Origin of the sequence: Schwartzia succinivorans DSM 10502 (genome assembly GCF_900129225.1) — a bacterium.
Classification (GTDB): domain Bacteria; phylum Bacillota; class Negativicutes; order Selenomonadales; family Selenomonadaceae; genus Schwartzia; species Schwartzia succinivorans.
In genome coordinates, this window is the sequence record NZ_FQUG01000010.1 from 1 (window position 1) to 57,545 (window position 57,545).

At 47.7% G+C, this 57,545-nt stretch carries 52 protein-coding genes, 2 tRNA genes and 1 riboswitch; of the genes, 38 read left to right on the plus strand and 16 right to left on the minus strand.

The window, feature by feature from the left end; translation table 11 throughout:
* On the plus strand, positions 1 to 174 hold a 174-nt coding region (locus BUA83_RS10660; RefSeq protein ID WP_200795947.1), incomplete at its 5' end, for a transposase.
* 175 nt (positions 175 to 349) lie between these two features.
* Here the strand turns inward: BUA83_RS10660 and BUA83_RS10665 are convergent.
* Genes BUA83_RS10665 through BUA83_RS10675 form a run of 3 tightly spaced genes read right to left on the minus strand, consistent with a single transcriptional unit; the run spans position 350 to position 3,894 of the window.
* Positions 350 to 2,122, minus strand: coding sequence for an NADH-dependent [FeFe] hydrogenase, group A6 (locus BUA83_RS10665; RefSeq protein WP_072936284.1), 1,773 nt, complete (start codon positions 2,120 to 2,122; stop codon positions 350 to 352).
* On the minus strand, positions 2,122 to 3,375 hold the full coding sequence (locus tag BUA83_RS10670; RefSeq protein ID WP_072936285.1) for a complex I 51 kDa subunit family protein: 1,254 nt from the start codon (positions 3,373 to 3,375) through the stop codon (positions 2,122 to 2,124). The genes BUA83_RS10665 and BUA83_RS10670 overlap by 1 nt, the downstream gene beginning before the upstream one ends.
* Before the next feature lie 18 nt (positions 3,376 to 3,393).
* Positions 3,394 to 3,894 carry an NADH-quinone oxidoreductase subunit NuoE family protein gene (locus BUA83_RS10675; protein ID WP_072936286.1) on the minus strand — a complete coding sequence of 167 codons (501 nt, stop codon included), beginning with the start codon at positions 3,892 to 3,894 and terminating at the stop codon, positions 3,394 to 3,396.
* A gap of 244 nt (positions 3,895 to 4,138) precedes the next feature.
* Here BUA83_RS10675 and BUA83_RS10680 point away from each other — a divergent pair, with 244 nt between their 5' ends.
* The 16 genes from BUA83_RS10680 to BUA83_RS10760 all read left to right on the plus strand — a co-directional run bounded on the left by BUA83_RS10680 (position 4,139) and on the right by BUA83_RS10760 (position 19,977).
* Positions 4,139 to 4,663 carry a dihydrofolate reductase family protein gene (locus BUA83_RS10680; RefSeq protein WP_072936287.1) on the plus strand — a complete coding sequence of 175 codons (525 nt, stop codon included), beginning with the start codon at positions 4,139 to 4,141 and terminating at the stop codon, positions 4,661 to 4,663.
* A complete protein-coding gene (locus BUA83_RS10685; RefSeq protein WP_072936288.1) occupies positions 4,660 to 5,628 on the plus strand; it encodes a GTP cyclohydrolase I FolE2 in 969 nt (322 codons plus the stop codon). Before BUA83_RS10680 ends, BUA83_RS10685 begins: the two co-directional genes overlap by 4 nt.
* Positions 5,621 to 6,148 (plus strand): HD domain-containing protein, encoded by a 528-nt coding sequence (locus BUA83_RS10690; protein WP_094756605.1) that lies wholly within the window; start codon positions 5,621 to 5,623, stop codon positions 6,146 to 6,148. Before BUA83_RS10685 ends, BUA83_RS10690 begins: the two co-directional genes overlap by 8 nt.
* 291 nt (positions 6,149 to 6,439) lie before the next feature.
* Positions 6,440 to 6,889 carry a CAP domain-containing protein gene (locus tag BUA83_RS10700; RefSeq protein WP_094756606.1) on the plus strand — a complete coding sequence of 150 codons (450 nt, stop codon included), beginning with the start codon at positions 6,440 to 6,442 and terminating at the stop codon, positions 6,887 to 6,889.
* Positions 6,890 to 7,091: 202 nt separating this feature from the next.
* The gene (locus BUA83_RS10705) at positions 7,092 to 8,804 is read left to right on the plus strand and encodes a ShlB/FhaC/HecB family hemolysin secretion/activation protein (RefSeq protein WP_072936290.1); all 1,713 of its coding nucleotides are present in this window, start codon (positions 7,092 to 7,094) and stop codon (positions 8,802 to 8,804) included.
* 287 nt (positions 8,805 to 9,091) lie between these two features.
* Positions 9,092 to 9,331 (plus strand): hypothetical protein, encoded by a 240-nt coding sequence (locus tag BUA83_RS10710; RefSeq protein ID WP_072936291.1) that lies wholly within the window; start codon positions 9,092 to 9,094, stop codon positions 9,329 to 9,331.
* 148 nt (positions 9,332 to 9,479) lie between these two features.
* On the plus strand, positions 9,480 to 10,640 hold the full coding sequence (locus BUA83_RS10715) for a metallophosphoesterase (RefSeq protein ID WP_094756607.1): 1,161 nt from the start codon (positions 9,480 to 9,482) through the stop codon (positions 10,638 to 10,640).
* A 201-nt stretch (positions 10,641 to 10,841) separates the two neighbouring features.
* A riboswitch (cobalamin riboswitch) is annotated at positions 10,842 to 11,021 on the plus strand.
* A gap of 129 nt (positions 11,022 to 11,150) precedes the next feature.
* A complete protein-coding gene (gene nikB, locus BUA83_RS10720) occupies positions 11,151 to 12,095 on the plus strand; it encodes a nickel ABC transporter permease (RefSeq protein ID WP_094756608.1) in 945 nt (314 codons plus the stop codon).
* Between the two features lie 25 nt (positions 12,096 to 12,120).
* Positions 12,121 to 12,918: a nickel transporter permease gene (gene nikC / locus BUA83_RS10725; protein WP_072936344.1), complete on the plus strand. Its 798-nt coding sequence runs from the start codon at positions 12,121 to 12,123 to the stop codon at positions 12,916 to 12,918.
* Positions 12,919 to 13,075: 157 nt separating this feature from the next.
* Positions 13,076 to 14,602: an ABC transporter substrate-binding protein gene (locus tag BUA83_RS10730; RefSeq protein WP_072936345.1), complete on the plus strand. Its 1,527-nt coding sequence runs from the start codon at positions 13,076 to 13,078 to the stop codon at positions 14,600 to 14,602.
* Between the two features lie 120 nt (positions 14,603 to 14,722).
* On the plus strand, positions 14,723 to 15,523 hold the full coding sequence (locus tag BUA83_RS10735) for an ABC transporter ATP-binding protein (protein WP_072936292.1): 801 nt from the start codon (positions 14,723 to 14,725) through the stop codon (positions 15,521 to 15,523).
* Positions 15,501 to 16,496, plus strand: a complete 996-nt coding sequence (locus BUA83_RS10740; RefSeq protein ID WP_072936293.1) for an ABC transporter ATP-binding protein — start codon at positions 15,501 to 15,503, stop codon at positions 16,494 to 16,496. The genes BUA83_RS10735 and BUA83_RS10740 overlap by 23 nt, the downstream gene beginning before the upstream one ends.
* A 37-nt stretch (positions 16,497 to 16,533) precedes the next feature.
* Entirely contained in the window at positions 16,534 to 17,829 is a 1,296-nt protein-coding gene (locus tag BUA83_RS10745; RefSeq protein WP_072936294.1) for an S-layer homology domain-containing protein, read from the plus strand.
* A gap of 45 nt (positions 17,830 to 17,874) precedes the next feature.
* Positions 17,875 to 18,153 carry a metal-sensing transcriptional repressor gene (locus tag BUA83_RS10750; RefSeq protein ID WP_327288672.1) on the plus strand — a complete coding sequence of 93 codons (279 nt, stop codon included), beginning with the start codon at positions 17,875 to 17,877 and terminating at the stop codon, positions 18,151 to 18,153.
* Positions 18,154 to 18,324: 171 nt separating this feature from the next.
* Positions 18,325 to 18,519 carry a hypothetical protein gene (locus BUA83_RS10755; protein WP_072936295.1) on the plus strand — a complete coding sequence of 65 codons (195 nt, stop codon included), beginning with the start codon at positions 18,325 to 18,327 and terminating at the stop codon, positions 18,517 to 18,519.
* Positions 18,520 to 18,621: 102 nt separating this feature from the next.
* The gene (locus BUA83_RS10760; RefSeq protein ID WP_200796060.1) at positions 18,622 to 19,977 is read left to right on the plus strand and encodes an MATE family efflux transporter; all 1,356 of its coding nucleotides are present in this window, start codon (positions 18,622 to 18,624) and stop codon (positions 19,975 to 19,977) included.
* Between the two features lie 66 nt (positions 19,978 to 20,043).
* On the opposite strand, the gene BUA83_RS10765 is transcribed toward BUA83_RS10760, so the two are convergent.
* Both BUA83_RS10765 and BUA83_RS10770 read right to left on the minus strand, forming a co-directional pair.
* The gene (locus tag BUA83_RS10765) at positions 20,044 to 20,832 is read right to left on the minus strand and encodes a sulfite exporter TauE/SafE family protein (RefSeq protein ID WP_072936296.1); all 789 of its coding nucleotides are present in this window, start codon (positions 20,830 to 20,832) and stop codon (positions 20,044 to 20,046) included.
* 108 nt (positions 20,833 to 20,940) lie between these two features.
* Positions 20,941 to 23,667, minus strand: coding sequence for an ATP-binding protein (locus BUA83_RS10770; RefSeq protein WP_159430514.1), 2,727 nt, complete (start codon positions 23,665 to 23,667; stop codon positions 20,941 to 20,943).
* Positions 23,668 to 23,875: 208 nt separating this feature from the next.
* Between BUA83_RS10770 and BUA83_RS10775 the strand changes: the two genes are divergently transcribed.
* The gene (locus BUA83_RS10775; protein WP_094756609.1) at positions 23,876 to 25,927 is read left to right on the plus strand and encodes a M13 family metallopeptidase; all 2,052 of its coding nucleotides are present in this window, start codon (positions 23,876 to 23,878) and stop codon (positions 25,925 to 25,927) included.
* A gap of 73 nt (positions 25,928 to 26,000) precedes the next feature.
* On the opposite strand, the gene BUA83_RS10780 is transcribed toward BUA83_RS10775, so the two are convergent.
* A complete protein-coding gene (locus BUA83_RS10780; RefSeq protein WP_072936299.1) occupies positions 26,001 to 27,920 on the minus strand; it encodes an EAL domain-containing protein in 1,920 nt (639 codons plus the stop codon).
* A 259-nt stretch (positions 27,921 to 28,179) separates the two neighbouring features.
* Here BUA83_RS10780 and BUA83_RS10785 point away from each other — a divergent pair, with 259 nt between their 5' ends.
* The 3 genes from BUA83_RS10785 (at position 28,180) to BUA83_RS10795 (ending at position 30,444) form a co-directional block, all read left to right on the plus strand.
* Positions 28,180 to 29,484, plus strand: a complete 1,305-nt coding sequence (locus BUA83_RS10785) for a dicarboxylate/amino acid:cation symporter (RefSeq protein ID WP_234988328.1) — start codon at positions 28,180 to 28,182, stop codon at positions 29,482 to 29,484.
* Between the two features lie 65 nt (positions 29,485 to 29,549).
* Positions 29,550 to 29,625: transfer RNA gene (locus BUA83_RS10790), tRNA-Thr, on the plus strand.
* Between the two features lie 144 nt (positions 29,626 to 29,769).
* Positions 29,770 to 30,444 carry an alpha/beta hydrolase gene (locus BUA83_RS10795; protein WP_072936301.1) on the plus strand — a complete coding sequence of 225 codons (675 nt, stop codon included), beginning with the start codon at positions 29,770 to 29,772 and terminating at the stop codon, positions 30,442 to 30,444.
* Positions 30,445 to 30,513: 69 nt separating this feature from the next.
* Here the strand turns inward: BUA83_RS10795 and trpB are convergent, their stop codons facing one another.
* Positions 30,514 to 31,737: a tryptophan synthase subunit beta gene (gene trpB, locus BUA83_RS10800; protein WP_072936302.1), complete on the minus strand. Its 1,224-nt coding sequence runs from the start codon at positions 31,735 to 31,737 to the stop codon at positions 30,514 to 30,516.
* Between the two features lie 257 nt (positions 31,738 to 31,994).
* Here trpB and BUA83_RS10805 point away from each other — a divergent pair, with 257 nt between their 5' ends.
* Positions 31,995 to 32,351, plus strand: a complete 357-nt coding sequence (locus BUA83_RS10805) for an HU family DNA-binding protein (RefSeq protein WP_094756610.1) — start codon at positions 31,995 to 31,997, stop codon at positions 32,349 to 32,351.
* Positions 32,352 to 32,424: 73 nt separating this feature from the next.
* Here the strand turns inward: BUA83_RS10805 and BUA83_RS10810 are convergent, their stop codons facing one another.
* From BUA83_RS10810 to BUA83_RS10820, 3 genes are all read right to left on the minus strand, one after another.
* Entirely contained in the window at positions 32,425 to 33,330 is a 906-nt protein-coding gene (locus tag BUA83_RS10810; RefSeq protein WP_072936303.1) for a metal ABC transporter substrate-binding protein, read from the minus strand.
* Between the two features lie 139 nt (positions 33,331 to 33,469).
* The gene (locus BUA83_RS10815) at positions 33,470 to 33,901 is read right to left on the minus strand and encodes a Fur family transcriptional regulator (protein WP_072936304.1); all 432 of its coding nucleotides are present in this window, start codon (positions 33,899 to 33,901) and stop codon (positions 33,470 to 33,472) included.
* A 24-nt stretch (positions 33,902 to 33,925) separates the two neighbouring features.
* Positions 33,926 to 35,053: a hypothetical protein gene (locus BUA83_RS10820; RefSeq protein ID WP_072936305.1), complete on the minus strand. Its 1,128-nt coding sequence runs from the start codon at positions 35,051 to 35,053 to the stop codon at positions 33,926 to 33,928.
* A gap of 127 nt (positions 35,054 to 35,180) precedes the next feature.
* Here BUA83_RS10820 and BUA83_RS10825 point away from each other — a divergent pair, with 127 nt between their 5' ends.
* The 3 genes from BUA83_RS10825 to BUA83_RS10835 all read left to right on the plus strand — a co-directional run bounded on the left by BUA83_RS10825 (position 35,181) and on the right by BUA83_RS10835 (position 38,973).
* Complete coding sequence (locus BUA83_RS10825; RefSeq protein WP_072936306.1) at positions 35,181 to 35,915, plus strand: hypothetical protein; 735 nt, start codon at positions 35,181 to 35,183, stop codon at positions 35,913 to 35,915.
* A gap of 146 nt (positions 35,916 to 36,061) precedes the next feature.
* Positions 36,062 to 36,415: a metal-sensing transcriptional repressor gene (locus BUA83_RS10830; protein ID WP_234988329.1), complete on the plus strand. Its 354-nt coding sequence runs from the start codon at positions 36,062 to 36,064 to the stop codon at positions 36,413 to 36,415.
* 26 nt (positions 36,416 to 36,441) lie between these two features.
* Complete coding sequence (locus BUA83_RS10835; RefSeq protein ID WP_072936307.1) at positions 36,442 to 38,973, plus strand: heavy metal translocating P-type ATPase; 2,532 nt, start codon at positions 36,442 to 36,444, stop codon at positions 38,971 to 38,973.
* Between the two features lie 77 nt (positions 38,974 to 39,050).
* Here the strand turns inward: BUA83_RS10835 and BUA83_RS12915 are convergent, their stop codons facing one another.
* Entirely contained in the window at positions 39,051 to 41,111 is a 2,061-nt protein-coding gene (locus BUA83_RS12915) for a methyl-accepting chemotaxis protein (protein WP_072936308.1), read from the minus strand.
* A gap of 252 nt (positions 41,112 to 41,363) precedes the next feature.
* Here BUA83_RS12915 and recA point away from each other — a divergent pair, with 252 nt between their 5' ends.
* The 3 genes from recA to guaA are packed head-to-tail and all read left to right on the plus strand — an operon-like array spanning position 41,364 to position 44,464.
* On the plus strand, positions 41,364 to 42,452 hold the full coding sequence (gene recA / locus BUA83_RS10845) for a recombinase RecA (protein ID WP_072936309.1): 1,089 nt from the start codon (positions 41,364 to 41,366) through the stop codon (positions 42,450 to 42,452).
* A complete protein-coding gene (locus BUA83_RS10850; protein ID WP_072936310.1) occupies positions 42,436 to 42,930 on the plus strand; it encodes a regulatory protein RecX in 495 nt (164 codons plus the stop codon). Before recA ends, BUA83_RS10850 begins: the two co-directional genes overlap by 17 nt.
* Positions 42,917 to 44,464, plus strand: coding sequence for a glutamine-hydrolyzing GMP synthase (guaA, locus tag BUA83_RS10855; protein WP_200796062.1), 1,548 nt, complete (start codon positions 42,917 to 42,919; stop codon positions 44,462 to 44,464). Before BUA83_RS10850 ends, guaA begins: the two co-directional genes overlap by 14 nt.
* 96 nt (positions 44,465 to 44,560) lie before the next feature.
* On the opposite strand, the gene BUA83_RS10860 is transcribed toward guaA, so the two are convergent.
* Together BUA83_RS10860 and BUA83_RS10865 are read right to left on the minus strand one after the other, a co-directional pair.
* Positions 44,561 to 45,214 carry an SGNH/GDSL hydrolase family protein gene (locus BUA83_RS10860; protein ID WP_072936312.1) on the minus strand — a complete coding sequence of 218 codons (654 nt, stop codon included), beginning with the start codon at positions 45,212 to 45,214 and terminating at the stop codon, positions 44,561 to 44,563.
* A gap of 88 nt (positions 45,215 to 45,302) precedes the next feature.
* Complete coding sequence (locus BUA83_RS10865; protein WP_072936313.1) at positions 45,303 to 47,084, minus strand: flagellin N-terminal helical domain-containing protein; 1,782 nt, start codon at positions 47,082 to 47,084, stop codon at positions 45,303 to 45,305.
* A gap of 403 nt (positions 47,085 to 47,487) precedes the next feature.
* Here BUA83_RS10865 and BUA83_RS10870 point away from each other — a divergent pair, with 403 nt between their 5' ends.
* From BUA83_RS10870 to BUA83_RS10890, 5 genes are all read left to right on the plus strand, one after another.
* Entirely contained in the window at positions 47,488 to 47,949 is a 462-nt protein-coding gene (locus BUA83_RS10870; protein ID WP_072936314.1) for a YbaK/EbsC family protein, read from the plus strand.
* A gap of 38 nt (positions 47,950 to 47,987) precedes the next feature.
* The gene (locus BUA83_RS10875) at positions 47,988 to 48,977 is read left to right on the plus strand and encodes a DUF3089 domain-containing protein (protein WP_144340536.1); all 990 of its coding nucleotides are present in this window, start codon (positions 47,988 to 47,990) and stop codon (positions 48,975 to 48,977) included.
* Positions 48,978 to 49,084: 107 nt separating this feature from the next.
* Positions 49,085 to 49,876 (plus strand): DUF134 domain-containing protein, encoded by a 792-nt coding sequence (locus tag BUA83_RS10880; RefSeq protein ID WP_072936316.1) that lies wholly within the window; start codon positions 49,085 to 49,087, stop codon positions 49,874 to 49,876.
* Between the two features lie 2 nt (positions 49,877 to 49,878).
* A complete protein-coding gene (locus BUA83_RS10885; RefSeq protein ID WP_072936317.1) occupies positions 49,879 to 50,064 on the plus strand; it encodes a ferredoxin in 186 nt (61 codons plus the stop codon).
* A 106-nt stretch (positions 50,065 to 50,170) separates the two neighbouring features.
* A complete protein-coding gene (locus BUA83_RS10890) occupies positions 50,171 to 50,821 on the plus strand; it encodes a class I SAM-dependent methyltransferase (protein WP_072936318.1) in 651 nt (216 codons plus the stop codon).
* Between the two features lie 66 nt (positions 50,822 to 50,887).
* Here the strand turns inward: BUA83_RS10890 and BUA83_RS10895 are convergent, their stop codons facing one another.
* On the minus strand, positions 50,888 to 51,250 hold the full coding sequence (locus BUA83_RS10895; RefSeq protein ID WP_072936319.1) for an ArsR/SmtB family transcription factor: 363 nt from the start codon (positions 51,248 to 51,250) through the stop codon (positions 50,888 to 50,890).
* Positions 51,251 to 51,430: 180 nt separating this feature from the next.
* Between BUA83_RS10895 and BUA83_RS10900 the strand changes: the two genes are divergently transcribed.
* The 4 genes from BUA83_RS10900 to BUA83_RS10915 all read left to right on the plus strand — a co-directional run bounded on the left by BUA83_RS10900 (position 51,431) and on the right by BUA83_RS10915 (position 54,390).
* The gene (locus BUA83_RS10900) at positions 51,431 to 51,649 is read left to right on the plus strand and encodes a cation transporter (protein ID WP_072936320.1); all 219 of its coding nucleotides are present in this window, start codon (positions 51,431 to 51,433) and stop codon (positions 51,647 to 51,649) included.
* Positions 51,650 to 51,660: 11 nt separating this feature from the next.
* On the plus strand, positions 51,661 to 53,568 hold the full coding sequence (locus BUA83_RS10905) for a heavy metal translocating P-type ATPase (protein ID WP_072936321.1): 1,908 nt from the start codon (positions 51,661 to 51,663) through the stop codon (positions 53,566 to 53,568).
* A gap of 81 nt (positions 53,569 to 53,649) precedes the next feature.
* On the plus strand, positions 53,650 to 54,267 hold the full coding sequence (locus tag BUA83_RS10910; RefSeq protein WP_072936322.1) for a DNA-3-methyladenine glycosylase I: 618 nt from the start codon (positions 53,650 to 53,652) through the stop codon (positions 54,265 to 54,267).
* Positions 54,268 to 54,313: 46 nt separating this feature from the next.
* Positions 54,314 to 54,390: transfer RNA gene (locus tag BUA83_RS10915), tRNA-Arg, on the plus strand.
* A 156-nt stretch (positions 54,391 to 54,546) separates the two neighbouring features.
* Here the strand turns inward: BUA83_RS10915 and BUA83_RS10920 are convergent.
* Together BUA83_RS10920 and BUA83_RS10925 are read right to left on the minus strand one after the other, a co-directional pair.
* Complete coding sequence (locus tag BUA83_RS10920; RefSeq protein WP_072936323.1) at positions 54,547 to 55,065, minus strand: LexA family protein; 519 nt, start codon at positions 55,063 to 55,065, stop codon at positions 54,547 to 54,549.
* 178 nt (positions 55,066 to 55,243) lie between these two features.
* On the minus strand, positions 55,244 to 56,167 hold the full coding sequence (locus tag BUA83_RS10925; protein ID WP_072936324.1) for a sirohydrochlorin cobaltochelatase: 924 nt from the start codon (positions 56,165 to 56,167) through the stop codon (positions 55,244 to 55,246).
* A 247-nt stretch (positions 56,168 to 56,414) separates the two neighbouring features.
* Here BUA83_RS10925 and alr point away from each other — a divergent pair, with 247 nt between their 5' ends.
* Complete coding sequence (gene alr / locus BUA83_RS10930) at positions 56,415 to 57,530, plus strand: alanine racemase (protein WP_072936325.1); 1,116 nt, start codon at positions 56,415 to 56,417, stop codon at positions 57,528 to 57,530.
* Positions 57,531 to 57,545: the final 15 nt, after the last annotated feature.

The window sequence follows — 57,545 nt, forward strand, 5'->3', positions numbered from 1 at the left end:
TATGGAAATCGGCATTTTTGGTGTCGTGGGTATTATGTTGACACAGTTGGTAAATACGAAAACGCGATTAAAGAATATATACAGAACCAATTGCAGGATGATATTGCAAATGATCAATTAAGTTTATTTGAATCAGTGGACCCGTTTACGGGGAAGCGAGAGAAAAAAGGCTAAGAAAAAAGCCCCCGAGTAGGGGGCTGCCAGTGATAATAGTGTGATTGCCAGATTGTTTCGATGCGCCCTTTAGGGTGCTACCACAGGTAATTGGCCCTTATAGGGCCTGAGCAAACCACCCGTTTCACGGGTGGTTTTGATTATTGAAAGTCAGGTGACCTTATGAAGTTGACGATTAATGGAATTCGTACATAAGGCAGACCTTACGGTAGTGGGTGTGCAGCAGCTTATGTGCCATTTCGCCAAGGGGTTCACCGAGATAATCCTTATAAAGCTTCTGTATATCCGGATTTTCGTGTGATTTATGAAGCGGAAGGTCTTTGTCAATCTTTTCAAGAGCCTTGATTCGTTCATCGCGTTTGGCGTTGGTTGTGCCGATTGGCTGACCGCCGCCACCGATGCATCCGCCGGGGCATGCCATGATTTCGATGAAATCGTAGTTTGCCGTACCATTCTTGACCTTTTCCATCATAAGACGTGCTGCCAGGAGGGTGTGAACAACGGCAATGCGGAAGGTACGTCCACCGAGTTCAAAGCTTGCCTCACGCACATTCGGACGAACCTGATTGAGCTGAGGATAGCTTGCAGGCTTATCAAGGGATACAGGCTTGTATTCCAGCTCCGGCAGGTCGTTTCCGGTGAGTTTTTCATAGACTGTACGGAGTGCTGCTTCCATGACACCGCCGGTTTTACCGAAGATAGCGGCTGCACCTGTGCTTGTGCCGAGAGGGCTGTCAAAGTCGCTTTCAGGCAGGTTTTTGAGGTTGAGGCCTACATATTTTATCAGCTTAATGAGCTCACGTGATGTGAGGACAGCATCCACATCCTGTCGTCCGTCACGCCCCATTTCTGGACGCGATGCCTCGAATTTTTTCGCTGTGCATGGCATTACTGAGACTGTAAAGATTTTGTCTACAGGGACTCCTGTAATCTTCGGGTAGTATGTTTTGGCAATCGCGCCGAACATAGACATCGGAGATTTCGCGGAGGAGAGATGCGGAAGAAGCTCCGGATAGTGCTTTTCAATGAAGTTTATCCAACCCGGGCTGCAGGAGGTCATCATCGGGAGAACTCCGCCGTTCTGAACACGATGAATGAATTCTGCGCCTTCCTCCATTATGGTGAGGTCTGCACCGAAGTTGGTGTCGAATACCTTGTCAAAGCCAAGCATCTTCAGTGCTGTTACCATCTGGCCCGTAACGATTGCTCCCGGTTCGAGACCGAAAGCATCACCTATTGATACGCGGACGGATGGAGCAATCTGAACTACGACATGCTTCTCGGGGTCCTGAAGAGCGTCGAGAACAAGCTGTGTGTCGTCTTTTTCAACTATTGCGCCTGTTGGGCAGACGAGGCTGCACTGACCGCAAAGCGTACAGTCGGTCTTTTCCATGGGAATATCAAATGGAGTTGTAACGATTATCTTATCGCTGCGGTTTGCGAAGGTGATGGCCTCGATGCCCTGAACGTCTTTGCAGGCACGTATGCAGCGTCCGCATTTGATACATTTTGACGGATCACGGACAATACTCGGATTCGTATTGACTGCCTGACGTTTTTTGTTAACGTTGGGGAGATGGGGGTCCAGAACGTTGAAGCGTGTGCAGAGTGCCTGCAGCTCGCATGTACCGTTTCTTGAGCAGGTAAGGCAGTTGCCGCCGTGGTCTGCCATTATGAGCTGGAGTATGCCAACCTGAGCGTCACGGACAACCTGTGTATCCGTGAAGACCTCCATTCCTTCCCATACTTCCGTGGAGCAGGAAGCAAGGAGTTTTTTCTTTCCTGCGACCTGAACGGAGCAGAGACGGCAGCGTGCCTTTACACGCTGATCCGGGTGGTAGCAGAGATGTGGAATGTCAATACCGATGAGCTTCGCAGCTTCTATTATTTTTGTACCCTTGGGAGCTTCTACAGGGATATTGTTTATTTTAAGATGGACCATTTCCATTAGTGTGCACCTCCAACAGCAAATACTTCCGGAAAGATTTTCATCGCGGAAAGCAATGCGTTTTGTGCCGCTTCACCGAGACCGCAAAGGGAAGTGAGCGTCATTATATTGGCGATTTTCTTCATTTTTTCTATGTCGCAGGGATGCGCTTCGCCTGCTGCCAGCTTGTCCAGCAAAAGCTTCATGTGCAGATTGCCTTCGCGGCACGGTGTGCACTGACCGCAGCTTTCATGGGAGAAAAACGCCTGTGTATAGCGCAGAAAATCTATGACGCTTGTACGGTCGTCAATAACAAGCAGGGAACCTGTTCCTACATCAACACCTGCTGCCTTGAGGTCGTCATATGTGTATGGCGTGTCAAGGATACGCTCATCGCTGACCTTGCCGGAAGCGCCGCCGAACTGAACGAGACGGAGACGGCGTCCTCCCGGGATACCTTCAGCGAGGCCGAAAATGATTTCGCGGACAGTTGTGCCGAACGGTACCTCATATACTCCGGGCTTTCTTACGTTACCACCGACGGAAACGAGTTTTGTCCCTATGGATTCACCGTTCCCGCAGTTTGTGTAGACGTTGCTGTCATCAAGGAGAAGATGAGGAACGATGGAGAAGCTTTCCACGTTATTGATACAGGTCGGGAGCGCAAATGCGCCGCTGACCTTGATGAATGGCGGTTTCATACGGGGACGTCCTGCTTTTCCCTCTATGGAGCGAATCAGTGCCGTGCCCTCGCCGCAGACGTACGCGCCTGCGCCGGAATAGAGATGCAGACGGAAGTTAAAGCCCTTTACACCGAGAATGTTATCTCCGAGAAAGCCTTTTTCCTCTGCCTGTTTGATAGCAGAAAGAAGCCGCGGGCGGAGGTGGCGGTACTCCTCACGCATATAGATATAGCCGTCCCGGGCCTGAACCGTATAGGCACCGATAATCATTCCTTCGATGAGGTTGAAGGGATCATTTTTTATCAGCTCGCGGTCCTTGAAGGTACAGGTTTCTCCTTCGTCTGCGTTGCAGATGACGAGCTTGTGCTCACCCTTTACTGCACGTGCCTGGGACCATTTTCTGCCCATATCGTAAGCAGCACCGCCGCGACCCTTGACCTTTGCTGCAGCGATTACGGAAGCGATGTCCTCACCGTCCATTTTTACCGCTTTTTTCAGTGCGGAAAAACCGCCTATGGAAATATACGAATCAATTGAGTCCGGATTGTATTTTCCGAAGTTTTTTGTTATGAAACGAACTTCACTGCTCAAGAGAAACAGCTCCTTCCTTTACATCAGGGATGAAAGCACCGAACGCACCTTTTCGGGTGTGTCCAGGTGACCGTAGACCTTGCCGTTGATGCGGATTGCAGGGGCCACATCGCAGGCTCCGAAGCATGGAACCTCCTCAATCATGAAACGGCCGTCATAGGTGACCTCACCGACTTCGATGTTGAGGATTTTCTTGAGCGTGTCGAGAAGAGAATCGCTGTCGTTTACACGGCATACGACAGAACGGCAGATTTCTACCGGATATTTCGCACGCGGCTTGTCCGACAGACTGGAATAGAATGTCAGGCAGTCGTAGATAATTGATACCTTGATAGGCAGCTTTTCCGCAATATAGAAAGCAACAGCTTCCGGGACATACTGCTGTGGAATCAGATCCTGTACCTCGAGCAGGATGCCGACAATCTGCGTAGCATCGTGATCGTGTGCCGCAAGCACCTGGTCAATCTGATTTGCGAGCTCATCCGAAATGGAAAAAGCTTGCTTGGCCTCAGTTTGCATAATGACTCCTCCCAGCGGAAACAAGATATATCGTTTCCGTAATAAAAAGTATTTCTTATATTATATACATTTTGTCTGTTGAGTTCTACAAATTTTACGAAAAATATTCTGTAAACAAAAGAATAAATTTGCGATTGTACAAAGAATACAAAGACAGGGGAAAAACGAAGGGTGTTTCCTTCTTTTTCCTTTATCGGCATGGTATAATGTGTTGAAAGATAACTTAAAAGCAGGAGGACGGCTCATGAAAATTACGATGGTTATGGTCATGAGTGCTGATGGATTGGTGACACACGGAGAAGACGGACCGTCATTTGACTGGGCATCGTTGGAGGACAGGGCCGCTTTTCTGGAATGTGTGCGCGGAGCTGATGCCGTTATAACAGGGAGCGGTTCCTTTGCTGCGGAAAAGGATATGAAGAGGCCTTATTACGTTCTTACAAACAGGGAAGGACTTCCCTCGTTTAAGAATGTTTTTTACGTTCATGGAAGCGCGGGCGATATTGCTTCAAGAGCCGCAGCCGACGGTCATGAAAATGTTCTGCTTTTGGGCGGGCCTAAAACAAATGCCCTTTTCCTGAAGGAGGGGCTTGTGGACCGCGTGCTTCTGACAATAGAACCAAGATTTTTCGGCGTTGGAAAAACGCTTAGTCTTGGAACAATGCTGGATATACATCTGCAGCTATGCTCCGTGCAAAGATTGAATGAGCGGGGGACGCTGCTTTTGGAATATGAGCTTCTTAAAGCAAGAGAGGAAAAGGATTCATGAGAAATTTACCGGATGTGCAGAAAGAAACGAAAGGTTTCCCACATCTATATATAGAAAGTGTAGGAACTGAAAATATCCGTCTGCAGCTTCCCATATGTACCCCTGACGGGATGGAGTATGTGCTGGCATCAATGCGCTCTTATTGCTCGCTTGATGAAAGCGTCAAGGGAATAAACATGTCCAGAATAGGAAGAACGATACGACGTGTCATAGAGGAGACACCTGACGGCTTCAGAACGCTGGCTCCATTGGCAGATGCCCTGCTGGCAGCGCATGACGAAGCGACGGCTGACGTGTCGGTTGCGGCAGATTTTCCGTATCTTTTGCAGCAGATAACACCTGTGACGGGAATTTCCGCGCCTAAGGCAGTGGAAATTTCCATGGCATCTGTGTTTGAAAACGGTGTGATGAAGAATTACCTCACCATCGAAACAACTGAGATGAGTCTCTGCCCATGCTCTAAGGAATTGAGCCTGCTGAAAAATAATCTGAACGCGGAGGAGAAAGCAGAGATAGAAAAGCTGTCTCCTGAGCTTCGTGAAAAGATATATCAGAGCGGCTTCGGCGCGCATAACCAAAAATCAACGATTACCGTAACGGTTGAGCTTGCGGAAAGCTCTGATTTTACCATAGCCGGTTTTGCGGAGATGATATCCGAGAGTGCATCATCACCTACGTATTCGATTCTTAAACGTCCTGATGAGAAGTGGGTCACTGAGGTGTCCTACCTTGGCGGCTATTATGATGAAGCAGGGGTATTTCATGAGGTTGGCGGCGGCCCTAAGTTTGTTGAGGATATAGTACGTTCCATAGCGCTCAAGCTGTCTGAGTGTCTTGATGACACGATAAGGGATTACATAGTCTATGTAAAGAACTATGAGTCCATCCACAGCGATGGAATAGTTGCTACTGCGATTATGTCTGCAGGACGGTCATTGAAACGGGGGATATTGACCCTTGGATAAGAATTTATGTGATATGGATGAAAGGGTGGAACGGATTTTATGCCACCCGCTTTTTACGGAAAATATGAAAAGATGCGAGGAGCTTGAAAGAGAGCGTGTCTTTTGCCATCACGATATTGCGCACGCGCTAAATGTGGCGCGCATCTGTTATATTATAGTTTTGGAGCATGGACTTGGATATTCACGGGAGCTGGTTTATGCGGCGGCACTTTTGCATGATATAGGACGTGCTGCACAATATATGACAGGAGAGTCACATCATCAGGCCGGAATGAGGCTGGCGGGAGAAATTCTGAGGGACTGCGGGTTTGAAAACTCGGATGTGCTGCATATCCAGGATATTATAAAAAAGCATTGCAGCCATATTTCTGCAGCAGAGGCAGAAAAGTGGAAGCAGAATAAACCTGAAACACTCCTTGAGGCATTTGACCTTGCAGATTTTTGGTCACGGAACTGCAGGACATGTACGGCACGCACGGAATGCTATTGGGAAATTAAAAATGATGCGTTGGTTCGATGAACCAACGTATTTTTTTATACACCAATATGCGACAAAAGGCTTATGCTTTTATTGACGATAAACATAAAACATGCTATCATGAAGATGTAGGAAGCATAAGAAAACTGAATACAGCAGCTGACCGTCATGCGGTTCATGTTATGGACCGCGCTGACAGGAGACTCAGGCGCTTCGGCGCAGAGGACCGGCCGGTTTTGCGACAGATGATCCGGGATACCCTTCCGGAAGTACGAGTGTGGAAACTTAGTGCTTAAAAATCATTCTGAAGCGAAACGGAAGGGGCGAGCTATCATGAGAAACCTGCGGACGATCATCTCCATGTTAGTCATGATGGCAGCTCTGTTTGCAGCTTCTACGGCTTTTGCGTCCAGCCTTGAGAACGAGGTACTCTACTACGTTAACGTAGAGCGCGCAGCCGCAGGTCTCCGCCCGCTTACGTACAACGTTAGCCTGGCGAGCGCCGCGAATGTACGCGCATCAGAGGCCGGCGTTCATTTCGGACATGTTCGTCCGGACGGCCGCGATGTCAAATCCGTTCTTAACGAGGCATCCTACGCATGGTTTGGTGAAAACCTTGCCGTCAGCAAAACAGATGATGCGAAAAAAATCGTGCGTGCCTGGATGGCATCCCCGACTCATCGCGCTAATCTCTTGAACCGCCATTACACACAGATGGGAATCGGTGTAACACGCGGAGCAGACGGACGCCTCTACTGGGCAGGTCTCCTTGCGAGCGAATAAGCCCGGAGAATCACTAACCAACTTATCGGCCGGAGTTTTCCGGCCGATTTTTTTGTATGTGCTCTTAATAAAATATAGTACAAAAGATATATGATATACGACTAAAATCCTAGTTTGCAATATTTAGAAACAGTGTTAAAATATCTTATTAAGGGACAAAAGACATAGGCAAGACAACACTAAGGAAAGATGGGGAATGTTAATGAAAAACAATCGGTATCTCGAAGCCTTGGTCATTGGTGCGGTTATGTCGGGGGTAATGGGGGTAAGTACTCCGACCGGATTGGCGGCACCTGAGCTGCCGGACGTAGACCGTCCGACAGCAGGAAGCTCTTACACTGAGTTGAGGGACAAAGAAGAAATCCGTCCGTCATCCAGAGAGGTGGATATTGAACTGCCTGAGGAGGAGCGCCCTGAGTTTAACGCACCGGATACACTGAAGGTGCAGGCAAATGGATTTACTGTCACCGGACAGGATATTTTCCGGGAGGACGAGCTTTTAAAGCTTCTTGAGGATAAGAAGGGAAAGCTCCTGACATTTAAGGAACTCCAGGAAGGGGCAGACCGTCTCACAAAGCATTTCCGGGATAAAGGATATCTTACGGCAAGAGTCTACCTGCCGGTTCAGAAAATTACAGGTGGTATCGTAGAGTACACTGTAACCGTGGGAAGACTTGGCGAAATCAAAATTGTAAATAATACATCAATCCACGACAATGTTCTTAAGAGAGAATCAAGGGCATTGAAGCGGGGCGATTACATAAGAAAAGAAAAACTTGAGAGAGCAGTCTGGCTTATGTCGGATCTTGCCGGTGCCGATGCAAAGGCTACGCTTTCAAAGGGCAGCGAGGACGGCACGGTAGACCTTGTTGTCGAGCTGAATCCGCATACGGGCAAGCAGGGCTCACTTACATTTGATAACTATGGAAACAGGTATACGGGCTATAAGGAAGCAATTTTTTCTTACAATCTGCTTAATCCGTTCCATGAGGGCGACCAGCTCGCTATTACGGCATCTACCACAGGAAAGGGCCTGTTCAACGGCGGAGCGAATTATTCTGTACCGGCACTGACAGACGGATTGCGCCTCAGCGCGGGCTACAATGTTTTGCGATATGAGCTTGGCAAGGAATATGATTCCCTTGGCGCATACGGTACAGCGCACGTCCTGAATATCGGCTTTGATTATGCAATAAACCGCAGTCAGAGAAACAATCTCTATTTCGGTCTGCACTACGAAGGAAACGAGCTTGATGACGTAGAGAAAAATTCGCTTCTGGGGCATTATGCCGACAAGCACAGCGATGCAGCTGTTCTTTCCATTTATGGTGATGAGCAGGACAAGTATGGCGTAACCTCCTGGAGAACAGAATACAAACATGGCTGGCTGGGCTTTAACAACGATATGACTCGTCAGATATATGAAAGATCCGGAGCTTTCGGAACGTTTAAGAAGCTCAAGCTGAACATAATCAGACGTCAGAATCTTAACAACCGTCTCTATGCACTCCTTTCATTAAGAGGACAGTATGCTTTCGATAATCTTGACAGCTCGGAGCATATTTCCCTTGGAGGAATCGCGGGTGTCCGTGCATATCCTCAGAGCGAGGCATCGGGAGACATGGGATATCTGACAAGAGCAGAGCTTCGCTGGATGATTCCTACAGGAAAGCAAAGCCAGAGCTTCCAGACAGCGGTATATTTTGACCATGGCGGAATCTGGTATGAGCGCAAAAATTCCCACGGAGAAAACAGACGCTCGCTGCAGGGCGCAGGCATAGGTGTCATCTGGTCGCAGAGAGATGAATGGTTCCTGCGCATGGATTACGCATGGCGCATCGGTGCAGAGAAGGCAACATCTGATACACACTTTGGAAGAGGTCACTTCTGGATTCAGGGTGGAATATTCTTCTAATAGAATAAATTATGACATTACAAAACCGCGGAGGCAATCCTGCATCCGCGGTTTTCTTATGCGCTGGTTTTTACAGTGTAACTTAATTGCGTACAATTTAGAACAAAATTGTGAAAAGTGTAAAGTTTTTTGAAAAAGTGTACATATTTACACACATGTGTTATAATGTAAATGTCGTTTGAGATGAATGACACCACTCTGCATGGCGGAGCACTCACTCCGACCGTGTAAAACCCGATGAAGACCGGAATGCCGGCGTATCGGAGTTCACTGCTGGGGGGATATTCATGGCAATTCGTAACGTGGTAATGGATCGACGGGACAGTGCAGATTATCGAAATCATCTAAAACGAGGAGGCTTCCTGTCAGCCAGCTATTTGTCGATCAGTGGATTTGATGCAAATAGGCTGAAGAAGCTCGCTCAACAGGGGAAGCTTGACGCTGTCCGCTGTGCTATCGGAAAGTCTATCCGGTGGTACTACTCGGAAAAGCAGGCTGAACTTGCGCATCTCCGGGGACTCGCTTAGCGGGCCTCACATCTATTGTCTTTGGACGCTTCTGCCGTACCTTTTGGTGCGGCAGTTTTTTTCTGTCAATTCAGAGATGTTTCAGAGTTTATTTGGATAATGAGATGCGGACGATTAAAAATCTTTTTAGATAAAGGCGGTAAAAATTGTGTGGTTTTTCTGGATGCTTGTCCTTATTGTGCTTTTTACAGTAGCTGCGCTGGCGTGGTGGGGAATCGGCATAACTGTTCCTGAGAATGCGCGTAAAACTGTCCGGGGTATTCTGGTGTTGTTCGACGTGGTGTCGGTGCTGCTGCTTATGGCAGGACGTCATCTTTTGTGGATGACAGAGCCCGTTCTTAAATACGGAATGCTGGTGTTGACAGCAGTATGGATGGCGGAGCTTTTCTTTGGATTATTTGCTCTTTTTGCACGTCCGATTTATAAGTTAATATATAATGAAGGAAAACATTCAAAAAATATACCTAAGGACCCTGAGAGGCGACGTTTTCTAAAGGGCGCGGCAATTTTGCCGATAGCTGCCGCCGCAGGCGCAGGCTATGGTACCTTTTCTGAGCGGACAAAGACAGTCGTGCGGGAATTTGACGTGCCTGTTGATGGGCTTGGACCGAAGGCAGACGGCTTTCGCATAGCACAGCTGAGCGATGTTCATCTCGGCCTCTTTTACTCCCTGGAGGATTTGAAAAAGCTGATGGAGCAGGCTGCGGCAACCAAGGCGGATGCCCTTGTTATCACCGGAGACCTTTTTGATGACGATGACATAAATGAAAAAGCTGCGGAGCTGATAGACAGCTTCTGCGGAAGCTTTGCACACGGTATATGGTTCTGCTACGGAAATCATGAATATTTTAGAAACATCAGCCGTACGAGGAAGGCACTTGGCAAAACAAAAATTCATGTACTGGTAAACGACAGCGCAAGGATTTTGACTGATACGAGGCCGATTTATTTCTGCGGAGCGGATTATCCTAGATTCCGCCCGAGATTCAAGGAGCTTGAAGAGGGCTTCATGAAGGAAACAATGAAGGGAGTCCCCAAGGAAGCGGTTACTGTCCTTCTTGCACATCATCCCGATTTTATTGATGATGCTTCAGAGTATGATGTGACGCTTGCTCTGACCGGTCACACCCACGGAGGGCAGCTGGGGCTTTTCGGTGTTCCTGTCGTCCCTCCTGTTTTCAAATATTTGCGTGGAAAGTATATAGTAGGTAGAACCTTTGGATACGTTCACTGTGGAAACGGAAGCTGGTTTCCTTTCAGATTCGGCTGTCCGCCCGAAATACCAGTGTTTAGACTGACCTCAGCCTGAGTGGCTGAGGTCCTTTTTTACTTCATGGATACTACAAAAGTCATGTATGAATGAGGTGTGATTTGTTGCAGTGTTAATATAATCACAGGGAAAGGTGAAAAAATACAGTATTCAAAATAGGCCTATATACCTATACACTATATAACAGTTATATAGTGTATCCTACACTATAGATTAAATTTAGGTGAGTGTGCCTAAATTCATATGATGAACGTTATGAGTGCCCAAGTTAGTTTGGTGGGGAAAAGGAAAGCAGGTGCGATTCCTGCGCTGTCCCGCAACTGTAAGGACACTATCGGCTCGGTTCTTTACCAGCAGCAGCGGAGGATGAAGAGTGGAAAGTGTCCAAGTCAGAAAGCCTGCTCATAACAAGATCCATTGGTTGACTCACGGTTGATGAGGAGATGGGTGGCTTGTGTTTTTTTTGCCTTTTTTAAAAAACACGGCGCTGCTCTGAATCAGCTATGAAAGGATGGGTTCAGAGTATTTTTATTGTAGGAGGAGAAAATTTTGGGTAGAAAAGAACTGCTGCACAGGCTCGGGCAGATGTTAGTTACCCTCATCGGTGTAACTATTCTTACCTTCGGGCTTACGTATATCGCACCGGGCGATGCCGTTGATGCGATTTTGGAGACAGGTGATACTCTGGTATCTGCAGAGGTAGTTGAACAGACACGTCATGAGCTTGGACTTGATCAGCCGTTTCACATTCAGTATTTGAACTGGCTGACGGGACTTCTTCACGGTGACATGGGTATTTCATATTCGGCTAAGATGCCGGTTGTTGACCGCATGCTGCTGGGAGCGCCGGGAACCCTTGCTCTCACGGGAATAGCTATCGTGATGATGCTTGTTGTTTCAGTACCGGCAGGTATCGCGGCTGCAGTATACCGCAATTCTTTTATCGATTATCTTTCAAGAGTACTTTCGTTCCTCGGAGTTTCAATGCCGAGCTTCTGGGTAGGCCTTCTTATGCTTTACATCTTCGGATTGAAGCTGGGTATGTTCCCGATTTCCGGCGGCGAAGTGGATTTGAGGCACATGGTTCTGCCGGCGGCTACACTGTCTGTCGTAATGATTTCGAAATTCACGCGTCAGGTTCGTACGGCTGTCCTGGAGGAGCTTGGCAAGGATTACGTTACGGGCGCACAGGCCCGCGGTATCCCAATGAACAAGATTCTCTGGCATCATGTTCTGCCGAACGCCTGCCTGCCGCTTGTTACGCTTCTGGGTACATATATCGGATGGCTTCTTGGCGGTGTCGCTGTCGTAGAGATGGTATTCGCATGGCCGGGCCTTGGCTTCATGGCTGTCCGTGCTATTATGACACGTGATTTCCCGCTGCTCATGGGATTTGTCCTTTGGATTGCTATAGCGTACATGGTCATCAACCTTATAGTTGATGCTTCATATTACATCCTGAATCCGCGTTTGAAGAAGAGGGGGGGAGAATAAGTTGAAGTTTTTTAAGGACGAAAAGATGATGTTCCGCTTCTTCAGCGGAGTCATTCTGTTTATCGTTTTTGTGGCAGTGTTCGGCCCGTTTTTGTGCAGCGCCGATCCGTATGCCTCCAATATGACAGAGTCCATGCTCCCACCCTCTGCACAGCACTGGTTCGGTACTGACAAGCTGGGACGTGACTGCTTCACGCGAATCATCTATGGCGCGCGTGTATCACTGTCAATGACGCTTGTTACAGTGCTTTTGATGTCATGCATTGGTACTCTTATCGGAATCATTGCAGGATACTGCGGAGGCAAGGTTGATACCTTCCTTATGCGTATTACTGATATGATGATGGCTTTCCCGGGTATCGTGCTCGCTATTGCCATTGCCGGTGTTCTCGGCGGAAGCGTCGTGAATACGGTACTGGCTCTTGCGGTCGTCGGCTGGACGAAGTACGCACGACTTGGCCGAAGCCTCACATTAAAGCTGGTGCAGAGTGAATTTATCCAGGCAGCGGTTACGAACGGTACAAAACCCTTCGCGCTGCTTCACAGGCACATTGTTCCGAACATCATGCAGATGGTTATCGTAACAGGCGCTATGGATATCGGTTCGATGATCATGGAGATTGCAGGTCTTTCGTTCCTCGGATTCGGCGCACAGCCGCCGACAGCTGAGTGGGGTCTCATGCTGAATGAAGGACGTCAGGTCATGCAGATGGCTCCGTGGGCTATGATTTTCCCGGGTCTTGCAATTCTCTTTGTCGTTTCATCCTTCAATCTTTGGGGTGACAGCTTGAGAGACCTTATGGATCCGTCGCGTTCTCATTGATTTGAACCGTCGTGAACCTATTGGTTCATGAAATGTAAGTAAGGCAACACTATGTTTTATATTCATATACATTGAAAGAGAGGTACTTACAATGGAATTAAGCAACAAAGTTAAAAAAAGTGTTATGGCAGGTATGGCTGTCACTATGGCAGCAACGATGCTCGTCGGCTGCGGCGGCGGAGACAAAGGCGGCGCTAAGGGCGATTCCAAAGTCCTGAAGGTCGGTGTTACGAACTTCGCTGATACGCTTGAGCCTACGCAGAACTTCTTCGCATGGGTTGTTATGCGTTACGGCATGGGTGAGACGCTTGCAAAATTCGACGAGAAAATGAACGCTAAACCGTGGCTGGCTGAGAGCTGGAAAATCGCAGACGACCATCTGACATGGACATTCAAAATCCGTGACAACGTCAAATTCTCCAACGGCAAGCCGCTGACGGCTGAGGCTGTTAAACAGTCCATCGAGCGCGTATTCGCAAAACAGAACCGCGCTAAGACATTCTTCGAATATGAGAGCATTGAGGCAAAGGGCCAGGAACTCATCATCAAGACGAAGAAACCTGTACCGAATCTCCCAGGCCAGCTGGCAGATCCGCTGTGGTTGATTGTTGATGTTTCCGCTGAGAAGGAAGGCCGTGACTTTGCAAAACAGGGTCCTATCTGCACAGGCCCGTATGTATGCGAGAGCTTCACGCGTGATAAATGCGTCCTGACTAAGAACCCGAACTACTGGGACGGCGAGGTTCCGTACGAGAAGGTTGAGGTTCCGTCCATCGATGATCCGAATACCCGTGCTATGGCACTCCAGTCCGGCGAAGTCGATATGGCTGTTAACATCGCTGCAGGCGATATCGGACTTTTCCGTAACAACGACAAATTCCATGTTGATGAGATTGCTTCCCTGCGTACAGTTCTTGCACGTATTAACCAGAAGCCGGATCATATCCTCAGCGACAAAAAGGTTCGCGATGCATTCATCAGCGCTTGCGACCGCAAGAACTACAACGAGGTTCTTCTCAAAGGCACATTCAAGGAAGGCTCCGCACCGGTTCCGCCGTCCCTGGACTATGGCTTTGACCAGCTGAAGGATCCGAACAAATACAACGTTGAGCGCGCTAACAAGCTCCTCGATGAGGCAGGCTGGAAGGATACAAACGGCGACGGTATCCGTGATAAAGACGGCAAGCCGCTGACACTTGACTTTGTTGTTTACAACAGCCGTGCAGAGCTTCCGCTCTATGCAGAGGCTGTCCAGGCTGATGCTAAGAAGGTTGGCATTGATGTCAAGGTTAAATCCGTTGACTACAATATCATCGATAAGATGGGTATCAACGGCGAGTTTGACCTCCTGATTTCCAACATCACGACGGCTGCTACGGGTGACCCGCAGTCCTATCTGAATCAGTACTGGCACTCCAATATTGACGGCTCCAACCCGCAGAACGGCTCCGGCTACAGCAATCCGGAAGTTGATGCTAAGCTGGATGCTCTGAACTCCGAGTTTGATAAGGATAAACGCCGTCAGCTTATCATCGAAATCCAGCAGATTTACCTCAATGATGCTGCAGGTCTCTTCCTCGGATATCCGTACACGAACATCGTATCCTCGAAGAAGATCACAAATGCTATCATGCATCCGGCAGATTACTACTGGATCACGAAGGATATCAAACCGGCTAAATAATTCAGCCGAAGGGTATCTGACCTGTCTTTAAGGGGCAGGGAATCCCAGATTATCATAAGAAAGACCCGGACGGGCGGCGGGGAGGTCTCCGCTGCCCCTTTCGGGATAAAGGAGAAGTATATGTTACTTGAAGTATCGAATCTCGATATTTCCTATGGAGAGCATCCGATTGTACATGATGTAAGCCTCAAGCTTGACTCAGGCAAGGTCATTGCTATCGTCGGCGAGTCAGGCAGCGGAAAGACTACAGTTATCCGAGCAATCCTTGGCTGTCTGCCGAATGAAGGTCATGTTACCAACGGCAAAATCGTGTTCGACGGAAAAAATCTCCTGGAAAATACCGCGGAGGAATGGAGAAAGGTAAGCGGCAAGGATATCACCATGGTATTCCAGGCCAGCGGAAGTATGCTTGACCCTATTCAGAAAATCGGAAAGCAGTTTGTTGAATATATCCGCCAGCATGTCGATGTTACGGAGGAAGACGCATATCAGCAGGCTATTGCCATGCTGAAGCGCATGAATCTTCCAAACCCGGAAACGATTATGGATTCCTTCCCGTTCGAGCTTTCGGGCGGTATGAATCAGCGTGTCGGTGTTGCAATGGGTATGTTCTTCAGCCCGCGCATCCTGCTTGCTGACGAACCTACATCAGCTCTTGATGTTACGACGCAGGCACAGGTTGTTGAGGAAATGATGGGTATCTGCCGCGATGACGGTACGGCTATCATCATTGTTACGCATAACCTCGGTGTTGCCGCATACATGGCAGATGAAATCATCGTCATGAGAAACGGACACATTGTGGAGCGCGGAACCTCGGATGAAATCGTTAACAATCCGAAGGAAGACTACACTAAGGAACTTTTGGATGCTGTTCCGCAGATAGGAGGACTTGCTCATGACATCTACGAAGCTGGGTAAAGATTATGTGCTGAATATCCAGCATGTAGTCAAAAAGTTCCCTGTCGGGGAAGGCAAAGTCCTTACAGCCTGCAACGATGTTTCGCTGAAGCTTTACCGTGGTGAGTCACTGGCTATCGTTGGTGAATCCGGCTGCGGGAAAAGCACACTTGCAAAATGCATCATGCGCCTGCATGATGTCACGTCAGGCTCTATCTTTTACGGAGATCAGGATATCACTCAGTTAAAGGGTGAAGACCTCCGCCAGATGCGCAAGCATATCCAGATGGTTTTCCAGGATCCGAATACTGCCTTCGATCCGAAAATGAAAATCAAGGATATTATATGCGAGCCGCTCTACAATTTTGATATGATAAAACCCTCGGAGGCTGAGGAAAAGGCAAAGGAAATGCTTCGCCTTGTAGAGCTTCCGGAGGATATCGTAGACCGCTATCCGGCGAATATGTCCGGCGGACAGCGTCAGCGTATCGGTATCGCCCGTGCACTGGTACTGAATCCTGAGGTTCTTGTCTGCGACGAGGCAACGAGTGCCCTGGACGTTTCAGTTCAGAAGAAGATTGTGGATTTGCTTCTTTCCATTCAGAAGAAGACGAATCTTTCTATCATCTTCATCTGTCATGACCTTGCGCTTGTTTATCAGATGTGCAACCGCGCCGCTGTCATGTATCTCGGCAACGTTGTAGAGGTTCTTCCCGCAGGAAAGCTGAAGGAAGCAAAGCACCCGTATACACAGGCGCTTCTGCGTTCTGTATTCCCGCTTAGGGAGAAGGGGACTCACACGGTACAGACTCTCGAGGGTGAAATCCCGAGTCCTGTCAATCTGCCGACCGGCTGTCCGTTCCAGGACCGCTGCTGCGAGTGCATGGACCACGGCTGCCGCGAGACAATGGCACCGCTGAAAAAGCAGGGGATACAGCACTATGCTGCCTGCCATCTTTTGGATGATGAAGTGCAGGAAACTGCACAATCATAAGTAATAATATTTATATTTTTTTAGGGGGAATTTTGTAATGAAGAAGTTTTTCACAGCAGCTGCTATGGCTACGGCTATTACGGCTGCAGGCACAACAGGCTTTGCTGCTGCAAATCCGTTCGAGGATGTTGCTGCAGACCATTGGGCTTATGATGCTGTTGCTCAGCTGGCAGCTGACGGCGTAATCGAAGGTTACGGCGACGGCACATACCGCGGTGATCAGGAAATCACCCGTTATGAGATGGCTCAGATGGTTGCACGCGCTATGGCAAAGAGCGGTGTATCTGCTGCAGACAAGGCTATGATTGACAAGCTGGCTGCTGAGTTCGCTGATGAGCTCAATGCTCTCGGCGTACGTGTTGCAAATCTCGAGAAAAAAGTAGATAATGTTAAGTGGACAGGCGAATTGCGCTATGACTATAAGAGCGCACGTCATGATGCTGATCCGTCTTGGAGAAAGAATAAGAACTATATTCGCCTCCGTCTTGACCCGACAATGACAATCAACAATCATTGGACAGCAGGTGGACGTATCGAAATTGCTACGGACATGAATGATGCTAAAAATGCAGGTGGAGAGAAAACTGGCACAAGTTATATAGAAGCTCAGCGCGCTTATGCACAGGGTACATACGGCAACACGCAGATTACTCTCGGTAAATTCGCTCACTGGACAAGCATCGACGGCCAGATGATGTATGATGACAACCTCGCCGGCGGACGTGTTGTATTCGGCAAGGATGTAAAGGCGAGCCTTCTTGTTTCCCGCGTTGATCATAAAGGTCGTAATGGTATGATTGATTACACGCAGGGTGGCGGTACTGTCAGCTGGCAGGCAATTGAAATCTACAGTGATAACGGTCAGAAATTCAGCTGGGGTGCATCCTACAATAATGTAAAGAATAAAGAGCTCCTCAGCAATGCTGCAAATTTCCGTAAGGATTCCCTCCATATCTGGGAAGTAGGTCTTGGCTACCGCTTCGACAAGAACTGGAAGCTCAGCGGTGCTTATGCAGGCTCCAATGCTGATGCTGTCAACAACGATCGCAACAAAGCTTGGAACGTTCAGATTGACTACAAGGGCGCTAACAAGAAAAAGGCAGGCTCCTACGGCATCTATGCTGCATACCGTCACGTCGGTGCAGGCGCAGTTATTGTTCCGACGTACGATTGCATCGGAGTAGATCAGAAAGGTGTAGAACTTGGTTTCGTTTACACGCTGGCTCCGAACATTCAGTGGAAAGGTTCTTACTTCTGGGGCAAAGACATGGGAGCTAATGATTCCAGCACGAAAGCAAAAACAATCTGGACACGTATCGCTTGCTTCTTCTAATTTAAAAACTAAACAAACCGGACTACGGTAAAGGAAAGGTGATTTGTGTTGAAACAATGCATGGATGAAGACAACCTCCACCGCCGCCTTCGTAAGATTGTCGGACAGGTTCAGGCTGTTGACCGTATGATCGAGGAGGACATTCCCTGTGAGGATATCTTATCTCAGATTAATGCCGCAAAATCTGCACTGCACAGGGCAGGGCAGGTAATCCTTGAAGGACATATTCGCCACTGCGTCCGTGATGGCATTGAGCACGGCGATCCGGATCAGACAATTGCAAACTTTACAAAAGCAGTAGAACGGTTTGCCAACATGAATTGATTAGAATAATGTAAGTAAATGGAAGCACTGATTTATGTTTCATTAAATCAGTGCTTTCTAAATGTGCAGCATAATTCCAATATGGAATACCCATCCCCCTATAGGGGGTATTGACGGGTATACCCCGATAGGTATATAATTACATTGTAAAGATAATCTGGAGGGGAGTGTATGCGGAATATGTGGACAAAGTTTATGGATTGGGCGGACTCAGGCCAAGAGATTGCGCGTGTTACTCCTATGCACATCCATACGGAACATGAATGTATGGAGTGCCATCAGGCACACTGCCATGACGGGGAAGAGCTCTGCGAGACATGCAGACAGCTCCTCGAAAAGGTGACCGGAGAGAAGACGTACAGTTAATCTGTCCAAGACAAACAGACTCCTGCTGCATTGTTGCGGCAGGAGTTTTTTGTTGGTATTATATTTATTCGGAGTATATGTGAGTGGGCTAGGAGGGATGAAGTGACCATCGGTTTTGATTGTCATGACAAAAAGTATTTGAAAATAGCGATGCCTGCATCCGTCGAGAGCCTGTGTATGATTCTTTTGGCATCGGCGGACATGATAATGGTAGGTACGCTCGGTGCGGAGGCAATAGCGGCGGTGTCTATCTTTATGCAGCCGCGGCTTGTGCTTTTCTGCTTCTCGCGTTCTGCAGCAGCTGCGCTGACGCTTTTGGCTTCGCGGTATGCGGGGCGGGGAGAACGTATAGAGGCGGCGGATCTTTTGAAGCAGATGCTGGGTGTGAGCTGTGCCTTCTTTATGGTGCTGCATCTTGTGTTCTGGTACTTCCTGCAGGATATTCTGACGCTTATGGGAGCTGAGCCTGATTATATAAGCCTTGCTATGGAGTACGCAAATATTGCGACAGCGGCGGCATATATTTCGTCTGTTACTTATGTTTTGCAGGCGATACAGCTTGGCTTTGGAAAAACGACGGAAATCATGCGGACGAATCTCATCGGAAACGGTGTGAATATTGCCGCGAATTTCTTCCTGATTTTTGGTATCGGGCCTTTTCCTGCTATGGGCGTTGCGGGTGCTGCTCTTGGCACAGTCATCGGTACACTTTCGACGATAGCTATGACATGTGCAGAGATGAAGAAGGAAGAATTCTTCGCCTGGAGGAAGGAGTGCAGATGGTTTCCAACCCGTGAGCGCTGGAAGTCCTTTATGCCTGTTTACCTGAGTGTCTTCAGCGAACAGGGCTGTGAGCGTGCGGGCATGGTTCTTTTTACACGCATTGCGGCAGGCCTCGGTACTGTTCCTTTTGCGGTTCACAGTATCTGTATGAATATCGCGGATATTTACTATGATTTCGCGCAGGGCCCCGGTAAGGCAAGCATGGTTCTCGCAGGACAGGCCTGTGGCAAGAAGGATGTCAATGAGTGGCATACCTACAGAAATGTTGGTGTTAAGCTGACGTTTATTTTCTCTGCTATATCCTGTGTGCTTACGATTCTTTTCCATGATGAGCTGTATCTTTTGTTCATGCCTGACGGAAGAGGTATCGAACTTGCGGCGGTTGTTCTTATTATACGTGCCTTTGTTTCGTTCCCTGAAGGTCATGCAATCACTTGTGCAAGTATCCTGCGTGCCAGCGGACAGACGGCTTCGGTGGCTGCGTATTCCTTTATCTCGGTTACGATTCTGCGTCCGATTATCACATGGCTTTTGACGTATCCTTTGGGCTTCGGGCTCATAGGCTGCTGGATGGCTCTTGCAATCGACCAGACGACGAGAGGAACATGTGCGACGGTGCTTTTACGCAGACTGCACAATCGTATACATGAGGAAATGGAGAAAAAACTTGGATAAGGTTTTGTAAATTAAAATGGTTCAGAAGATGAAATTTCTTCTGAACCATTTTTTTGTATATATTTTTTACATTCCCATGTATATGAGTCTTACTGCTACGATAAATACCGCGAAGGAGAGAAGCAAAAGGATAGTTCTTGGTTTTGTCTGCTTTGAGATTTTCGCTCCGAGCTGCGCCCCCACAGCAGCTCCGATGCCTATGCAGATGGCAGGAAGCCAGACGACATGACCGAGAATGGTGTGGGATATGAGTCCGACCAATGAGGAGACTGCGAGAACAAATTGGGAGGTGGCAGTGGCAATGTGAGCAGGGAAGCCCAGCACATAGACCATGAGAGGAACATGGATGATACCTCCTCCTATGCCGAACATGCTGGCTATGAAGCCAACACCGCCGGAACAGACAATGCCCAGAGGACGGTTGTATTTGAATCCTGGGGGAATTTCTGTTGATGTGTTATTGCCCTTTTTACGGGTGTTGTTCCAGTACATAAGGGATGCCATACACAAAAGAAAGCAGCCGTAATAAAAGTCAAGGGATTCATCGGTGAATCGGTCGGCTGCGTAGGAGCCGAGAAATGCACCCGGAAGGGTAGCAAGCGCGAACGGGACGGCAGCGTGATAAAAGACACGCTGCTGGCGTATGTATGCGATGGTTCCCGAAAGCGCATTGGTGAATACTACAAAGAGAGAAGTGCCGACAATCTGTGAAGCTTCGTGAAAGTACGGGTATATGCAGCCCGCAGACATGAAGAATATAAAAAATGGAACCAGAATGAGTCCGCCTCCGATACCCACAAGGGTGCCGAAAGTGCCGACTCCTATCCCGAGAAGAAGAAAAATCGCGTATTCCATAAACGTTCATCCTTTTTGAAAAATTTCGGACAACATATTGATGGTATTATATGCCAATAGGCAGGGTTTGTCTATGACAACCCTGCCTATTTATGAATATTTGCCATATTATGTATGCGAATGAAGGTATCTTGCCAGCGTGTTGTAGAGCTTTGTGACGTCGATTGGCTTGGCAAGATGATCGTTCATGCCGGAGGCACGGGCATGCTTGACGTCCTCATCGAAGGCATTTGCCGTCATTGCGACGATAGGAATGGTTTTCGCCTGAGGATGAGAGGACCTGCGGATTTCCTCCGCAGCTTCATAGCCGTTATGAACAGGCATTTGTATGTCCATGAGAATAAGGTCAAAGGTTCCCTCACTGGAGGCGGTGAATTTGTCTATTACAATCTGTCCGTCGGTGGCGGGTGTGACCTCAATGCCTACGTCTGTGAGAAGCATTGTTGCAATCTCAAGGTTAAGCGCGTTGTCCTCGGCTATTAGTATGCGTGAACCCGTGAAGTTGTGGCGCTCCGGAGTGTTCAGCTCGCTCTTTTTTTGATGAGGCACACGTTTCACGGGGATTTCGATTGTAAATGTTGAACCGCTGTTAGGCGCTGTTTCCAGATTGATTTTTCCATGCATCAGCTCGGTGAGGTTTTTGGTGATGGAAAGACCGAGACCGCTTCCACCGTATTTTTGAAAGATTTCAGCGGATGCCTGTTCAAATGGTCTGAACAGACGGCTCCTGAACTCCTTTGTCATGCCGATGCCGGTGTCTTTTACGATAAAGACAAGAACGGCGTCATTATCCTTTATGTCCTTTTCATGAAATTCTACGCGGATTGTTCCGTTTTCCGGTGTGAATTTTACGGCATTTGAAATGAGATTAAGAAGAATCTGGTTGATGCGGTTCTGATCCCCTCGGAATTCATCATCCTGTGTGTCACAGACGACCTCGTAGGTGATTTTTTTCAGCTCGCACTGGGGCATATACATTTCGCGTACCGTTGAGACAGACTCCGACAGGGTAAAGGGCGCATCCTTTATGGCAAGCTTGTTGCTCTCAATGGCGGACATGTCAAGTATGTCGTTTATTATTGATAAAAGTGCCTGGGAGGACATTTTTATTTTTTTGAGATAGCCGGTGACAATGTTCTTGTCGTCAGGGCGCTCAAGGGAAATGTTGGTGAAGCCGAGAATAGCGTTCATCGGAGTCCTGAGCTCATGACTCATGCGGGCGAGGAAACGGCTCTTTGACTGGTTCGCGAATTCAATCTGGGCGATTGCATCTGTGAGCTCGGCATTTTTCTGCTGAAGAACCTGCATGTTTCTGTACCGCGTGAAGTAATCCGAAAATACCATGTGGACGAGAAGTATTAAAAGAATCGCTATTATCACAAATGCAAGACGGTATTTGTAAAGATAGTCTATGAACTCAGGAGTCCAGTGGGTATTTCTCGTGTTCTTCAGTATGATGTCCTGACGAATATCTATTGGGATTGTGAGAAGTGTTTTGTTTATTATTGATACGAAAACGGGATCCAGCTTATCTGATACTCCGAGACAGTATTCCTGAGGTGTTATTGTGGCGGAAATGGGCATAAGGTCGCTGTAGCGGTAACGGCTCAGCATGAAGCTGCTTGTGTATATATCCATTATCGCAAGGTCTGTTTTTCCGTCTCGAACTGCTTCAAGGCATTCATCCTGCGTCTGAAAATCAATGGGTTCAAAGGATGGATAGTTCGTTCTTATGAATTGCCGCGTGCCGTTGGAAAATGCGGGAATGGCTACCGTAAGCCACTCAGTCATGGCGTAGGTGCGGTCTCGGCGGCCGACGAAGCCGAAGGCGCTGGAGATATAGGGCTTGGTGAGCTGCATGCCTTCAAGGTCTGTACGGTTTTTCAGATAGCGCATTCCGAGGATTGCGTCAGGTGAATCTGGTGAGTTCACATATTGGGCGGGGGGCATTGAGTCGGCGTTTTTCTCAAAGGTGAATTCAATGCCTAAATGCAATGAAGCCTGCTTGAAAAGGTCGATGGCAATTCCTGCAGGTTCGCCGGTGGCCGGGTCAGTGTACATGAAGGGAGGTCTTTCATAGTAGCCGATTGCCATGGTGGGATGATTTTTTACCCACTGAAGCTCATCACGGGTGAGGGTGGGATGAGTGAAGGTGCGGCTGTGATATGTCCCTATGGTGAGATCAGGGCGCGGCGGGAAATTTTCAGGGGCAGTCTGACGCTTTGTCAGGAGAATATAGGCAGAAAGCTCTGTGTTGAAATTGTCATGTCTGTCCACAGATGATGCAATCCAGGATGCGTCCTGCCCCAGATATCCGACGATGCGGTAATCGGGTGTTCCATAAAAGAGACTGGAAAGCGCAAGGTCAGCATCACCTGTATCCATTGCCTGAAAAACCTGCCGTCTGGTGCTGCAGTAAACGGGCACAAAGGAAAAACCGCCCTGTTCAGCGTAAAGTGTCAGCGATTTTTCTTCGTCGGAGCCTTCAAGAACGGCGATGCGGCTTTTGTTGAAGTGTTCGTAGTCTTCATAGAAAAAACGCTCCGATGCCGGGGGTGAATAGAGAGCCAGAGGCTCCTCACTCAGTATGGAGTAGCGGATTGATTTATCTGAGTGGTCAGGAGTACCGAAGCCAAGTGCTGTGTCTATTGTTCCTGCGCGCAGGGCTTCAATCATTTCACTGTAGGAATGAAATGGGATGTAGGTACATGTCCAGTTTGTCTGCTTCGCGATTTCTGAAAACCATGCGATGGCGTAGCCTGCCATCTGACCGTTTAATTTGTAATAGGAAAAGCCGGGAGTGGAAACGAAGCCGACGTTTATCGATTCACCCATTGCTGATGCCGCCATGGGTGAGAGGCAGAGAATAATAAATGCGAATAGGGCTGCCGTAATTCTGCGCATATGAGTCACATCCTTGCCTGCAGTAAAGCATAAAACGAAGCGAATGTATGTGTATCTAAAATGAAAATAAAGTCATATACCCTAAAGTAAAATATTCGACTTATTTATCATAATTCCTGCATATGCGTGATACAATTAGATGAAGAATTTTGCAGCGGAGGGATTTGCGTTGATGATGGTGCTGAAAAAAATAAAATACAGCTTTGCAGCTTTTTCAGCGGCGTTCCTCTTTGGTACGGCCCCTGTATCTGCCGTACCCGGAGATTTTTTTGCAGATATTTCCGCGGAGCGCACGGAAAAGGCTCCACGCCCTCAGGATGATTTTTATCTTTCTGTAAACTACGAATGGATCCGAAGCTTTAATTTGTCCGAGGGAGAGTACCGGGATATGTTCTGCCCGATGGAGGATAAAGCAGAGCTTGTGCTTGGCGGAATAACTACGGCGGCATCCCTTGAGCCGGAGAAAAATACGGATTTTTCACGTATTTCTGCTCTTTATGCCTGCTTAAACGATGAGTCAGGACGTGAGAAGGCAGGGTACGGCGAGCTGTCAGAGGTGTTTGAGGCTATAGACTCTGCGGAGACGGTGCAGGAATATGCGGAGCGGCTGGGAAGCATTATGGGTACATACAGATTTACGGCATGGTTCGGAGGTTTTGACGTCGAGCGTGATTGGCAGGAGGGGAAAATTTATGTTCCTGTGTGGGGTGTGCCTCAGCTCAGGTATGAAGATGAACTTTACAGTAATAATGCGGATGAAAGCAGGATAAAGCTTGCGGAGGAGCATGCAGCCGGACTTCTGAAGCTTTATGGAAGGGATGAAGAAAGGGCCAAAGAGAGTGCAGGAAAAATTATTTCAATGCAAAGAAGGCTTGCGGATGCAAGGAATGCAGCACTGATTGGAGAAGATTCTTTCAGAAGGGTGCGAATGAGTGCGGCAGAGCTTTCGGAAGTATATACTCATATAGAACTTATGCCGGTTCTTGAGGCAGCAGGAATTGGCGGTGCGGAGGATAACCATACTGTAGATGTAAAAGAACCTGAGGTGCTTCAGGCGGCAGATGAATTTCTTGTTCAGGAAAATCTTCCTGTTTTGAAGGATTATGCGTTGGTTTATATATTGGATGCCTTTGAGGATGTTCTTACTCCTGCATATGAGCGGGAAGCTGAGAGTTTCAGAAGGGATTTTTACAGGACTTCTCCGACAGAAAAGAGCGCGAAAATGCAGCATAAGGCGGAGCATATCATTCCTGAGCTTTACGGACGGCAGTACGCGCTCCTTTTTGAAGACGATGAGATGAAGCAGGATATCATGATGCTGGCGGAGGAAATAAAGTCGGCATACCGCAGGAAAATTGATTCATCGGACTGGATGAGCGGAGAGGCAAAGGAGTACGCAAAGGTCAAGCTTGACAGCATGAGGGTGAAAATCGGAGCACCTGAAAAATGGCCACTGCACATTGATTCCTTCACCTTTAAACACCCGAGGGACGGAGGTGTCCTTATAGATAACGTTCTCGCTCTTTACAAAGCAAAGGCTAAGGCGGCAGGGGCGCAGCTTTTTTCGGAGTGTGACGGTACTGAGGAAAGCTTTCTCCCACAGACAGTCAACGCTTACTATCGTCCGTCGGAAAATGCGGTAATAATACCTGAGGCTCTTTTGCAAAAGCCCTTTTATGACAAAAAGTATGACCGTATTGAAAAGCTTGGCGGAATAGGGTTAATAATGGCTCACGAAATGAGTCATTCCTTTGACACTGTCGGAGCGCAGTTTGATGCTGATGGATGTCGGCGCAGATGGTGGACTGATGAAGATGAAAAAGCGTACAGGGAGAAAATTTGCAGGATTTCAGAATATTACAGCCGCTATGTTTCGGAAGACGGGCAGAGGACGAACGGGGAACAGACGGTTACCGAGAATATCGCAGACCTTGGGGGAATCTCAGTAGTAACGGAGCTTGCGGGCGAAAAAACTGATGATTTAAGGCGGCTCTATACTAAGGCTGCCGTATGCTGGCGGGCAAAAGCCGGCACCGTAGCATTAAGACGAAAGTCAGGCGGAGTGCATGCACTTCCACATGTGCGCATTGATGCGGTCATGAGTGCAACTGATGCATTTTATAGAGCTTTTGATGTGGAAAAGGGCGATTGTATGTACGTCGGGCCTGAAGACCGTGTGGGTCTCTGGTAGATGTTTTTGATAATGCTGCAGAAAAAGGATAAGAAAAAACCGGTGCACGTGAGTGAAAATGTGCGCCGGTTTTTTATGAAAATTTTTCAAGATATGCAATGCATTCATCGGGCGGAATTGGACGGCTGTAGTAATAGCCCTGGATGAACTGGATATGATGTTCCTTCAGGGTGAGCATTTCTTCCTCTGTTTCGATGCCCTCGGCGATAACATTAAGCCCCAAATCCTTAATTATGAGAAATTCACGGCCTATTATATGGTGTGCCTTTTCATTGGTAAAGAAAGCATGCATGAGTGAACGGTCGAATTTTATTGTGTCGAAATTGTACTCGATAATATACGATATGTTCGCGTTGCCTGTACCGTAATCGTCAAGAGAGAAGGAAACACCGCGATTAGTCAGCACGGACATGTGATGCTTCATGAGCTCAGGTGTAACAAGTGCCATGCGCTCGGTCAGCTCAAGGCTGAAAAGCTTTGGCGGAAGACCGTTGCGCTCAATGGTGTTGAGAATCCTGTCGGCCATATCAGGCTGCATGCACTCAAGTACGGAAAGGTTCACGTGAACCCTGTCTATGGGATTTTGCGGCAGAGCCGTAAGCTTGTCACGGCAGAAAATGCAGATTTTATCGAGAATGCACTGCTGCAGGCGGTATATGAGACCGCTCTGCTCGGCAATCGTGATGAACTGGTCCGGAGGAATGAAGCTGCCGTCGTTGTCACGGAGACGGGCGAGGGCTTCAAGCATACATGGCCGTCCGTCGGAGACATCGACTATCGGTTGGTAGTATACCTCTACAGTATCGTTTTCGATGGCAGCCTCAAGAACCTTTCTTATATGAAGCGAACGCCGATATATTTTCTGGCTGGGGTCATCAGGCCAGAGAATACAGCCGTTGGATATTTTGTTGTCGAGTCTCAGTGCGTGAACGATGCCGCAGAGGCCTTCAAAGGTGGAGAAATTTTCCGGATAAGACTCAACAAAAATATTGGCGGAAAGTGTTACCGGAGAATTCTGTACCGTCCATGGACGTGAGAAACGTGCAGATATTTCCTTTGAAATTCCGGAAAGATGCTCAGGAGCAGTGACAAGAAAGAAGCAGCGCTGCACAGAAAGATAATACGCCTGAGCGTTTTCCTGTATATGATCAGAAATCCAGTTGCTTATGCTTTCCTCAAGGTGAATCAGTGCTGAATACTCTATGACATTAAACAGTGAGCGGTTGGTATTAAGGTCTATGCAGATGACTCCAAAGGGTTTATTTTTCCTTATCAGCTGCATAATCCGCATACTGAAGGCCCGCCAGTTTCCGAAGCCTGTGACCATTTCCTGATAAATTTTAGGGTCCTGCATTGCGCCGTAAATGTTCAAAAGAACAAGGGCATTCACGGAGCTTGTCAAAAGCAGCGGGCGGTAGAGATACTCGATTATGACGGCAATGATTGAAAGCAGAGTAAATTCCGCAATGATGTATATGTGCCGCATCTGCAGCCGGTCGCGGTAATAATATGCTACGGCAAATGTGAGTATGAGGTAATAGCAGTATGAAGCAAACTCAACAGACGCATACGGACCGAGAATATAAGCATTGTGAGAATCAAGATGGTAAATAAAATGAGTCCAGGGATTTGAGAGAATAAAAAGCAGAAGCAGTATGGCAGGGATGACTCCCGTGAAAAAAGCTATGGGACTGGTTTTTCTATGTACGCCGCACAGCGCGCATATATAAAGAAAGAAGAACAGACGGCACAGCGCCTCAACAATGAAGAATGTAAGATTGACACCGTCGATGAAAAGACGGGGAGTGCTTGTTCCTGCATTGATTGCAACACTGGCAACGACATTCAGCCCTGCCTCAGCAAGAGCAGTAACAAGAAAATAGAGGAAAAAGCGCAGAGGACGCGTAGCAACCTGCCGCTGAGACCTAATATGGAGCAAAAGAGCAAGCATTATAACAAACGAAGCCAGCTCGTATTCATAAATGTAGTGCATGTAAAATTCACCGCCCCGCGCAGATAACAACAGGAACAAATTTGTAATGTAAATAAATCTACATCTTCATATTACAGGGAAATGGCACCTATTGCAAGGGAGTGTACCAAATAGAAATATTTGAGGAAAATTTGTTGAAGAATCGAAGACAATATATATTATTGTCTGAAAACGAAAGAATACTTGAATCTTTTTTTGAATGCTAGTATGATTATATGTATTATAAGAGCGGATAGAACCGCAAGGGGGAATGAGGCAAGTGGCAGAAAATCGGAAGGTCAATGTTGAGGAAGCAGCCGAAAAGGCTATGAAAGAACACAAAGGAAACGGAAAGCAATTTGTGATTTGGATTGCGGCTCTCATAGTGGGAGCAGTTCTCGGATGGCAGCAGATTCCGGCACTTGACGCTTTGTTTAATTTTGTGGCGTCAGTATTCACGCGGCTGTTCCAGTTCATTGCTGTACCGACAATAGCACTTGCTGTAATCACAACGCTTTCAATGCTGGGAGCAAAACGGGAAACAGGCCGTATTTTTGCGCATGCAGTCACATATACGATGCTTACGACAATTGCGGCGGCAGCAGTCGGGCTTGGTCTTTATCTGTGGATTGCTCCGGGAAATCTCCCTGCTGATGCGGTTGGCGCGGGCGCGGCAAATGTACCGCAGAATCTCGGGAAGCTGTCCTATTATGACCACTTTTTATCAGTAATACCGAACAACCTTCTGCAGCCTTTCATTGCAGGCAACGTGCTTTCTGTGCTGATTATCGCGGCAATGGTTGGCCTGGGACTTGCATTCATGCCCAAAAGTGAGAACCGTGATGCGCTTTTGAAGGTAATCATGGGAGCGCAGGAGCTTCTCTTCACTCTCATACGCGCGCTTCTTTATGCACTGCCGGTGGGTATCGTGGCATTTGCGGGGCAGCTCGCGGCACAGATTTCCGCAGGTGTTATAGTCGGCACACTTGGCAAATATGTTGCTGTCGTCATGGGAGGCAATTTTATTCAGGCGTTTATTGTTCTTCCAATATTCCTTCTTCTGCGCGGCCTGAATCCCCTCAAGGTATTCAAGGCCATGTCTCCGGCGCTGGCAGTGGCTCTTTTCACCAAGAGTTCAGCGGCTACGCTTCCTGTTACGCTGGCATCTGCAGAAAATAACCTGAAGGCGAAAAAAGCTGTTTCCCGCTTTGTTCTTCCAATTTGCACGACAATAAATATGAACGGCTGTGCGGCGTTTATACTCGTTACATCGTTGTTCTTGATGCAGAACGCGGGATTTGAATTATCCATGGGAACAATGATTACATGGCTATTTATTGCGGTGTTTGCGGCTATCGGCAATGCAGGCGTTCCTATGGGCTGCTACTTCCTTACGCTTTCGCTCATGTCATCTGTCGGAGCTCCTCTCGGCATCATGGGCATAATTCTGCCGATATATACGATTATTGATATGATTGAAACAGCAGAAAACGTCTGGTCAGATTCCTGCGTATGTGCCATGACCGATCATGACCTCGAAGGAAAGCTTGAGGACAGCGGAGATGAAATTGAAGCGGTTGGGTAAAAAAGTGTTGACAGACAATGCCCCGTCCGTTATAATATTTTTTGTCAGTTGACGTGCTGACATGTGCTGATGTAGCTCAGTTGGTAGAGCAGCTCATTCGTAATGAGCAGGTCATAGGTTCAAATCCTACCATCAGCTCCAGTGAAATCAAGGCTTCCGAGAAATCGGAAGCCTTTTTTGATGCCTTACTAACCATTTTACTAACCACTATTTACCCGTTGTTTATCATCTATGGTAATATTATTGCCAGGTGAGGTTCTGTTGGCGTTATGAGGTGAATTGGAAATGAAGCTGATAGAGGCGGCAGGGAAAGCAGTTAAGATTTTTCCCGCTGAAAAGGAAAACGCTCCGCTGGTGATTCTTAATACATTTGAGGACGATGGGGAAAGTGTTTACGCGGCAGTAAAAAAGATTACTGATGTGGAGTTTTCGCTTGCGGCAGTGGGTGGAATCCGATGGGAGGCTGAAATGTCTCCATGGAAATGTTCGCCGGTTTATAAGGGAGGAGCTCCGTGTACAGGTGAGGCTGATGTATATCTTGACACACTGACCAAGGAAATTTTGCCTGAGATTCTTGGGCAGCTTTTGATGAAGCCGTCGTATACTGCACTGGCAGGATATTCCCTTGCGGGTTTGTTTGCTGTCTACGCTCTTTATAGGACGGATGTTTTTTCACGTGCCGCCAGTGCATCAGGTTCTTTTTGGTTTCCTGATTTTTTGGAGTTTGCGCTTAATAACAAAATGACAGTGAAGCCTGACTGTGTGTATTTTTCTTTGGGGGATAAGGAAGCCAGGGTACGCAGCAGCATGCTTCGTGTTGTAGAGGATAATACGCGGATGCTCAATAAGATGTGTAATGAATTGGGAATAAGGAGTACGTTTGAACTGAATCCCGGCAATCATTTTAAGGATGCGCCGCTGCGCATGGCAAAGGGGATTGCGTGGATGATTGGCAATTGAGCCGGAAGTAAAGAAAGCCGCCTGTCAGATGCTTTTGCATTTGACAGGCGGCTTGATTGCTGTATGAGATTATTTGAAGTCTTTGTATTTTTCGCCGTAGCCGTATTTTTCTATTACGTAGTCCAGGTCCTTATCTCCGCGTCCGCTGAGGTTTACAAGGATTGAGCCTGTGCCCATTTCCTTTGCACGGCGCATCGCGTATGCGACGGCGTGAGAGCTTTCCAGAGCAGGAATGATGCCCTCGTAGCGTGAGAGCTTGAAGAATGCATCGACGGCCTCTTCATCGCTTGCTACATCGTATTTTACGCGGCCGCAGTCACGGAGGAAGGCGTGCTCAGGTCCGACTGACGGATAGTCAAGACCGCTGGCAATGGAATAAACCGGAGCCGGCTCGCCCTTTTCATCCTTCAGCATGATGCTGTTGAAGCCGTGCATTACGCCCTCAGAACCGTAGCTCATGGATGCTGCGTGATCGCCCATTGTTTTGCCGCGTCCGAGAGGCTCGATACCGACGATTTCAACAGGGTCGTTCAGGAAGGCTTCAAACATGCCGATGGAGTTGGAGCCGCCGCCGACGCATGCGGTTACGACATCCGGGAGGAAGCCCATCATATCCTGGAACTGTTCACGTGCCTCATATCCGACGACCATCTGGAAGTCGCGGACCATCATTGGGAATGGGTGCGGTCCTACTGCGGAGCCGATGCAGTAGATTGTGTCCTTGTAATTTTCGAGGTAATCCTCAAATGCAGCGTCAACTGCTTCCTTAAGTGTTTTGAGACCGAAGGTGACAGGAACTACATTTGCGCCGAGAACCTTCATGCGGGCAACATTTGGGGCCTGTTTTGCTATGTCAACCTCGCCCATGTAGATAGTACATTCAAGGCCGAAATAAGCGGCTGCCGTAGCCAGCGCGACACCATGCTGACCAGCCCCGGTCTCGGCAATGATGCGTTTTTTGCCCATGAATTTTGCCAAAAGTCCTTCGCCCATGCAGTGGTTGAGCTTATGGGCGCCTGTGTGATTCAAATCCTCACGTTTGAGATAAATCTGGCAGTGTCCAATCATTCTGGACAGGCGTTCACAGTGATATACAGGTGTAGGACGCCCCTGGAATTCCTTTCTGATGCGGCGAAGCTCCTGTATAAACTGCGAAGAGTGGCAGATGGTGAGATAGTCATCAGTTATCTGCTTGAACGCAGGGACGAGTTTTTCCGGAAGATAGGCTCCTCCGAACTTGCCGAATCGGCCTTCGGCATCAGGGTATTCTTTCAGGTATCTTGAAAAATCCATGCAGGTTCCTCCTAGTTGTGTATAGTAATGTAATTTTCACTAGTTTACATTTTAACACTTATGAGGGAAAAGAAAAATCCTTCTTTGTCAGAAAAATTAAGATATTTTTTATTCCAGATATATTTGGACTTCCGAAAATAAAAAATTGAATAATTTAAAATTATTTTTTTAAAAAAGAAGGAAAAATTGAATTTATCGCGAATATAATACGCGTAGATGTCAAATTCTATCTATAAGACAGAGGAGGATGTATCACTATGTCAAAGAAAAACAAGAAAAAAGCAGCAAAGCAGGCAGTCGTAGCAAAGGCTGCACCGAAAGCAGCTCCGAAGGCTGATGACAAAAAGGTCGTCAACAAAGGCATGCTCGTTGATGCAGTTGCAGAGAAGCTGGAAGGCGCTATCTCCAAAAAGGATACGAAGGCCGTTCTTGATGCTGTTCTTGCGACGGTTGTGGAGAAAGTCGGCAAGGGCGGAGAAGTACGCCTCGTTGGCTTCGGTACATTCAAACAGACCCACCGTGCTGCACGCACAGGCCGCAACCCACAGACGGGTGCAGCCATCCAAATCAAAGCATCTGATGCTTTCACATTCCGTTCCAGCATCAAATTCTAATTTGATATTTTCCCTGATTGCAGGGTGATGCAAAAAGACCGGTCGGTTTTCCGACCGGTCTTTTTGTGTCCTTTTATTTAGTTCCGAGAGCTTTTTTGAGTGTTTCCATGTTCTGACGCATTGTTTTGATGTATGCGTCAATGGCTTTTTCGTTAGATTCGCCGGTTACGACAGGGTCTAGTGTGAAAATTTCCGCTCCTGTTTCCCTGGCTATTGTTTTTGCGACATTAGGGGAGTACTGCGGTTCTGTGAAAAGAACCTTTGCCTTCAGAGTATTTACCTGTGCTATAGTGGTTTTGAGTTCATCGGGAGTCGGCTCTGTCCCCGGTTCACGCTCAATTACTCCTATGATTTTCAGGTTAAATTCTTTTGCGAAGTACGGGAAGGCTTCGTGGAATGTAACGATGTCCTTGTTGGGGACTGTATCAAGAGCTGCGTGCATTTCTTTTTTGATAGCCTCCAGCTTTTTGATATACTCATCTGAATTTTTCTGATATGCATCCGCATGCTTCGGGTCTGCGGTCTTCAGCTGTGCCGTGATATTTTTTACCTGCTCTATGTTTGCTGTTACACTGAGCCAGACATGGGGATTTGGTTCACCGTTTTCAACAATGAAGTCAATATTCTCTTTTGACGCATCTATCAGCTTAAGATTTTTCTGAGCCTTGATGACCTTATCAAGAAAGCTCTCCATACCAGCGCCGTTTACAATAAATGCATCGGCTTTTTCAAGGGTTTTCATATCCTCGGTTGTGAGCTGATAATCATGGAGACAGCCAGTTTGAGGTTTTGTCATGTTTGTAACGGAAACACCGTCGATCCCTTTTGTTATGTTGATCGCATCTATGTACATCGGATAAAATGATGTCACAATACGGAATCCGTCTTTTTTGGCGGTATTGCTGCTCTGCGTTCCGCAGCCTGCAATGAGGGCACATAGGGAGAGAAGGACGAAGAGAATTTTCAGGGAATGTTTCAATGATACTACCTCCTAATAATAAAATAACTAAATAAGAAAATTACTATTTAGAAGGATAGCACAAATGATAAAAGATATCAAGAAGGAGCAGCACCATGAAATAAATTTTCAATGGGCTGCTCCTTTTTAGAATGCAGTACTATCGATTATTATTTTCTTTTTTGCGGCAATCGCTGCACAAACCGTAAAATTCGAAGATGTGTCCGGTGATAAGAAATCCCTTTTTTTCGGCTTCCTTAGTGTACGCATCTGAAATCGGGCACATATCAATGCATTCTGTTTTGCCGCATTTGGTGCATACCAGATGATGATGGTGATGCCCGCCGGTTGCCAGCTCATATACATTCCCCGATGAGCGGCGGATTTCGTGAACAGCCCCAAGCTCTGTAAGCAGGGCAAGATTGCGGTAAATTGTATCAAGTGATACATCGGGATGTGTTTTTCTTACCGCTGTTAAAAGCTGCTGCGCAGTAGGGAATGTTTCAAAGGCCTGAAACGCGTCCAGTACCGCACGCCGCTGGGGAGTTATCTTATAGCCTTTTTGTCGGAGTTTTTCAAGTATGTTTTCCAATTTGCCGCACCCTCCGGTACAGGTTTACTTTTCTGTATTCGTGTCAGAAGCATCCGTTGGGGCTCCTGCTGCATTCTCATTTGTTTTGTCCTTACTGTCTTTTTTCGGTTTTGGGAAGGGGACAGCAGGCGTTTCAATTGCCTTCTTTGGAATCAGGACATACTGCTCCGCACCAATTTCGCTGATTTTTACTTCAAACTGAGCTGTCGCCGTATTTATGAGTGCACCAAACATATTTTTCTGCATTTCATTCATGGTTTTGGATTTATTCAATAAGGCGTGTGCCACGTAGCGCATGGTGTTCGTGAAGTCACCGGATTCACGTAAAATCTTCATTGTTTTGCGGTCAACATCTATCTGTATGGAAAGAGTTGCAGCCTCCGGGTCATCGATTTCAAATGCCGGTACATTTGGCGACATCTTTGAGACGGCTTTCCAAAAATCGTTGAGGTTGGTTGTTACAATGAGGGAACGTACAGTATCTGTAGACGGACCTTCCTCTACAACAGGGTTTACGAGTGCAGATAAAATATCGGCGTTTGCGGCTCCGTTTTCGAGGAATTTTCCCATTCCTGCCTTAAGTTCCTCTGCTTTTATCTGATTGTGAATCCATTTTTTCTGCTTTTCATCATATTTATATCTGTCATAGCTGTTTTTGTCCATCTTTGAGTAGTAGTGATCTTTTATATTATGGTTGTTGGTCAGTGGGGAATTGATGGAAAGGTTCATGTCTCCTTCCATGAAGAGGACATTGTCCCCGAGGTTTTCAAACGGATTCAGGTTAGAACTGTTTTTTGATTCGGCGTTTATCTGCTCGACCGTTTTTGCGTCAATAACTTTTGAGCGAAGTCCTTCCTTTGTGGGCTGAACCGGGGAGGATAATATACATGCCAGTTTGAAATTTGCGACAGCATTTCCGATAGCGGAGTTTACTGTACAGGTCATGTCAAGATTCTGCGTAGGAGATTCTGAGCTTTTTTGCTGAACCAGCTTAAGGTAGGAAGCTGCATCGAGAGCATCTGCAGATTCTGTGACAACTGCAGCGGCGGCAGGCGCTTCAGGTGCAGCATCCTCAGCGGCGTATACGGGCAGCGGTGAGGCGAGAGAAGCGGAAATCAGCGCGCCGGCAATAAGTTTTTTGAGTTTAAGCATAATAAATCCTCCCTTGATTTATGTGAAGTCATTTTCTCCTATTGTAGCATGTTCGATGGTTATTGGATTAATTTTTTTGTTAAATTTTACGATATAAAGGTAGATAAAAAAGAAGGGCGGCGGCGTGATGCGTAATACGATATTCATAGATCCGACGATGCGGTCCGTGAATATGCTCTCGGCTCTGGAAAACGCGTCGAGGGCTGCAGCGGATGGAACGGCATCATATAAAGAGATACTTGCGGCGATACAGAAAGCTGCAGGAAAGTCTGCGAATGTGTCAAAGGATACATCGGAGATGACCTTTGATGAATACAAGGAATATATCAGTGACCGGGTAAATGCCATGAAGCTGGACGACAGCCGTGCCAATGATACGGTATCCATTGAAATAACGGACGGCGGTTTTCGGGCAATGCAGAAGGATGCTATGTATGAGCAGTGGGTGCTGGACTCAATACGCTCGGCGCTGGCAACTCAAAATCGAACAGCATCACTTACCGGGGGAAGCTATGTAATGCTCAAATATGGGCAGAAGCGTGAAGATTACAGAGCTGAGAGCTGGGGAAAGGAAAGTCAGGCGCTGTTCAACGCAATGACTATGACAAAGGGAAGGAAAAATTCCTCAAGCAGCTTCTGGATGAAGCGGGCATCACAGATGACGCAGAATCTAATGCTGACGGCACAGCTGGCTCAGCAGAAAATAAGACTCCACAATTCACTGGCAAAGGCATTCGGCAGCATGGACAAAACGGAAGAAGCCATGCAGATGAGCGGAGAGAACCGCATGAATCAGGTAAGTGCGTCGGCGGCATACTGGATGTATCTTATGCAGCAGAATATGGCTGGCTTTGGTTTTTGAAATACGCACATCTATATAGATAAAGGCAGCTTTGCTAAGCATACGGCTTGGCAGAGCTGCTTTTGTTTTTGAAAAATAAATACCCTATAGGGGTACTTGACAAATACCGCATGGGGGTATATTATGCTAAACAAGAGGTGCTTACAATGCAAGATGAAATGAAATCGAAAAAAATTAAAGATACCGAAGCAGCTTCAGAAGGGGCAGTATGCTCTCACTGCGCGCGAATTAAGGTGCGGTCATCGGGTGAATATAAAAAGCTTATAAATCGTCTGAATCGTATAGAGGGCCAGATTCGCGGTATCAGGGGAATGGTAGAAAAAAATGCTTACTGTCCTGACATTCTCGTACAGTCTGCTGCGGTTACTGCGGCGGTTCACGCTTTTAATCGCGAGCTTTTGGCAAATCATATCCGTTCCTGCGTTTCAGAGGACATTCGGGCAGGTAAGGATGAAACTGTAGATGAACTTGTAAAACTCCTTGAGAAATTTATGAAATAAGGGGTATATGAGAAGGTGAAAAATATATGAAGCAATATAATGTCACGGGAATGAGCTGCGCTGCATGCTCGAACCGTGTTGAGAAGGCTGTAAGCAAAGTGCCGGGGGTATCTTCCTGCGCTGTCAGTCTTCTGACGAATTCCATGGGAGTAGAGGGAACAGCGTCTGATGTTGATGTAATTGCGGCAGTTGAGGCGGCGGGCTACGGCGCGTCAGTGAAGGGTGAGCCGAAGGCACATGACGGCGGGGCCTTTGCGGAGCAGGAGGAGTCGCTGAAGGACCATGAAACTCCGATGCTGAAGAAGAGATTGATTTATTCGCTGGGATTTCTTGTGGCACTCATGTATGTTTCAATGGGGCACGGGATGCTCGGACTTCCGCTTCCTAAGTTTTTTGAGGGAAATTTTGCGGCTGTCGGAGTAGTTGAGATGCTGCTCTCAGGAATAATCATGGTAATAAATCAGAAATTTTTCATAAGCGGAGGAAAGAGTCTTCTTGGCGGAGCGCCAAATATGGATACACTGGTTGCGCTTGGCTCGTTTTCTGCGTTTATATACAGTGTGCTGACGCTGCTTTTGATGACAGATGCGGCGCTTATAGGCGGAGCTTTGGCGGCAGCACAGTTTATGGATGGATTTTACTTCGAGTCGGCGGCAATGATAGTTACCCTTATCACGATAGGAAAGATGCTTGAGGCACGCTCCAAGGGGAAGACCACTGATGCCCTGAAAAGTCTTATGAGCCTTGCGCCAAAGACTGCCGTTGTAATCCGCGGAGATGAGGAAGTTACTGTTCCTGTGCAGGAGGTTGCGATTGGGGATATATTTGTCGTACGTCCGGGAGAGACGATTCCTGTTGACGGAACTGTTATAGAGGGAACCAGCGCTGTCAATGAAGCGGCGCTTACAGGTGAGAGTCTTCCTGTTGATAAAACCGCAGGAGATTCGGTATCCTCGGCAACGTTAAATCAGTCAGGTTTTTTGAAATGTCGTGCTGACCGTGTAGGCGCAGATACAACGCTTGCGCAGATTATAAAGCTTGTAAGCGATGCGGCGGCCACAAAGGCACCTATAGCAAAAATGGCAGACCGTGTCTCGGGCGTCTTTGTTCCTATTGTCATTGCAGCGGCGGCTTTGACCACTGCCGTCTGGCTGTGGCTTGGCGCAGATATGACATCTGCGGTATCTCACGGCATTGCGGTGCTTGTGATAAGCTGCCCCTGCGCGTTGGGACTTGCGACACCTGTTGCCATTATGGCAGGTACAGGCAGAGCCGCAAAGAACGGTATTCTTTTCAAGACATCAGAGGCTGTGGAGCTGGCAGGACGTGTAGAGATTGCTGCTCTGGATAAGACGGGAACAATTACGCGCGGAGAGCCGCAGGTGACGGATATTTTTCCCGTAGACGGGGTGAGTGAAAGAGAGCTTTTGGAGACGGCTGCAGCGCTTGAAGCAAAGAGCGAGCACCCTTTGGCAAAGGCAGTAATGCTGCGTGCGGAGCAGGAGAGAATTTCTGCGCCGGAGGCCGAGGATTTCAGGGCGGTTTCAGGAAATGGCGTTGAAGCGCATGTGAATGGAGTAAGACTCATCGGAGGAAGCAGAAAATTTATTTCTTCCGTTGCAGAGCTTTCCAAAGAAATGCTTGAAGCTGCTGACCGCTTTGCAGATGAAGGAAAAACACCGCTGTTTTTCATAAAAGGCGAAAAGCTTTTGGGTATGATTGCCGTGGCGGATGTTTTGAAGGAAGACAGCCGTGAGGCGATAGCCAGTCTGAAAAAAATGGGCATCAGAGTAGTGATGCTCACCGGAGACAACCGAAGAACTGCAGAGGCTGTTGGCAGGGAGGCAGGAGTTGACGAGGTTATTGCCGACGTGCTGCCTGACGGAAAAGAGGCTGTTATACGCCGTCTGCAGGAGTCGGGAAGAGTCGCTATGGTAGGTGACGGTATAAATGACGCGCCTGCGCTGACACGTGCCGATGTTGGTATAGCGGTAGGCGCGGGAACGGATATTGCCATTGATGCCGCAGATGTGGTTATCATGAAAAGCCGTCTGTCGGATGTTCCTGCCGCAATTCGTCTGAGCCGTGCAACACTGAAAAACATAAAGGAAAATCTCTTCTGGGCGTTTTTCTATAATGTTGTGGGGATTCCGCTTGCGGCAGGTGTATGGATACCTGTTTTCGGATGGTCGCTGACACCGATGTTCGGCGCGGCGGCTATGAGTCTTTCAAGCGTATCTGTTGTTATGAACGCGCTTCGACTGAATTTTTTCAATCTATATGACGCTGACGGGATAAAAAATAGCCCCGCTGCTATACAGAAGCATGAAGAAAAGGAGGTGCATACTATGGTAAAAACGATGAAGATTGAAGGCATGTCCTGCGGACATTGCGAGGCACGGGTCAAAAAGGCTCTTGAAGCACTGCCGGGTGTTACGGAGGCTGTTGCTGACCACGAAGCATGCAAAGCAACCGTTACAATGACGGAGGCTGTTGCTGACGATGTTCTGCGTAAGGCTGTTGAGGACCAGGACTATAAGGTTCTCGGAATTGAATAAGGAAGCCTGCTTCGAAAATTGCAGAAAAATAACCCCTATGGCCTGATGATAAGCCATAGGGGTTATTTGCATGTGCCTTAAATTCCCAGCTCGATATTCTTTATTATCTGCTGCAGTGCGGTGAGTTTCTCTGTGACAGTAGCGTTTACCTCGTTGAGATCCTCGATAGCGTGAGAGGAGCGGCTGATATGCTCCAGACTGCTGTCGAGGCTCTCGTGTACCCGGGAGACCTGTTTGTTAAAGCGTTTGTCAAACTCACTGATTTTCTCTTCGAACTCTTTGTTGTCAGCAAGGATGGAATCGATTTCCTTGACATCGCGGACAAGAGTATGGATGGCCTCATCAGAGCTGTGGACACTTTCCTGAGTGCTCTTGGAAAGCTTTCCTACCTCCTGGGCGACAACCGAGAAGCCGCGGCCTGCTTCGCCGGCACGGGCAGCCTCAATAGCCGCGTTGAGTGCGAGCAGATTAATCTGCGAGGATATTTCCGTAATCATCTGCATGACACTTGTAATCTTATCCGTGCTGGCACTGAGAAGCTGGAGCTTCGGAGTGATTTCCGCGTTACGTGACATGAGCTGGTTGAAATACGAACCCTGCTCGTCGATGCCGCCGGAGAGCTCCTTCATGGAGGACTGAACAACATCGACGTCCCTGGACATCTGCATAATCGTCTGAATTATGGACGGCAGGCGCTGCTGATATTCCTCGAAGAGGTCAAGAACCTGATCCTTGAGTTCACCGACGCGCTGCTGACGTGCGATTACGCGGTTGAGGAAGAATTCGCGGCATGCAGCATAATGACCGGCGAAGAAATCAACATACGGGTCGGCAAGTGCCGTGCCGGAAGGTACGTTGTAGAAGAAAATAGCCGTGAGTGTCTCATTCATGTGCAGTCCGCTGATTTCGCCGAAGCTGGAAAAACCTGCAACAGGGATATCGGAGAACATATCAATATGCTTGATTTCGTCAGGGTATCCGAGACGGCGCAGGATGCAGTCATTGAGGATGCCTCCGATTGGTGTCGGTTTTCCGTTACAGAATTCACGGAAAGCATTCTGAAGCGTACTGGAAAGATTGATTCGTTTCATGAGGTAGAGTCGTTCACCGGACTCGATGTCGCAGAAGAAATTGAGTCGGTCATTCTCCGCATCAATTCCGGATATGGAACGTATGAAGTCTTCTCCGTTGATATCCGTTGCGAAGGTGTAGCCCTGCATTGCCTTGTTGAGGTCATCAACAGAGGAGCAGTTAAGCTCTTTTTTGAGAGCTTCGATAAATGAAACCGGTTCGGCGTTGTCTCCTGCAACTGTGGAGACATAACGAAGCGCGGAGTTGGCATTTACAACCTCAAAGCTCGCTCCTGTACGCTCAACAGCCTGCGTCTTGAGAATGCCGTAGCGGTAGTCCTTTCCGAGATGAACGATTGCTGCTACTGCCGCGTTTTCCAGGACCCGGCTGTCGTTGTAAATGTATGTGTTTTTGAAATCAAGCTTTCCTGCGGAGCTTCCTCCGATGAACGGAATCGGATACATTCCGTTTTCGTAGAATGCCTGCATTACGAAGGATTCACAGTTGGAAAGTCCGTCGATGTAAAGAAGTGCGAAGGTATGATTTACGTTCATGCGGAACGGTATGTGATGACGGTCGATTTCTTTGCGCATCTGGCTGACGCGTTCATCTACGCTCATGGAAACCTCTCCGCGGCGGAGGTCGTCATTCGGAATAGGTATCGTCATGATGTAGCAGTCCTCAATCATACGGTGAGAGAACACCTGAAGGAGGATGCTTCCACGGTTCTCGTCGGCCTCGCAGTAAAGCGTGCGGCTTCCTGTCGGACGGCAGAGCTCACCGGAGGTAGTCATCATTATGAGCTTTGCGTTTGGCGGAAGCACATTTTTTATGCTTGAAGCGACTCTTGGAAAATCGTTATCCGGTGAAACATATCCGATGACGAGCGCAGGCCCGCCTGCAACTTCAAAAAGCGGGGTCAGAGTGGAAGTATTAAGCTCTGAAGCCGAAAGATATGCCACCTTTGTATCAGGCTGAGCAGGAGCAGTTGCCGGTGCGGGTTGAACAGGTGCCGGTGCGGCTTCTGCCGTTTTTGTAAGAACAGGTTTAGATAAGAAATTGAGCATATATATCCCTCCATATAAAAAGAAAACACTTTTGTAATCCTGTTTATTCTAAATTAATATATATATTCGAGAAAAATTTTTTATTTCCTTCTTAATGTTCAAAATAATTCTGAATTGATTTCGGAAGGATTTTTCATAAAGAAGAACTTTTGTTTGATTTTTATCCCAAAACCTCTATACAAGCATTAAAAAATACGATATTATTAAAAAAGATTTGGCGCGTACTGCGCAGGAACGGGGAGGATATTCAGCATGGATAAAAAAGAAGCGCTGGAAAATGCACTTAAACAGATTGAAAAGGATTTCGGTAAGGGTTCCATAATGCGTCTCGGAGATGCGACAAAGAATCTTAATGTAGAGGTAATTCCGACGGGAATTCTTCCGCTTGATGAAGCATTGGGAGTCGGCGGGCTGCCGCGTGGGCGTATCATTGAGGTATATGGCCCTGAATCTTCAGGTAAAACGACGGTTACCCTGCACATGATTGCGGAAGCACAGCGGCGTGGAGGCCTTGCGGCGTTCATTGATGCAGAGCATGCCCTTGACCCTGTATATGCAAAAAAGCTGGGCGTAGACACAGATAATCTTTTGATTTCCCAGCCGGATAACGGAGAGCAGGCTCTTGAGATTGTTGAAGCGCTGGTCAGAAGCGGAGCAATCGATATCATCGTTGTTGACTCGGTTGCCGCACTCGTTCCGAAGGAAGAAATCGACGGAGAAATGGGTGCTACTCATGTTGGACTTCAGGCACGTCTCATGAGCCAGGCAATGCGCAAGCTCACCGGATTTATAAGCAAATCCCGGACTGTCGCTGTATTCATCAATCAGATCCGTGAAAAGGTCGGCGTTGTTTACGGAAGCCCGGAGGTTACGACAGGCGGCCGTGCGCTTAAGTTTTACTCTACTATCCGCATAGATGTACGCAAAGGTGATACATTAAAACAGGGTACAGAGAGCATCGGAAATCATGCAAAGGTGAAAATCGTTAAAAATAAGGTAGCGCCTCCGTTCAGAACATGTGAATTTGATATCATGTACGGAGAGGGCGTTTCCCGTGAGGGCTGTGTCATTGATATGGCAGCCGACCTTGATATCCTTGGCAAGAGCGGCTCGTGGTATTCATACAACGGAAACCGTCTCGGACAGGGCCGTGAGATAGTAAAGGGTGTGCTTAAATCACAGCCTGAACTCTATGATGAAATCTCTGAAAAGATTCGCGTAAAGCTCAAGGAACGTGCGGAGGAAGAAGCAAAGAAGGCTGACGAGAAGCTCGCGGTGGCAACGGCAAGGGCTGCAAAGACAGCACCTAAGACGGAGAAGGCGGATGCGTCGAAGGATTAAGGAAAAGCCCACCGCGCTGGTCAAGGCGGTTGAGCTGCTTGCTCAGCAGGAGCACAGTGAAGCAAAGCTTCGCGAGAAGCTCATGAGGCGTGAGTATACAGAGGATGAAATTGATTATGCCTTTGAACGTCTAAGGGAAAAGCATTATCTGAACGATGAGGAGGCCTGCCGCCGTCAGTTCGGATACTTTTTTGAAGATGGACGAATGAGTGTAAGACAGATTTGTCAAAAGCTGATACAGAGAGGCTTTCCTCGCGAGCTCGTGTATTCGTGTATTCCTGAGGACAAGGAGGAGCATGAGGAGGAGGCTGCATTTCGGGCGGCCTGCGGACACTTTCGCTCTACTGTGAAACGTGATAAAATTAAACAGTTCTTATATCGCCGCGGATTCAGTTTTTCTGTATGTGAGGCTGCGGTGCATCGTTTTAGTGAAGAGTATCCGGACAGGATAGAGGAGGAGCAGTATTTTGACGAATGAATTAGTGCTGGTGCTGGACTTCGGAGGACAGTACAATCAGCTGATTGCGCGCCGCGTGAGAGAGTGCAATGTATATTGCGAGGTGCATCCATATACGATGACGCTGGAAGAGGTCAAGGCAAAGAACCCGAAGGGAATTATCCTGACAGGCGGACCTAACAGCGTTTATGGACCTGAAGCACTGACATATGAGAAGGGCCTTTTTGAACTGGGGATTCCTGTGCTTGGTATTTGCTATGGAAGTCAGCTTATGGCGCATGTGCTGGGCGGTACTGTAAAAACAGCTCCGGTCAGCGAATACGGAAAGACTGAGGTGGAAATCACGGAAACAGCCTCGAAGCTTTTCGAAGGTGTTTCTACACCGACCATCTGCTGGATGAGTCACACGGATTACATTGAAAAGGCACCTGAGGGCTTTTCGATTACAGCAAAGACGCCGGTATGCCCTGTGGCCGGAATGGAAAATGCAGCCCGCGGGCTTTACGCGGTTCAGTTCCATCCGGAGGTCTTGCATACTGTTGAAGGAAAGACGATGCTCAGAAACTTTGTGCGTAATATCTGCGCTTGCAAGGGTGACTGGGAAATGGGTTCATTCATTGACACCACAGTTGCACAGCTGAAAGAAAAAATCGGAAACGGACGTGTACTCTGCGCTCTGTCGGGCGGTGTTGATTCATCGGTTGCGGCGGTTCTTCTTTCAAAGGCAGTCGGCAGGCAGCTTACCTGCGTGTTTGTAGACCACGGCCTTTTGCGTAAAAATGAAAGTGAAGAGGTCTCAGAGGTATTCGGTCCTGAAGGACCATACGACCTGAACTTTATCCGCGTTGATGCGCATGAACGTTTCTATGAGAAGCTCAAGGGTGTTACGGAACCGGAGCAGAAACGCAAGATTATCGGAGAAGAATTTATCCGCGTATTCGAGGCCGAGGCTAAGAAAATCGGAAAGGTCGATTTCCTCGTACAGGGAACGATTTATCCTGACGTCATAGAGAGCGGCCTTGGGAAATCTGCGGTCATTAAATCCCATCATAATGTTGGTGGTCTGCCGGATTATGTTGATTTCAAGGAAATCGTCGAGCCGCTGCGCATGCTGTTTAAGGATGAGGTGCGTCAGGTGGGCTCGAATCTCGGAATACCCGACAAACTTGTACGCCGTCAGCCTTTCCCGGGACCCGGACTCGGCATCCGTATTATTGGCGAAGTGACGGAAGAAAAGGTTCGTATCGTTCAGGAGGCTGACTATATCTATCGCGAGGAGATTGCAAAGGCAGGCGTGGACAAGAATCTCGGACAGTATTTTGCTGCGCTTACGAATATGCGCTCCGTCGGCGTCATGGGAGATTTCAGAACCTATGACTACGCCATCGCTTTAAGAGCTGTTATGACAAGTGATTTCATGACAGCTGAAAGCGCGCAGCTTCCATGGGAAGTCCTGCAAAAGGTAACAAACAGAATCGTAAATGAGGTAAAGGGAGTAAACCGTGTAATGTACGACTGCACAAGCAAACCCCCTGCTACCATTGAATTCGAATAATGGCAAGAATCCCTCAATCCACTATGACAGCGGGTTGAGGGATTTTTTGTATGTATATGGTATTAAAGGTTTCCGTAAAAATGTCTGTGATAATTTTTACTTGCATTCCTTCAGCACTGCTTCTGCGTAAAGCTTTACCCCCGGGCCTGAGTTCGGGTGGATGAAATCTATCAGATAGTCACTTTGCGGATGCTTTGAAAAATGGTCTGCGAGATATTCGTTGGCATTGATGAATGTATCTCCGTTTGTTGAACACCATTCCTTCAGGGCTGATGTGTAGCTGTTGTATGCCAGGTCTGTGTCGGGAGGCTTCATGCCGCCGATAATGCTCATGTCTCCATCCATGGCAATCCACGGTGCGATGAATACGAATTTTGCTTCAGGCATGCGGTTTACCACTGCGGTACGGATGCTCTGGAGATTTTGGATATATTCTTCAGCTGTTATGGCACAGAATTCAGCATCGCGGAAAAGTATGTCGTTTGCGCCCACGGCAATCACGTAAAGCTCAGCTTCGGAGTTGAGAATCTCTCTAAGATAGACCGCCAGCAGAGCTGTTGTGGTCATGCCTCCCTGAGAAACATTGACTATTCTTCCGGATATCCATTGGCGGATAGGATTATACCAGGGAATTCCTCCGTTTATGGTTCCTTCTGTGAGGGAATCACCTATAAAGCATACTGCTGCGGCTTCCTGCAAAAGCCGCAGGATAAGACTGTTTTCCATTTCTTCAGTAATTTTTAGTGTCATGGCGAATTCCTCCCGATGCTTGGAAGTAAAAGAAATTCAAAAGCCTAAATCTGTAAATTTTACGCACTTTAGGCTTTTTGTTTGTGTGTTATTGCAGCAGTGATAGCACGGAGCTGCTGTTTTGATTTGCCTGCGCCAGCATAGCCTGTGCTGCCTGCATGAGTACGTTTGCTTTAGTGTACTCAGTGAAGGTGAGTGCCATGTCTGCGTCGCGGATTGTGCTTTCCGAGGCCGTGACGTTCTCGTGAGCGGTGATGATGTTCGATGCCGTGAAGTCAAGGCGGCTCTGGATTGCACCAATCGTAGTCTGCTGATTGAGTGCCTTGGAAATAGCGCGGTCGATAACGGTAATAGCTGCAGTAGCTTTCTTCTGCGTTTCGACACTGAGTGTTGTGCCGTCCTCTTTCTTGAGCCCGAGAGCAGTGGAGCGCATATCGCCAAAGCCGATTTTGATGGCCTGATTTGCCTTGGTCCCAATCTGGAATGCCATACGTTTTTCGGGTTCTGCATTGGCTGCCTGGTGCGCCATGTAGCGGAGAATCATGTAGCCTGCCGCATACGCGTCATCACCGGACACACTCCCCGAGTTTTCGAGCGCGTTTTTGAGCCTCGCCTGATCTGCGACCATGGCTTCAATCGTAACTTTCCTGTAGTCGTCGATACCGTGTACCAGCTCTGCCGCGCCTTCCTTGATGTATTTCGGAAGGTCGGCAAAATGCGTGATATTTGCTGCCATCAGCGCGTGAACCATTTCGTGAGCGATACAGCGGTCGAGGTAAAGCTGATTGGGGTCGCCTGCGACAGCGCCATTTTCGTCGGAAAGGTCGAGGTTGCCGTAATAATCCATGTTAACCTGAAGTTCAAGTCCGATTGTTTTGCCGGTACTGTCATAGGTAGATACGACCTGTGCAAGGGTGTTTGCGCCAATTGACGTTGGAGACAAATTTACCGTCATACTGCGAACTGTCGTGCCGGGGTCAGTAAAATTCAGCTCGTAGGATTCCTGAATAAGGTCGGTGCAAAGCGAGAGCCATTGATTGTTTAACGCTTTTGCGATAGCCTGCTTGGCCGAGTCACTTCCTGTGTCAGGCCAGACAACAGAGAGACCATTGATTACGGTGGTACCGCTTGGCACACCGCCTGTATAGGGACTTCCGTCTTCAGGAACAACGCTCACCGCGTTTTTCTCTTTTTCTCCGCCTGCGTCTAAGCCTGTAATGGCACCTGTATCAGCATTTGAAAGGTTTATTCCGGTAATGTCCAGCAAATCACCTGAAGACATGTCGGCAAGGAAACTGCTGATGAGGTCACTTTCGCCGGAGAAAAGACCGCCTGAGGCATAGTTAATTGCACCGTCCAGTGCTTCCTGCGCGGAGAGGTTTGCGTTGTCAAGATAGCTCATGAAATCTACAACGACACCGTGCTCGTCGGAAGGCATGTTGCCTCCCATGCTGCCGTTCAGGAGATATTTGCCGTTGTAGGTAACGTGGGCGTTGTCATCAATCTGCGCGATGAGCTGGTCAATCTCACGCTGAATGATGGCACGGTCCCGATCGGTGTTTGTGTCGTTAGCAGCGTCAAGTGCTTTTTCCTTGAAGGTCTTTAGTATCTCAACGGTAGAGGAAACAGCACCCTCGGCGGTATTCATAAGACTGCGTGCAGTCTGGGTGTTTTTGAGATCCTGAGTGACGCCGCGGATTTGCGCACGCATACGTTCACTGATTGCATAAGAGGACGCATCATCAGCAGCGCCGTTTATCCTCATTCCAGAGGACAGGCGCGCAAGCTGCTTGGATAATTCAGTTTGGTTCCTCCCCAGTACATTCAGCGTCGATGTGGCGGAGGTGTTGTTTTTGACCTTCATGGTCATGATAATCAAATCCTTTCGATTGTACCCGCGTGGGGCGACGCTGTCCCTGCGGCAAAATAAAAAAGCACAAAGCTATATTATCAGCCCTGTGCCACTGTATTTTCTTGTACACCTGAAAAGGTGAACATCCCTATCCGAGCCAGCTGCAAATCCATTGCAGAGCAGGACTCGGCACCGTGGTAATGGCTGTCAATTCCGTTTGCGGCCAATAAGTAAATACCACAACTCTATTTATAATAATAATATCAAAATTGATAGATGTGTGTCAAGCTGTAAACAATTACAACAGTGAAAAGTGCGGGTAAAATACTTTGTTCTTGCGCAACAAAATTTGAATAATTGCTGTATAATGACCTGTAAAGGATTAAAAGAAAGAAAATAAATGTGTAATGGAGGCGCAGTAATGTCGTTTGAACGTGCAAAGGCATATCTGGAAGAGAAGGGATATGCTGACAGGATTATAGTGCCGGAGGCATCAACGGCCACAGTAGAGCTCGCAGCGCAGGCCCTTGGCACTGAGCCCGCGGCTATTGCTAAAACGGTGTCGTTTCTTGTTGATGACGCGGCGGTTCTGATTCTTGTTGAAGGAACTGCAAGGGTCGATAATCATAAATTCAAGGATGTGTTTCATACAAAGGCAAAGATGATTCCCTATGACCGCGTTGAGGAGCTTACAGGCCATCTGCCGGGAGGAGTATGCCCCTTCGGAGTAAAGGACGGCAGCAGAATATATCTTGATGAGAGCCTGAAAAATCATGAGGTGGTTTATCCTGCGGCGGGTGATGACTGCAGCGGAGTGAAGCTTACTATTCCCGAGCTTGAGGATGCGGTGGGAGAGTACAGTTGGATAGATGTAAGCAAGTGAAAATCAACATATTGGAAAAAGTAAGAGGGGCGGATAAGATGAAGCGCAGAAGTTATTTCGGTATACTTATCGCGTTTGCAGTTTTTGCACAGGTACTGTTTGCGGAAGCAGTTCTTGCATCGGGGATTCCTGTCAGTAACCCTGCACGCTGGATGTATTATGAAGCTGATGTTAAAGGAAAGGATGCAGATGTGTTCTTTGTCTGCCCGACTGCTGTGGTGACGGGCGTGAACGCGGACATTGAGGACGAAAAGACTCGGGAGGCTATTCTCAACGCGACAAATATGGAGATTGGCATATATAACAAAAACGCTCGTGTTTTCGCGCCGTATTACGAGATGGCAACACTTGAAGATTATTCTGTCGGCGGAGAGCAGTGCAAGAGAGCGCTTGACTCGGCATATGAAGATTTAAGAGAGACTTTTCGCTATTACCTTTTGCACGAGAATAACGGGCGCCCGATTATATTGGCAGGATTTTCTCAGGGAGCGGATATGATATACCGTCTTTTGCAGGATGAGTTTGCATGCCCTTGGACCGCGCAGAAGCTGGTGGCAGCTTATGCAATAGGGTGGCCGTGCACAAGAGAAATGACGGAGAAATATCCGCAGTTGAAGGCAGCAAAAGGAGAATCGGATATAGGCGTGATAGTCAGCTTTGAATGTGAGGCACCGGAGCTTACTGAGTCGCTTATTGTTCCAAAGGGAGTAAAAATGCTTTCAATAAATCCGCTGAACTGGAAAACTGACGGAACACATGCGGGGAAGGGGCTAAATAAGGGATATGTCCAGGCTGACGGAAAGGCAGCCATAGTTAAGGAGATACCCCGACTTTGCGGCGCTCACATAGATACCGAACGTGGAACGCTGAAGGTGACTGAGGTTACGCCGAAAGAATATCCTGCACTGCTGGGATTTTTGCCTGATGGGTCGTATCATATATACGATTATATGTTTTTTTACCGCAACCTGCAGGAAAACGTCCTGAAAAGAATTGATGCCTGGAAAGAGGCACGTGGAAAGAATTAAATACAGTGAAAAACTGCGGCCGAAAGGGACCGCAGTTTTTGTTATTGACATAAGTCATAAATAATGTAAAATAATAGATGACATAAGTCAGAAACGGAGGCGGCAGAATGGCGAGACCACCGAAGTGCCGATGTATCGGAGGATATCCCGACTTTTGGAGTTTTTCTCCTGATGATGAAAGCACTGAAGCACCTGTTATGCTGAGTCTTGATGAGTTTGAGACAATACGCAGTATTGACTGGCTGGGGCAGAATCAGGAGGAATGTGCGCAGGAAATGCAGATTGCTCGGACGACAGTCACATCAATCTATGAAAGCTCCCGCAAAAAACTGGCAGATGCACTGGTAAACGGAAGACGCATTATTATTTCCGGCGGAAGCTATCGCCTGCGTGAGACGGAAGAATCTATACATATGAAAAAGAAGGGAAGCGGTGTAATGAGAATCGCAGTAACTTATGAAAACGGAGAGGTTTTTCAGCATTTCGGACATACACAGCAGTTCAAGCTGTATGATGTAAATAACGGTACGATTGAAAAAGAAGAGGTCGTAGATACAAACGGCCAGGGACACGGCGCACTCGCAGGTTTTTTGAAGCAGGCAGAGGTCGATACACTCATTTGCGGAGGTATCGGCGGCGGTGCACAGATGGCACTGTCTGAAGCAGGCATCACTCTTTACGCGGGCTGCAGCGGTGAAGCAGATGAGGCCGTAAAAGCACTGATTGCAGGAACGCTTGCACAGGTCGGTGAGGCAACATGCGACCATCATCACGGCGAAGAGCACCACTGCGGACATCATGGGGAAGGTCATGAACACCATCATCACCATGAGGGCGGGCACTGTGGACACCATCATGAAGGCGGACATTGCGGCCATCACCATCATCATGAGGAATGATTATGAAGTACAAAGTAGATGACTCCTGTGTTTGCTGCGGAGCATGTACTGCTGTTTGCCCGACAGTATTTTTTATGGGAGACAACGGCCGCGTGGCAGCAATAGCAGATGATGTGCCGGAGGATGTCCTTGAGGATGCCGAGGATGCCATGGGCGGCTGCCCTGTCGGTGCTATCCATACTGTATGAAATCAGTAAGATTTTAAAAAGACCGTGGTGCTTAATAAGCGCCGCGGCTTTTTTGATGTATGCGTAAATATATGGTAGGATGAATGGAGTGAAAGGTGGTTTTAAAATGAGTAATGAAGCTCAAACAGATATGAGCATAACACAAAAGGGAAATCCGGGGAAACCTGAAGGTGAAGCAGGAGAACTTATGCTTGAGCGAATGAACCGCGAGCATTACGAAGTCACGGGCTGGGGATTATCATTTTTCGATTTTGATGCATTGGACTGCGTGCTGGATATAGGCTGCGGCGGAGGCATGACACTCAGCCGGATAGCAGAGCAAGTCACGCGGGGGACGTTGTACGGCGTAGATTATTCTTCGCTTTCGGTTGCAAAATCCAAGGAGTTTAACAAGGAACTTGTAGCATGCGGACGCATGAAAATTGTTGAAGGGTCTGTTGATGCCCTGCCGTTTAACGACAGGAGCTTTGATAAAATCACGACTGTAGAAAGCTTTTATTTCTGGCCTGCACCGGAAAAAAGTCTGGCAGAGGTGTACCGTGTGTTGAAGCCCGGCGGAGTGTTTATACTTATTGCAGATATCCATGGAGCAGCTGAACTGACGGAGGAGCAGCTGGAAAATATACGCAGGTATGACCTTAGAAATCCGGCTCCAAACGAGTTCAAAACACTTTTCAGTGCAGCAGGATTTGATGAGGTAACTGTCCATCTGAAGAACGGAACCTCCTGGATTGCTGTTGAAGGTTTGCGAAAGTAATGTTCGCTGTGAAATATCCATTGACAATATATGAAAAAAGCCGAGCGAAATTTTCGCCCGGCTTTTTTAGTCCATACATGATATACTTGCTATCTGCTCTATACCGTGGTGCAGTGATGCGACAAGGTCGGTGTCGGCTGCACGGTAGAACATTTCTTTTCCTTTTCTGTTAGATACTATCAGACCTGCGCTTTTTAAAAGACGAAGGTGATGGGATACTGCAGGACTTGACATATCCATTGCAGAGGCAATGTTCTGTACGCATTCCTCTGCGTGGCATAAAAGCCAGAAAATACGAAGGCGGCTTGGATCTCCAAGCTGCTTCATGGCCTCAGAGACGGCAGCAATAGTCTCTACGGACGGGATATGCCCGACAAGCTCTTCTTCTGACATGTCGTGAAGATGGGGAAGATGTTGGCGTTCATTCATTGTATTTCCTCCTAAGAGATATACTAATACAAGTATATCATGGTTTTTTTTATTTGTTGCATGTGATATTTTAAAAAAAAGAATTGACAGGAATGAAAATTTCGGTTATTATCAATATAACGATTAAACAATCGTTTAATTGAACTAAATACATAATACAACATATGGGAGGAATTTACAATGAAGAAATCTTACAAAATCGAAGTCGACTGCGCAAACTGCGCAAACCTCATGGAGGATGCAGCTAAGAAGACGGAAGGCGTTGCTGATGCAGTCGTAAATTTCATGGCACTCAAGATGAAGGTTGAGTTCGAGGAGGGTGCTGATCCGAAGCAGGTTATGGAAAATGTCCGTGCTAACTGCAAAAAGGTCGAGGAAGACTGCGAAGTCTTCATCTGAGGTGAAGCAACATGAACGCTAAACAGAAGAAAAATTTAATTCGCATCGCTGTTTCGGGCGCGATGATGTTGGCGTTGGAATTCGTGCCGGTCGAAGGACTGGCACGTTTTGTCCTTTATATGATTCCATACCTCATCATCGGGTATGATATCCTCATTAAAGCATTTCAGGGTATCAAAAACCGTCAGGCCTTTGACGAAAGCCTTTTGATGGCTATCGCGACAATCGGTGCTATTTCCCTTGCGCTTTATGATAACGGTGATTACACGGAAGCCATTGCTGTTATGTGGTTTTATCAGATTGGTGAGTGGTTTCAGAGCTATGCGGTGGGCAAAAGCCGCAATGACATCAGCGCTCTTATGGACATCGTTCCGGATACGGCAAACGTAGAGGGCGAGGACGGACAGCTTGAAGAGGTCGACCCGGACGATGTAGAGGTTGGCTCTGTTATCGTTGTCCGCCCGGGTGAACGCGTACCTATCGACGGTGTTGTCATTGACGGTACATCTTCCCTTGATACATCTGCGCTTACAGGTGAGGCTGTTCCGCGTACGATTAAAAAGGGTGAGGATGTTGCCAGCGGCTGCATCAATCTCAGCGGCGTTTTGAAAATCCGCACAACGAAGGAATTCGGCGAATCCACGGCTTCGAAGATTATGGAGCTTATCGAGGATGCAGGCAGCCGCAAAGCAAAAACAGAGAAATTCATCACGCGTTTTGCACGCGTTTATACTCCGATTGTTACAGGACTCGCGGTGCTTCTGGCATTTGTCATGCCGCTTTATCACATCGCAACAGGCGCTCCTGCAGAGTGGAGCACATGGATTTACCGTGCGCTTATCTTCCTCATCATGAGCTGCCCATGTGCTCTGGTCGTCAGCGTACCTCTCAGTTTCTTTGCAGGTATCGGTACGGCAAGCCGCGAAGGTGTTCTTGTTAAAGGTGCAAGCTATCTTGAGGCACTTGCAAGTACGAAGACTGTTGTTTTCGATAAAACGGGTACGCTCACGAAGGGCGTGTTCGATGTGACGGGCATCCATGCCGATGACATCGATAAGGATATGCTTCTGCACATGGCGGCGCATGTAGAGCGTCACAGCAGTCATCCGATTGCTGTATCGCTTCGCAACGCGTTTGCTCATGAGGCAGATTCCTGCAGCGTCGAAGACGTAGAGGAATTTGCAGGACAGGGCGTCCGGGCAAAGGTCAACGGCAAGGTTGTGTATGCGGGTAACGAAAAGATGATGGCAACCGCAGGCGTTGAGACTCACGGCTGTGAAAACGAGCCTGTCGGTGCGCTCATTCATGTGGCAATCGACGGAAAATATGCAGGTCATATCATCATCAGTGACGTTGTTAAAGATCACAGCGTACAGGCCCTCAAGGAGCTTAAAAAAGCAGGTGTGCGCCAGAATGTTATGCTCACGGGTGATGTTAAGGAAGTCGGCGAAAGAGTTGCAAAGGATATAGGTATTGACCGTGTATGCACGGATCTTCTGCCACAGGATAAGGTCGCGAAATTTGAGGAAATCCTCAAAGAGCGTAAAGACGAAAACGAAATGACGGCATTTGTCGGTGACGGTATAAATGACGCACCGGTGCTCCGCCGTGCGGATATCGGTATCGCTATGGGTGCAATGGGAAGTGATGCAGCTATTGAGGCAGCAGACGTCGTACTCATGGACGACGATCCGCTGAAAATTCCGACGGCAATGCGCATTGCAAGAAAATGCATGGCGATTGTCCGTGAGAATATCTGGTTTGCAATCGGAATAAAGGTTGTCTGCCTGATTCTCGGTGCTGTCGGTATGGCAAATATGTGGTTTGCAATTTTTGCTGACGTAGGCGTAACAGTGCTCGCAGTTCTGAATGCGTTCCGCTGCATGTTTGTCAAAGGTATAAAACCTGAAAACGTATAAAGCTTTCAAAAGGATGTGTGGGAAACCATGCATCCTTTTTCTTTTGGAAAACAAAGGGTATACTATGATGGGGGTGAAAATATGGCGTATTGCGACTGGGCAGGCTGTAACGGAAAAATGCAGCGCTATCATGATGAGGAATGGGGAATTCCCCTTCATGACGACATAAAGCAGTTCGAGTTCCTTATGATGGAAGCCATGCAGTGTGGACTTAACTGGAACATGATGATACAGAAACGTGAAATTTTTCATGAATGCTTTGCGGACTTCGATTTTGATAAAATAGCAGCATTTGACGAAAAAGACGTGCAGAGAATCATGGAAGCACCGGGAATGATACGCTCCCCGATGAAAATCCGTGCTGTCATACATAATGCCCGCTGCTTCCAAAAACTGCGCGAGGAGTGGGGAAGCTTTTCAAACTACATATGGCATTGGTCTGACGGGAAAACTATTCTATATGACCATCACGCCGAGGGCATGATACCTGCAAGCAACGGCCTTTCAGTAAAAATCAGCAGGGACCTTAAAAAACGCGGCTTCAAATATCTCGGACCTGTGACGATATATTCACATTTGCAGGCGTGTGGGATAATCAATGATCATGACAAAAACTGCAAAAGATACAGTTATATAAACGAAAATTTTCCGACTGTAAGAAAGAAACGCCTGTTGGAGAAGGATGCAAGGCAGTTTTGACTGTTGAAGCTTTAAGAAATCTCTGATATAATCTATATCGTTACTTGCGGTTGTAGCTCAGTTGGATAGAGCATCTGCCTCCTAAGCAGAGGGTCGACGGTTCGACTCCGCCCAATCGCACCATGAAATTAAAATCCTCGAAAGCCTTTGCGGATAAGGTTTCCGAGGATTTTTGTTTTTGCATGAAATGGGAGCAGTAGTGCCAAAAAAAGGGTCATTTTTTGCAATTTGGGCGCAATTTGGGCGCAATTAATGACGTTGACCTCTGACTTCCTTCTTTCAGAACTCACGCTGGAGGCTGACGACTTTGCCGGCTATTGTTACGGGAAGTGTCCTTACCTGGTCACGGTCATAGAAGTGCGGCTTGTAGACGTCAGGATTGTTGGCGGTCAGGAGAAAGCCTTTATCGGTTATGGAGAGATGTTTTACTGTGGCTGTTGTTTCTATCATAATAACGATATTATCCTTGGTGTTGATGCGGGATGGGTCAATAACAGAATCCACAACGATAATATCCCCGTCAAGAATTTCGGGAATCATGGAAGTACCTTTTACCTTAAGACAGAAGCATTCCCCGTTACAGCGTTCCACAATGCTGCGGTTCACGGGAATATATTCACGGATATTCTGTTCAGCGTTTATTGGAATTCCTGCAGCGATGTCTCCAATGAGAGGTATGGGGCAGGTCTCGGAATCTTCCGGCTGGAGGGGTGGGGATTGAACTAAAGATTTTGCAAATTCGTCCATAGATAATTTATTCTTTTCTCTGTATTCGTGAATTGTATTTTCTAAAGTCATTACAAGTGTCCTTTCTGTACTGTTGTCATGTGGAGTATACAAAAATAAAATATTTATGTAAAGTCTGATTAACACTCTCTTAATGTAATGTATAGTTTATTTGTTTAAGAAAAATGAAGTGAAGCTATGAAAATTTAAAATCCCGCAAGCCTTTACTGATAAGGTTTGCGGGATTTTTTTATTCGTTTGATGTAAGAAGATTGTAGGCCTCGTCCGCGCGGTCTACGAAAATCTGGCGTATTGCGGCGTTTTCGCCCAAGCCGTGAATGTAGGTGCTTACTGTAAAACCCTCGGCTTCCAACTGTGATTTGTGGGAGTCGGGATCATCCCCTGCCATATCGTTTGTCACATGATCTCCTGCAACCATCATGGCCGGCATGAGAGTGACATGCTTTATGCCGTCGCGTTTAAGACGCGGAATGATATCCGCAAGCGTGGGCCAGCCTTCTACCGTGTACATATAGACGTTTTTGATGCCTGCTGCATCAATACGTGTCTGAATCATGGTGTAAAAGGCGTTTGAAGGGTGAGGTGTGCCGTGCGCCATCAGAAGAACAGCTTCATCATCCTTGTTATCCGGAAGTTGTGTTTTCAACGCTTCGACAAACTGCTCAAAATCATCCCGTTGGTCTTCCTGTCCCATCCAGTAAAGAAGCGGTGTGCCCATTGTAATTTTTTTGAATTTATCCTTGTAGTGATCAAACACTGCCGTATTGTAGGCATATTCCATTCCGGGAAGGATATCAAGAGTTGTAAGTGCAACACGAGTATACCCTTCTGCTGCCAATTGGTCGAGTGCCTCTTCAGGAATAGGAATCTGCATGCCTTCATTGGCTTTTACACGGTCGATAATTATGTGTGAAGTGAACGCCAGGGCTACCTTGGTGTCAGGATGAGCCGATTGGATTTGGTCAACGGTGGCCTGTATGGTAGCTTTTCGAGTGCCCTTGAATGTTGTACCAAAGCTCATTACCAGTATCGCGTCTTTATCATCAAGATGCTGCAGCTCCGAGTTGATGTAGGAGAGCTCGCCTATTTGAGATGCTCTGAGCAGAGAAGGCGTTGGAGCCTTTACTGCACTGTTTAGTTTGTACGTTGTCATCAGCCTCCGAAAATTGAAAATCTTACCACTAAAGAGTAAACCATGTAGTGGGTATATAGTCAATGGAGTAGGGGGGGATATTAAAAATATATTATGGGTTTTAACAGTTTTTTCATTGACAGCACGATGCTGTATACAGGAGGCTGCAGGGTTGTTTTGCCATCTTGTCTGATGTATTATTGAGAAGTAAACAAATTGACAGGAAACTTTGTGGTAAGCGGGGTTTTCAAAAGGATGGGGCGGTAAAATGTCAAATCGTGGAGCTTGGGCAGAAATTAATTTGAGTGCGCTGCGTCATAATATATCTGCTATCAAAAGCCGTGTGGCTGATGGGGCGAAATTTTGCGCGGTCGTGAAGGCTGATGCCTATGGGCATGGAGCTGTTGCCGTGGCACGGGAAGCCGTGGCGCAGGGTGCTGATTATCTGGCAGTTGCTGTTCTCAGCGAAGCTGTTAAGCTGAGAGAGGCAGGCTTTACTACTCCTATTCTCATATTGGGGCCGACACAGCCGCAGGAGGCGGATGTTGTTGTGCGTTATCGTATTACGCAGGCTGTATTTACAGTTGAGCAGGCGGCTGCTCTGGCTGCGGCCGCTCTCCGTCAGCACACGCATGCTAAGGTACATCTTGCTGTTGATACAGGAATGGGACGTATCGGTGTAAGACCGGGAAATGCAGGCGCAGTTGCGGCGGCAATCGCCGGGCTCCCCGGAATATGGCTTGAAGGAATGTTTTCCCATTTTGCTTCTGCAGATTCGAAGGATAAAATGTACGCCGCAGAGCAGTTCAGACGTTTTCAGGAGGCTGTTGCTGCTGTGGAGGCGCGCGGAATTAAGCTGGAGCTCCGTCATATAGCAAACTCCGCGGCGATTTTGGAGATGCCTGAGACGCATCTTGATATGGTACGCGCAGGTATTATATTATACGGCCTTTGGCCATCAGATGAGGTTGAGCATGTAATAGATCTCAGGCCCGTTATGAAGGTAAAGGCTCGCCTTTCATGTGTTAAGGATTATCACCCAGGGGAAACGGTGAGCTATGGACGCACGTTTATGGCATCGAGAGAGATGCGTGTAGGAACCCTGCCTGTAGGCTACGCGGATGGTTATACACGGCTTTATGCAGGTAAAGCGGTCGTGGAAATAAACGGGCAGCGTGTGCCGGTGGTTGGCCGCATCTGTATGGACCAGTGTATGGTTGATGTAACGGATGTGAATGGTGCACGTGTCGGCGATGAGGCTGTTCTATTCGGTTCTCCGACACTTACCGCGGATGAGGCGGCAGGTTGGCTTGGAACCATTAATTATGAGGTCGTTTGCATGATATCTCCGCGTGTGCCGCGTGTTTATGTGGAGGACAAATGATAAGGTTTTGCTTTC

What these genes read in the sequence shown, in the direction of transcription:
- BUA83_RS10665 (WP_072936284.1), bottom strand. Translation starts at nt 2,122, where the DNA reads ATGGAAATGGTCCATCTTAAAATAAACAATATCCCTGTAGAAGCTCCC.
- BUA83_RS10675 (WP_072936286.1), bottom strand. Translation starts at nt 3,894, where the DNA reads ATGCAAACTGAGGCCAAGCAAGCTTTTTCCATTTCGGATGAGCTCGCA.
- BUA83_RS10680 (WP_072936287.1), top strand. Translation starts at nt 4,139, where the DNA reads ATGAAAATTACGATGGTTATGGTCATGAGTGCTGATGGATTGGTGACA.
- BUA83_RS10685 (WP_072936288.1), top strand. Translation starts at nt 4,660, where the DNA reads ATGAGAAATTTACCGGATGTGCAGAAAGAAACGAAAGGTTTCCCACAT.
- BUA83_RS10700 (WP_094756606.1), top strand. Translation starts at nt 6,440, where the DNA reads ATGAGAAACCTGCGGACGATCATCTCCATGTTAGTCATGATGGCAGCT.
- BUA83_RS10705 (WP_072936290.1), top strand. Translation starts at nt 7,092, where the DNA reads ATGAAAAACAATCGGTATCTCGAAGCCTTGGTCATTGGTGCGGTTATG.
- BUA83_RS10710 (WP_072936291.1), top strand. Translation starts at nt 9,092, where the DNA reads ATGGCAATTCGTAACGTGGTAATGGATCGACGGGACAGTGCAGATTAT.
- nikC (WP_072936344.1), top strand. Translation starts at nt 12,121, where the DNA reads ATGATGTTCCGCTTCTTCAGCGGAGTCATTCTGTTTATCGTTTTTGTG.
- BUA83_RS10730 (WP_072936345.1), top strand. Translation starts at nt 13,076, where the DNA reads ATGCTCGTCGGCTGCGGCGGCGGAGACAAAGGCGGCGCTAAGGGCGAT.
- BUA83_RS10735 (WP_072936292.1), top strand. Translation starts at nt 14,723, where the DNA reads ATGTTACTTGAAGTATCGAATCTCGATATTTCCTATGGAGAGCATCCG.
- BUA83_RS10740 (WP_072936293.1), top strand. Translation starts at nt 15,501, where the DNA reads ATGACATCTACGAAGCTGGGTAAAGATTATGTGCTGAATATCCAGCAT.
- BUA83_RS10745 (WP_072936294.1), top strand. Translation starts at nt 16,534, where the DNA reads ATGAAGAAGTTTTTCACAGCAGCTGCTATGGCTACGGCTATTACGGCT.
- BUA83_RS10755 (WP_072936295.1), top strand. Translation starts at nt 18,325, where the DNA reads ATGCGGAATATGTGGACAAAGTTTATGGATTGGGCGGACTCAGGCCAA.
- BUA83_RS10765 (WP_072936296.1), bottom strand. Translation starts at nt 20,832, where the DNA reads ATGGAATACGCGATTTTTCTTCTTCTCGGGATAGGAGTCGGCACTTTC.
- BUA83_RS10770 (WP_159430514.1), bottom strand. Translation starts at nt 23,667, where the DNA reads ATGGGTGAATCGATAAACGTCGGCTTCGTTTCCACTCCCGGCTTTTCC.
- BUA83_RS10775 (WP_094756609.1), top strand. Translation starts at nt 23,876, where the DNA reads ATGAAGAATTTTGCAGCGGAGGGATTTGCGTTGATGATGGTGCTGAAA.
- BUA83_RS10780 (WP_072936299.1), bottom strand. Translation starts at nt 27,920, where the DNA reads ATGCACTACATTTATGAATACGAGCTGGCTTCGTTTGTTATAATGCTT.
- BUA83_RS10795 (WP_072936301.1), top strand. Translation starts at nt 29,770, where the DNA reads ATGAAGCTGATAGAGGCGGCAGGGAAAGCAGTTAAGATTTTTCCCGCT.
- trpB (WP_072936302.1), bottom strand. Translation starts at nt 31,737, where the DNA reads ATGGATTTTTCAAGATACCTGAAAGAATACCCTGATGCCGAAGGCCGA.
- BUA83_RS10805 (WP_094756610.1), top strand. Translation starts at nt 31,995, where the DNA reads ATGTCAAAGAAAAACAAGAAAAAAGCAGCAAAGCAGGCAGTCGTAGCA.
- BUA83_RS10820 (WP_072936305.1), bottom strand. Translation starts at nt 35,053, where the DNA reads ATGCTTAAACTCAAAAAACTTATTGCCGGCGCGCTGATTTCCGCTTCT.
- BUA83_RS10825 (WP_072936306.1), top strand. Translation starts at nt 35,181, where the DNA reads ATGCGTAATACGATATTCATAGATCCGACGATGCGGTCCGTGAATATG.
- BUA83_RS10830 (WP_234988329.1), top strand. Translation starts at nt 36,062, where the DNA reads ATGCAAGATGAAATGAAATCGAAAAAAATTAAAGATACCGAAGCAGCT.
- BUA83_RS10835 (WP_072936307.1), top strand. Translation starts at nt 36,442, where the DNA reads ATGAAGCAATATAATGTCACGGGAATGAGCTGCGCTGCATGCTCGAAC.
- BUA83_RS12915 (WP_072936308.1), bottom strand. Translation starts at nt 41,111, where the DNA reads ATGCTCAATTTCTTATCTAAACCTGTTCTTACAAAAACGGCAGAAGCC.
- recA (WP_072936309.1), top strand. Translation starts at nt 41,364, where the DNA reads ATGGATAAAAAAGAAGCGCTGGAAAATGCACTTAAACAGATTGAAAAG.
- BUA83_RS10850 (WP_072936310.1), top strand. Translation starts at nt 42,436, where the DNA reads ATGCGTCGAAGGATTAAGGAAAAGCCCACCGCGCTGGTCAAGGCGGTT.
- BUA83_RS10860 (WP_072936312.1), bottom strand. Translation starts at nt 45,214, where the DNA reads ATGACACTAAAAATTACTGAAGAAATGGAAAACAGTCTTATCCTGCGG.
- BUA83_RS10865 (WP_072936313.1), bottom strand. Translation starts at nt 47,084, where the DNA reads ATGACCATGAAGGTCAAAAACAACACCTCCGCCACATCGACGCTGAAT.
- BUA83_RS10870 (WP_072936314.1), top strand. Translation starts at nt 47,488, where the DNA reads ATGTCGTTTGAACGTGCAAAGGCATATCTGGAAGAGAAGGGATATGCT.
- BUA83_RS10875 (WP_144340536.1), top strand. Translation starts at nt 47,988, where the DNA reads ATGAAGCGCAGAAGTTATTTCGGTATACTTATCGCGTTTGCAGTTTTT.
- BUA83_RS10880 (WP_072936316.1), top strand. Translation starts at nt 49,085, where the DNA reads ATGGCGAGACCACCGAAGTGCCGATGTATCGGAGGATATCCCGACTTT.
- BUA83_RS10885 (WP_072936317.1), top strand. Translation starts at nt 49,879, where the DNA reads ATGAAGTACAAAGTAGATGACTCCTGTGTTTGCTGCGGAGCATGTACT.
- BUA83_RS10890 (WP_072936318.1), top strand. Translation starts at nt 50,171, where the DNA reads ATGAGTAATGAAGCTCAAACAGATATGAGCATAACACAAAAGGGAAAT.
- BUA83_RS10895 (WP_072936319.1), bottom strand. Translation starts at nt 51,250, where the DNA reads ATGAATGAACGCCAACATCTTCCCCATCTTCACGACATGTCAGAAGAA.
- BUA83_RS10900 (WP_072936320.1), top strand. Translation starts at nt 51,431, where the DNA reads ATGAAGAAATCTTACAAAATCGAAGTCGACTGCGCAAACTGCGCAAAC.
- BUA83_RS10905 (WP_072936321.1), top strand. Translation starts at nt 51,661, where the DNA reads ATGAACGCTAAACAGAAGAAAAATTTAATTCGCATCGCTGTTTCGGGC.
- BUA83_RS10910 (WP_072936322.1), top strand. Translation starts at nt 53,650, where the DNA reads ATGGCGTATTGCGACTGGGCAGGCTGTAACGGAAAAATGCAGCGCTAT.
- BUA83_RS10920 (WP_072936323.1), bottom strand. Translation starts at nt 55,065, where the DNA reads ATGACTTTAGAAAATACAATTCACGAATACAGAGAAAAGAATAAATTA.
- BUA83_RS10925 (WP_072936324.1), bottom strand. Translation starts at nt 56,167, where the DNA reads ATGACAACGTACAAACTAAACAGTGCAGTAAAGGCTCCAACGCCTTCT.
- alr (WP_072936325.1), top strand. Translation starts at nt 56,415, where the DNA reads ATGTCAAATCGTGGAGCTTGGGCAGAAATTAATTTGAGTGCGCTGCGT.